General features: G+C 51.8%; 44 protein-coding genes and 15 pseudogenes (1 of these 59 only partly in view). 29 read left to right on the top strand and 30 right to left on the bottom strand.

Annotated elements, in window-relative coordinates; all coding sequences use genetic code 11:
• The 6 genes in view from LU633_RS19780 to LU633_RS19755 are tightly spaced (at most 42 nt apart) and all read left to right on the top strand, a layout consistent with a single transcriptional unit that may run on beyond the window.
• Window positions 1-806, top strand: partial view of a DUF2213 domain-containing protein gene (locus tag LU633_RS19780; RefSeq protein ID WP_016192077.1) — the 3' portion only. Its footprint begins 484 nt before the window's first position; the window shows 806 of its 1,290 coding nt (coding positions 485-1,290); the start codon falls outside the window, past its left edge; its stop codon occupies window positions 804-806.
• Window positions 806-1,303, top strand: coding sequence for a structural cement protein Gp24 (locus LU633_RS19775; protein ID WP_016192076.1), 498 nt, complete (start codon window positions 806-808; stop codon window positions 1,301-1,303). Before LU633_RS19780 ends, LU633_RS19775 begins: the two co-directional genes overlap by 1 nt.
• Before the next feature lies 1 nt (window position 1,304).
• Window positions 1,305-2,372: a major capsid family protein gene (locus LU633_RS19770; protein WP_016192075.1), complete on the top strand. Its 1,068-nt coding sequence runs from the start codon at window positions 1,305-1,307 to the stop codon at window positions 2,370-2,372.
• A 42-nt stretch (window positions 2,373-2,414) separates the two neighbouring features.
• Entirely contained in the window at window positions 2,415-2,759 is a 345-nt protein-coding gene (locus LU633_RS19765; protein WP_016192074.1) for a hypothetical protein, read from the top strand.
• Window positions 2,756-3,196, top strand: coding sequence for a DUF4054 domain-containing protein (locus LU633_RS19760; protein WP_016192073.1), 441 nt, complete (start codon window positions 2,756-2,758; stop codon window positions 3,194-3,196). The genes LU633_RS19765 and LU633_RS19760 overlap by 4 nt, the downstream gene beginning before the upstream one ends.
• Window positions 3,193-3,741 carry a hypothetical protein gene (locus LU633_RS19755; protein WP_016192072.1) on the top strand — a complete coding sequence of 183 codons (549 nt, stop codon included), beginning with the start codon at window positions 3,193-3,195 and terminating at the stop codon, window positions 3,739-3,741. The genes LU633_RS19760 and LU633_RS19755 overlap by 4 nt, the downstream gene beginning before the upstream one ends.
• Before the next feature lie 21 nt (window positions 3,742-3,762).
• Here the strand turns inward: LU633_RS19755 and LU633_RS19750 are convergent, their stop codons facing one another.
• On the bottom strand, window positions 3,763-4,218 hold the full coding sequence (locus tag LU633_RS19750; RefSeq protein ID WP_014544082.1) for a hypothetical protein: 456 nt from the start codon (window positions 4,216-4,218) through the stop codon (window positions 3,763-3,765).
• 122 nt (window positions 4,219-4,340) lie between these two features.
• Between LU633_RS19750 and LU633_RS19745 the strand changes: the two genes are divergently transcribed.
• Window positions 4,341-4,709: a phage collar protein gene (locus tag LU633_RS19745; protein WP_016192071.1), complete on the top strand. Its 369-nt coding sequence runs from the start codon at window positions 4,341-4,343 to the stop codon at window positions 4,707-4,709.
• Window positions 4,699-5,109: pseudogene (locus LU633_RS19740) on the top strand (phage gateway protein); the annotation flags it as partial. The gene LU633_RS19745 and the pseudogene LU633_RS19740, both read left to right, overlap by 11 nt.
• A gap of 76 nt (window positions 5,110-5,185) precedes the next feature.
• Here the strand turns inward: LU633_RS19740 and LU633_RS19735 are convergent.
• Window positions 5,186-6,226, bottom strand: coding sequence for an IS481 family transposase (locus tag LU633_RS19735; protein ID WP_046371818.1), 1,041 nt, complete (start codon window positions 6,224-6,226; stop codon window positions 5,186-5,188).
• Window positions 6,227-6,400: 174 nt separating this feature from the next.
• Here LU633_RS19735 and LU633_RS19730 point away from each other — a divergent pair, with 174 nt between their 5' ends.
• The 3 genes from LU633_RS19730 (at window position 6,401) to LU633_RS19720 (ending at window position 10,228) form a co-directional block, all read left to right on the top strand.
• A complete protein-coding gene (locus tag LU633_RS19730; protein WP_046371900.1) occupies window positions 6,401-7,723 on the top strand; it encodes an IS4 family transposase in 1,323 nt (440 codons plus the stop codon).
• Between the two features lie 189 nt (window positions 7,724-7,912).
• Window positions 7,913-9,109 carry an IS256 family transposase gene (locus LU633_RS19725; RefSeq protein WP_046372050.1) on the top strand — a complete coding sequence of 399 codons (1,197 nt, stop codon included), beginning with the start codon at window positions 7,913-7,915 and terminating at the stop codon, window positions 9,107-9,109.
• 78 nt (window positions 9,110-9,187) lie between these two features.
• Window positions 9,188-10,228 (top strand): IS481 family transposase, encoded by a 1,041-nt coding sequence (locus LU633_RS19720; RefSeq protein ID WP_046372049.1) that lies wholly within the window; start codon window positions 9,188-9,190, stop codon window positions 10,226-10,228.
• A 152-nt stretch (window positions 10,229-10,380) separates the two neighbouring features.
• Here the strand turns inward: LU633_RS19720 and LU633_RS19715 are convergent, their stop codons facing one another.
• The 3 genes and pseudogenes from LU633_RS19715 to LU633_RS19705 all read right to left on the bottom strand — a co-directional run bounded on the left by LU633_RS19715 (window position 10,381) and on the right by LU633_RS19705 (window position 12,457).
• Complete coding sequence (locus LU633_RS19715) at window positions 10,381-10,731, bottom strand: hypothetical protein (RefSeq protein WP_016192069.1); 351 nt, start codon at window positions 10,729-10,731, stop codon at window positions 10,381-10,383.
• A 221-nt stretch (window positions 10,732-10,952) separates the two neighbouring features.
• A pseudogene (locus tag LU633_RS19710) lies at window positions 10,953-11,722 on the bottom strand (IS3 family transposase); the annotation flags it as partial.
• Window positions 11,723-11,759: 37 nt separating this feature from the next.
• A protein-coding gene (locus tag LU633_RS19705; RefSeq protein ID WP_233481941.1) for an IS1 family transposase occupies window positions 11,760-12,457 on the bottom strand; the annotation gives its coding sequence in 2 pieces (ribosomal slippage) (window positions 11,760-12,196 and window positions 12,196-12,457; 699 coding nt in all).
• A 127-nt stretch (window positions 12,458-12,584) separates the two neighbouring features.
• On the opposite strand from LU633_RS19705, the gene LU633_RS19700 reads away from it, so the two are divergent.
• Window positions 12,585-13,244, top strand: a complete 660-nt coding sequence (locus LU633_RS19700; protein WP_082103774.1) for a hypothetical protein — start codon at window positions 12,585-12,587, stop codon at window positions 13,242-13,244.
• A 34-nt stretch (window positions 13,245-13,278) separates the two neighbouring features.
• Here the strand turns inward: LU633_RS19700 and LU633_RS19695 are convergent, their stop codons facing one another.
• On the bottom strand, window positions 13,279-14,319 hold the full coding sequence (locus tag LU633_RS19695; RefSeq protein ID WP_046371791.1) for an IS481 family transposase: 1,041 nt from the start codon (window positions 14,317-14,319) through the stop codon (window positions 13,279-13,281).
• Window positions 14,320-14,420: 101 nt separating this feature from the next.
• Here LU633_RS19695 and LU633_RS19690 point away from each other — a divergent pair.
• Window positions 14,421-14,924: pseudogene (locus LU633_RS19690) on the top strand (hypothetical protein); the annotation flags it as partial.
• A 91-nt stretch (window positions 14,925-15,015) separates the two neighbouring features.
• Here the strand turns inward: LU633_RS19690 and LU633_RS19685 are convergent.
• Window positions 15,016-16,136 (bottom strand): IS3 family transposase gene (locus LU633_RS19685; protein WP_152664200.1). Its coding sequence is split into 2 segments (ribosomal slippage): window positions 15,016-15,878 and window positions 15,878-16,136, totalling 1,122 coding nucleotides; the frame shifts between segments, so codons are not numbered across the junction.
• Window positions 16,137-16,697: 561 nt separating this feature from the next.
• On the opposite strand from LU633_RS19685, the pseudogene LU633_RS19680 reads away from it, so the two are divergent.
• Window positions 16,698-17,695, top strand: a pseudogene (locus LU633_RS19680) (IS110 family RNA-guided transposase).
• 416 nt (window positions 17,696-18,111) lie between these two features.
• Window positions 18,112-19,137: pseudogene (locus LU633_RS19675) on the top strand (helix-turn-helix domain-containing protein).
• A 256-nt stretch (window positions 19,138-19,393) separates the two neighbouring features.
• On the opposite strand, the gene LU633_RS19670 reads toward LU633_RS19675, so the two are convergent.
• Entirely contained in the window at window positions 19,394-20,422 is a 1,029-nt protein-coding gene (locus LU633_RS19670; protein ID WP_016192065.1) for an HlyD family secretion protein, read from the bottom strand.
• A gap of 2 nt (window positions 20,423-20,424) precedes the next feature.
• Window positions 20,425-22,017 carry an MFS transporter gene (locus LU633_RS19665; protein WP_016192064.1) on the bottom strand — a complete coding sequence of 531 codons (1,593 nt, stop codon included), beginning with the start codon at window positions 22,015-22,017 and terminating at the stop codon, window positions 20,425-20,427.
• A gap of 161 nt (window positions 22,018-22,178) precedes the next feature.
• Here LU633_RS19665 and LU633_RS19660 point away from each other — a divergent pair, with 161 nt between their 5' ends.
• Both LU633_RS19660 and LU633_RS19655 read left to right on the top strand, forming a co-directional pair.
• Complete coding sequence (locus LU633_RS19660; RefSeq protein WP_016192063.1) at window positions 22,179-22,961, top strand: IclR family transcriptional regulator; 783 nt, start codon at window positions 22,179-22,181, stop codon at window positions 22,959-22,961.
• A gap of 6 nt (window positions 22,962-22,967) precedes the next feature.
• Window positions 22,968-23,309: pseudogene (locus LU633_RS19655) on the top strand (universal stress protein); the annotation flags it as partial.
• A 58-nt stretch (window positions 23,310-23,367) separates the two neighbouring features.
• Here the strand turns inward: LU633_RS19655 and LU633_RS19650 are convergent.
• From LU633_RS19650 to LU633_RS19640, 3 genes and pseudogenes are all read right to left on the bottom strand, one after another.
• A pseudogene (locus LU633_RS19650) lies at window positions 23,368-24,291 on the bottom strand (IS481 family transposase); the annotation flags it as partial.
• A gap of 233 nt (window positions 24,292-24,524) precedes the next feature.
• Window positions 24,525-24,929 carry a hypothetical protein gene (locus LU633_RS19645; protein WP_016192058.1) on the bottom strand — a complete coding sequence of 135 codons (405 nt, stop codon included), beginning with the start codon at window positions 24,927-24,929 and terminating at the stop codon, window positions 24,525-24,527.
• A pseudogene (locus LU633_RS19640) lies at window positions 24,926-26,139 on the bottom strand (conjugative transfer ATPase); the annotation flags it as partial. The pseudogene LU633_RS19640 and the gene LU633_RS19645, both read right to left, overlap by 4 nt.
• A gap of 566 nt (window positions 26,140-26,705) precedes the next feature.
• On the opposite strand from LU633_RS19640, the gene LU633_RS19635 reads away from it, so the two are divergent.
• From LU633_RS19635 to LU633_RS19605, 6 genes and pseudogenes are all read left to right on the top strand, one after another.
• Window positions 26,706-27,880, top strand: a protein-coding gene (locus LU633_RS19635) for an IS3 family transposase (protein WP_152664199.1) whose coding sequence is annotated in 2 segments (ribosomal slippage) — window positions 26,706-26,961 and window positions 26,961-27,880 — 1,176 coding nt in all. Because the reading frame shifts where the segments join, the coding sequence is not laid out codon by codon here.
• Window positions 27,881-28,364: 484 nt separating this feature from the next.
• Window positions 28,365-29,062 (top strand): IS1 family transposase gene (locus tag LU633_RS19625; protein WP_325175730.1). Its coding sequence is split into 2 segments (ribosomal slippage): window positions 28,365-28,614 and window positions 28,614-29,062, totalling 699 coding nucleotides; the frame shifts between segments, so codons are not numbered across the junction.
• 116 nt (window positions 29,063-29,178) lie between these two features.
• Complete coding sequence (locus LU633_RS19620) at window positions 29,179-29,649, top strand: VirK family protein (RefSeq protein ID WP_016192054.1); 471 nt, start codon at window positions 29,179-29,181, stop codon at window positions 29,647-29,649.
• A 543-nt stretch (window positions 29,650-30,192) separates the two neighbouring features.
• Window positions 30,193-31,158: a glucokinase gene (gene glk, locus LU633_RS19615; protein ID WP_016192053.1), complete on the top strand. Its 966-nt coding sequence runs from the start codon at window positions 30,193-30,195 to the stop codon at window positions 31,156-31,158.
• An 829-nt stretch (window positions 31,159-31,987) separates the two neighbouring features.
• Window positions 31,988-33,223 (top strand): annotated as a pseudogene (gene alaC, locus LU633_RS19610) (alanine transaminase).
• Between the two features lie 101 nt (window positions 33,224-33,324).
• A pseudogene (locus LU633_RS19605) lies at window positions 33,325-34,525 on the top strand (IS3 family transposase).
• An 857-nt stretch (window positions 34,526-35,382) separates the two neighbouring features.
• On the opposite strand, the pseudogene LU633_RS19600 reads toward LU633_RS19605, so the two are convergent.
• A pseudogene (locus LU633_RS19600) lies at window positions 35,383-35,787 on the bottom strand (DNA primase); the annotation flags it as partial.
• Between LU633_RS19600 and LU633_RS19595 the strand changes: the two are divergent.
• Window positions 35,785-36,024, top strand: a pseudogene (locus LU633_RS19595) (IS3 family transposase); the annotation flags it as partial. The pseudogenes LU633_RS19600 and LU633_RS19595 sit on opposite strands and share 3 nt — an antisense overlap.
• Before the next feature lie 44 nt (window positions 36,025-36,068).
• Window positions 36,069-36,206 (top strand): annotated as a pseudogene (locus LU633_RS19590) (IS91 family transposase); the annotation flags it as partial.
• A gap of 187 nt (window positions 36,207-36,393) precedes the next feature.
• Here LU633_RS19590 and LU633_RS19585 read toward each other — a convergent pair.
• Entirely contained in the window at window positions 36,394-37,233 is an 840-nt protein-coding gene (locus LU633_RS19585; RefSeq protein ID WP_016192047.1) for an OspG family effector kinase, read from the bottom strand.
• Between the two features lie 582 nt (window positions 37,234-37,815).
• Here LU633_RS19585 and LU633_RS19580 point away from each other — a divergent pair.
• Window positions 37,816-38,635, top strand: a pseudogene (locus tag LU633_RS19580) (IS5 family transposase).
• 89 nt (window positions 38,636-38,724) lie between these two features.
• On the opposite strand, the gene araD reads toward LU633_RS19580, so the two are convergent.
• From araD to LU633_RS19525, 11 genes are all read right to left on the bottom strand, one after another.
• Window positions 38,725-39,423 (bottom strand): L-ribulose-5-phosphate 4-epimerase, encoded by a 699-nt coding sequence (gene araD, locus LU633_RS19575; protein WP_016192044.1) that lies wholly within the window; start codon window positions 39,421-39,423, stop codon window positions 38,725-38,727.
• Window positions 39,420-40,277: an L-ribulose-5-phosphate 3-epimerase gene (locus LU633_RS19570; protein ID WP_016192043.1), complete on the bottom strand. Its 858-nt coding sequence runs from the start codon at window positions 40,275-40,277 to the stop codon at window positions 39,420-39,422. Before LU633_RS19570 ends, araD begins: the two co-directional genes overlap by 4 nt.
• A 2-nt stretch (window positions 40,278-40,279) precedes the next feature.
• On the bottom strand, window positions 40,280-40,942 hold the full coding sequence (ulaD, locus tag LU633_RS19565; protein ID WP_016192042.1) for a 3-keto-L-gulonate-6-phosphate decarboxylase UlaD: 663 nt from the start codon (window positions 40,940-40,942) through the stop codon (window positions 40,280-40,282).
• Window positions 40,939-42,423, bottom strand: a complete 1,485-nt coding sequence (locus LU633_RS19560; RefSeq protein WP_016192041.1) for an FGGY-family carbohydrate kinase — start codon at window positions 42,421-42,423, stop codon at window positions 40,939-40,941. Before LU633_RS19560 ends, ulaD begins: the two co-directional genes overlap by 4 nt.
• The gene (locus tag LU633_RS19555; protein WP_046372041.1) at window positions 42,420-43,718 is read right to left on the bottom strand and encodes an MFS transporter; all 1,299 of its coding nucleotides are present in this window, start codon (window positions 43,716-43,718) and stop codon (window positions 42,420-42,422) included. The genes LU633_RS19560 and LU633_RS19555 overlap by 4 nt, the downstream gene beginning before the upstream one ends.
• 14 nt (window positions 43,719-43,732) lie before the next feature.
• Window positions 43,733-44,191, bottom strand: coding sequence for a YhcH/YjgK/YiaL family protein (locus LU633_RS19550; RefSeq protein WP_016192038.1), 459 nt, complete (start codon window positions 44,189-44,191; stop codon window positions 43,733-43,735).
• 13 nt (window positions 44,192-44,204) lie between these two features.
• Window positions 44,205-45,203: a 3-dehydro-L-gulonate 2-dehydrogenase gene (yiaK, locus tag LU633_RS19545; protein ID WP_016192037.1), complete on the bottom strand. Its 999-nt coding sequence runs from the start codon at window positions 45,201-45,203 to the stop codon at window positions 44,205-44,207.
• Window positions 45,204-45,519: 316 nt separating this feature from the next.
• The gene (locus tag LU633_RS19540) at window positions 45,520-46,371 is read right to left on the bottom strand and encodes an SMP-30/gluconolactonase/LRE family protein (protein WP_016192036.1); all 852 of its coding nucleotides are present in this window, start codon (window positions 46,369-46,371) and stop codon (window positions 45,520-45,522) included.
• 10 nt (window positions 46,372-46,381) lie between these two features.
• A complete protein-coding gene (locus tag LU633_RS19535) occupies window positions 46,382-47,482 on the bottom strand; it encodes an ABC transporter substrate-binding protein (protein WP_016192035.1) in 1,101 nt (366 codons plus the stop codon).
• The gene (locus LU633_RS19530; RefSeq protein WP_016192034.1) at window positions 47,479-48,579 is read right to left on the bottom strand and encodes an ABC transporter permease; all 1,101 of its coding nucleotides are present in this window, start codon (window positions 48,577-48,579) and stop codon (window positions 47,479-47,481) included. Before LU633_RS19530 ends, LU633_RS19535 begins: the two co-directional genes overlap by 4 nt.
• 40 nt (window positions 48,580-48,619) lie before the next feature.
• Window positions 48,620-50,146 (bottom strand): sugar ABC transporter ATP-binding protein, encoded by a 1,527-nt coding sequence (locus LU633_RS19525; protein WP_016192033.1) that lies wholly within the window; start codon window positions 50,144-50,146, stop codon window positions 48,620-48,622.
• Window positions 50,147-50,470: 324 nt separating this feature from the next.
• Here LU633_RS19525 and LU633_RS19520 point away from each other — a divergent pair, with 324 nt between their 5' ends.
• Window positions 50,471-51,283, top strand: coding sequence for an IclR family transcriptional regulator (locus LU633_RS19520; protein ID WP_016192032.1), 813 nt, complete (start codon window positions 50,471-50,473; stop codon window positions 51,281-51,283).
• Window positions 51,284-51,423: 140 nt separating this feature from the next.
• On the opposite strand, the gene LU633_RS25840 is transcribed toward LU633_RS19520, so the two are convergent.
• Window positions 51,424-51,552 (bottom strand): hypothetical protein, encoded by a 129-nt coding sequence (locus LU633_RS25840; protein WP_267921502.1) that lies wholly within the window; start codon window positions 51,550-51,552, stop codon window positions 51,424-51,426.
• On the opposite strand from LU633_RS25840, the gene LU633_RS19515 reads away from it, so the two are divergent.
• Both LU633_RS19515 and LU633_RS19510 read left to right on the top strand, forming a co-directional pair.
• Window positions 51,551-52,774 carry an IS91 family transposase gene (locus LU633_RS19515; protein WP_046372040.1) on the top strand — a complete coding sequence of 408 codons (1,224 nt, stop codon included), beginning with the start codon at window positions 51,551-51,553 and terminating at the stop codon, window positions 52,772-52,774. The two genes, LU633_RS25840 and LU633_RS19515, sit on opposite strands and share 2 nt — an antisense overlap.
• A gap of 849 nt (window positions 52,775-53,623) precedes the next feature.
• Window positions 53,624-54,434 (top strand): annotated as a pseudogene (locus LU633_RS19510) (IS5 family transposase).
• 74 nt (window positions 54,435-54,508) lie between these two features.
• On the opposite strand, the gene LU633_RS19505 reads toward LU633_RS19510, so the two are convergent.
• The 4 genes from LU633_RS19505 to LU633_RS19490 all read right to left on the bottom strand — a co-directional run bounded on the left by LU633_RS19505 (window position 54,509) and on the right by LU633_RS19490 (window position 57,281).
• On the bottom strand, window positions 54,509-55,399 hold the full coding sequence (locus tag LU633_RS19505) for a lysine exporter LysO family protein (RefSeq protein ID WP_046372039.1): 891 nt from the start codon (window positions 55,397-55,399) through the stop codon (window positions 54,509-54,511).
• A 160-nt stretch (window positions 55,400-55,559) separates the two neighbouring features.
• The gene (locus LU633_RS19500; RefSeq protein WP_232426895.1) at window positions 55,560-55,904 is read right to left on the bottom strand and encodes a 2OG-Fe dioxygenase family protein; all 345 of its coding nucleotides are present in this window, start codon (window positions 55,902-55,904) and stop codon (window positions 55,560-55,562) included.
• A gap of 24 nt (window positions 55,905-55,928) precedes the next feature.
• Window positions 55,929-56,108 carry a hypothetical protein gene (locus tag LU633_RS19495; protein WP_232426894.1) on the bottom strand — a complete coding sequence of 60 codons (180 nt, stop codon included), beginning with the start codon at window positions 56,106-56,108 and terminating at the stop codon, window positions 55,929-55,931.
• A 660-nt stretch (window positions 56,109-56,768) separates the two neighbouring features.
• Entirely contained in the window at window positions 56,769-57,281 is a 513-nt protein-coding gene (locus LU633_RS19490) for an AraC family ligand binding domain-containing protein (protein ID WP_016192027.1), read from the bottom strand.
• Between the last annotated feature and the right edge of the window lie 390 nt (window positions 57,282-57,671).

Here is a 57,671-nt window from a genome sequence, read left to right as displayed (position 1 = left end):
CCGGCCCTGATGTCTCCGTGCAGGATCACGTTATAACCATAGATACCAAGGAACTCATTCGCATGAATCCAGATGATGACAAAAACAAGCCCACGACTGATGAAGGTGGTTTTACTCCCGAGCAGGTTGAGCAAATCAAACAGATTGTTGTGGCAGCGCTGGCGGCGGGTAAGCCAACAACGGACGATCCCGATCCGAATGCACCCGCCGACCCTACTGACCCCGTTGATCCGACAGCAGCAGCCGAAGGGGCAGCAGCAGCCGAAGAAGGCGCGGAGGCGGCGGTAGAAGCGGCGGAGGCGGCATCGGAGGCAGCAGAAACCGGGGAGCCTACTGCTATCGAAAATGCTGAAACGGCTATCGAGTCGGCAGAATCGGCTATCGAAGAGGCGAAAGAGCATCTCGACCAGGCCACCACTGACAGCCTCAGTCGTCGGCTTAAACGCCTGCGCAGAAGTATTGGCACGGTAGATACCATCGCCGCGCTGAAACGCAAGGTGGCAAAACTGGAGAAAAGCAAACCGACAATGGATACCGGGGCGCTGCTGAAACAAATCGGTGCCCGCGATGAACTGGCGCGTAAGTTAACGCCATTCGTTGGTGTGTTCGATCATGCTCCCATGACGGCGCAACAGGTCGCTGAATATGGCGTTGAAAAGCTGGGTATCCAGTGTGGTAAAGGCACTGAAGCTATCGCGCTGGATGCGTGGATGCAGGGGCGCGTACCGGATTCCCAAAAACCGTCTGTTGCGATGGATAAGGCCGTCAGCAACCAGTCAATTTTAGATAAATGGGGCGATAAATAATGGCAATCCCGAAATCTGTAGCAAACGGCATGATCTCCGGCGTAGTCGGTGAAGTCAGCCACTTTGGCCCACTTCGCGCCACCAGTGCCGTTCTGGACTCAGCCGATGAAAAAAAGAATCTGTTTGGTCTGGCCTATACCTACAAAGACGCCAGTGTTGAATCTGTGCAGCCAGGCGGTAACGGCGCGTTTGCGGGGATCATGATTAACCCGAAAGCGTATCGTATTGAGACTGAATATGCCCGCAACGGAACTCAGGGTGAGTTTCTCACAATGGGTGAATTAAACGTACAGCTTGAAGCGTCAGGCACGGTTAATGCGCCGGTCATTTTTAGCGAGACAGACGGAAAACTATCGGTCAAAGAAAAACCAGCGACGGGTGACCGCGTGATCGGTTTTGTCTCACGCCATTTGCCTTCTGCTGAAACACCTAACTTGTGTGTATTACGTCTGACCGAGATCCCGTACCCAACCCCTGCACCAACTGGAGATGCCTGATATGGCCCTGAGCAAAGAAAAATTTTATATGTCGGGCCGTGAGATCCGCAGACGCGGGCCGCTGAATATTAAACCTGATCAGAAATGGACATACAACGAGCTGGGGCAACTTGGCTTCGGCGGTCTGGCGGCGATGGACTCCGCGTTGACCGGCCCTGCGGTAAGCGGTGGTCTTATTCACCGTGAAATGCTGCAACATGTTTTACCCGGTCTTATCCGCACGGCGACCCGTGTTCGTGTTCTGGATGAAATTACCGGGGTAATGAACGCGGGTGAGTGGCATGATGAAGAGATTATTCTGAACGTGGCAACGCCGGTAGGCAAACCTGAACTGTACGGTGACCATACCAATATCCCGCTGGCTTCCTATGCGCAGGATCAGGAACGTCGCGGCATTGTGCGCTTTGAGCAGGGTTTTCAGGTCGGTAAGCTGGAAGAGGCTCGTCAGTCGGCGGCAGGCTTTGAGGCGGCAGCAGAAAAACGCAACGCGGCAACCGAATCACTTGAGCAGGGACGCGAGCGCGTCGGCTATCAGGGTTTTAACAGCCCGACTACCCGTGTTTTTGGGTTGTTGAACGATCCGAACCTCCCGGCTTATGAAACTGCAACCAAGCCCTGGCTGACGGCCACGTTCGATGAGATCACAAAGGACATTACCGATATGTTCTCACGTCTCGAAACGAACTCTGGTGGCATTATCCGCGACGATACGCCTATCACGTTGACGTTGCCGCTGGGGTTCCGTTCTGCGCTGAACATCTCTAATCCGGTCGCCAAAGGTGAAACCGTCAAAGAGTGGATCAACAACAACTATCCCAATATGCGCCAGGTCTTTTCACCTGAATTCAAAGGTGCGAATGGCGGGGCAAATATTGCCTATATGTTTGCCGATAGTGTGGATGATGGCTCTACCGCAACCAGCGCAACTATCTTGCAGGTTGTGCCAGTGAAATACCAGTTGCTGGGGTCTGAGAACCAGATCAAGGGCTATCTGGAGGATGCCACCAATGCCACTGCGGGTGTCATTGTCACCCGCCCCTGGGCGATCACTCGTCTGACAGGTCTCTGATAACAGCCCTCAATTTGAGGGCTTAATCTTTAAGGATTATCCATGTCTATCTACGTTTATTCCACGCTCTCCAATGACCAGAATTACGCACTGGAAGCGGGCGGAACGGTATTTATTGCCGGAAAAGCCAATATCATGACCAAACAAATGTACACCCCGCGTGGTCGTGTTACCGAAATTACCGACGAACAGTACGTTGTACTGAGAAAGAATCATGTTTTTCAGTTACATGAAAAAAACGGTTTTATCGCGGTTGAGGAAATAAAAGCCGATCCCGAAAAAGTGGCGACCAATATGGAAGCCAGCGACCTGTCAGCGCCAGATACGCCTGAATCTCTTGAAGCAGAAAATAAAGAGGTTCCGAAAAACAACAAAAAAGGTAAATGATTATGGATGCTGGCACCTTTCCCCTCGAAGCATTTCGTGTTCTTTATCCGCAATTCAACGATGTGCCTGCTGATGATATTTTTATTATCGCCAAATCAGCGACCTGTTATTTCTCGGAATGTCAGGGGATCTGCACCAGTGAACTGTGGATGCTGGTGGTTACGCATATGTTGATGTTGCGCCAAATGGCGGCGAAAGGAGAATCCCCTTCGGGGGCGGTGACCAGCGCCACAATCGATAAAGTGAGCGTGTCATTTGCTGCCCCGCCGACGAGTTCAAACTGGTCACACTGGTACAACCTGACGCCATTCGGCCAGCAATATCTGGCGTTGATTAAACGCTGTAGTGTACCGCGCTATATCGGTGGCATGGGAGAACGTGCCGCTTTTCGTAGCGTGGGTGGCCGGTTCCCGATGCGCGGGAGGCTGAGACGATGAGTAATTTTGCCAGGCTGAAAGCGGTCTACGATGAACTGAACAAAAAGCAGTTGAAGATCGGATTTTTTGAGCACAGTAAATATCCGGACGGTACGCCGATTGCTTATGTCGCGGCCATTCAGGAGTTGGGTTACGGGCCTATTCCTCCTCGTCCTTTTTTTCGCCCCGCGATGTCTGAGAACCGGGCAGATTACCAAGCATTGATTAAGCGTGCGGTAAACGCTGCTATATCAGGAAGTCTCGATATTGATGATGGACTGAATCAGGTTGGTGCAAAAGCCGCAGGCGATGTACAGATGGTAATCCGTTCTGTTAACGAGCCTCCGCTATCAATGGTGACGCTTTTGATGCGTAAGCGAAGAAAGCAGCCTGATTTTAAGGCGGGAGGAAAAGAGGTAGGGATAGCCTGGCTCGATGCTAATTTTGTAGGCCCTCGTATGAAAAATGACAAAACACTGGATATATCTGGGGTGAGCATCAAGCCATTGGTAGATACCGGACTGATGTTACAGGCGGTTACGTATGTGGTGGAGGAAAAAACATGACAGATGAAGAAATCAGCGATTTTATGCTGTTGTCACCGGCTGTAGCGCTTGTGGATTTTGTTCGAAATAAAGAAGGTTTTCGTCAGATAGCGCACCGCGTGAGAGAGCTTTCCAGCGTTCCAGAACTTGAGCGTATTGACGCTTTTTCAATGGCATGCTTAGTAATGGGTGTGGAGAAAAATCAGGGTTTGAGTTAGTTAACATCCTCAGTGATTCTTCCGCTCGTTCAAGTTTTAACATTACTCCCGACAGCCTCCGGTCAAGGATGGTTTTGGTGCAAATTACGGCACCGAAGCCAGCGTAGCCGGTTCGATACAGGTATTTTTCTATTATGGGTTCGAAAGCATCCAGGTCTTCGGGAGGTTGCTCACCCAGGCACATCAAAATAATAAACAGATATTCATCGATTCTCAGGCTGTGTGGAATGCTGCGCAGAAATTCAGTTAGCGCCACGCGGGGATCTTCATGATTCAACATAGTTTCTTCCTTATGCAGATTAACTTGTAAATATATCTCTTAACCGGGATGTTATCACCCTGATATCCCAGGGTGCAGTAAAACTGCGCTCTTATATGATGTCAGGCAGTGGAGGACAAATAATGTTTGGCAATCTCTACAACGTGGCTGCACGGGTGATCCCACAGCAGACAGCTTTCTGGTATCGGTTTAAGTCGCGCGCATTAGACGACCTTGGCAAATGGGTAGCGCAGTACCATCCGCCAGAATCGGTCACGGGTAGCTGGCAGGCGGTGGATACGCAGGATGTACAGGAGATGGGGCTGGTGACCGGCAAAGTTTATCGGCGGCTCTACACTTCGCACGATATTCACGCTATCCAACGGGGGGATGCACCGGATTATCTGGTGTTCAACGGCAAACGCTATGACGTCACCGGTGATGCTGACTGGTACGCGCAGGACGGCTGGAAGTCTGTTCTTTGCATTGAGGCGGGAAACGATGACGGATAACGAGGTTTACATCGCCATCCGGCACCAGATGCTGGCGCAAATGAATAATGCAGGGCTTTCGATACCTGTTGTTGCCGGGTTTCAGTCAACCAAGCAGGGGAGGGAAGACTGCTTCGTTATGTTCTTTCCCATCAACGAGGCAGGCCACGGATGGCAGGCGCGAAACTATCAGGTCGCTGGCACTGATGCGAACCACAAAGAAACTCAGTTGGTGGAAAAAACGTTGCAGGTTCAGGGGCTGGTATCCGATGCCAGTGAACTTACAGCGACCGACCTGACTGCCACGGTTCGAATGATAGTGAATTCACTACCTTTTGTTGATGCGCTACAAAAACAGGGAGTGGGGGTACAACGTGCTTCCGGTATTCGAACGCCTTATTTTATCAATGACCAGGGGGATAATGCCGATCATTTAAGGTGTACTAGCTCAGACCTGATCTGACAGTTACCGGTTATTTATACAGGTGTCTGTCAGATTAAATCTGGTTCAGATTTTTTTCTGCCCAGACCCGTTTACCATCAAGTAAAGTTGCCATTGGCGTACGCCCGCAGCACATTTTACCCTGATGAGTTCGCTCATTATTGTAATGCCACAACCAGTTGTCCAGATCTGCCTGCAGGCTTTCCAGGTCTCCATATAACTTCTTGCGGAACGTAACCTGATAAAAATCCTGCAAAATGGTTTTATGGAAGCGCTCGCAGATACCGTTCGTCTGTGGAGACATCGCCTTCGTTTTCGTATGGTCGATATCGTTGATGGCCAGATAAAGCTGATAATCATGCTGCTCCACTTTACCACAGTACTCCGTACCCCTGTCGGTCAGTATTCTCAGCATCGGCAGTCCCTGAGCCTCGTAGAACGGCAATACGCGATCATTGAGCAGGTCGGCGGCGGTGATCGGCGTTTTACTTGTATACAGCTTGCAGTGTGCCACTTTTGAGTACGTATCCACAAACGTCTGCTGGTAGATACGGCCAACACCTTTCAGATTGCCCACGTAGAAGGTGTCCTGCGAGCCCAGATAACCCGGATGTGCCGTCTCGATTTCGCCGCTGGCCTCATCATCATGCGCCTTTTTCTCCAGCGCTGCGATTTGGGCATCGGTAAGCACAATGCCTTCTTTAGCGACTTTCTCCTCAAGCGCCTTCAGGCGTTTACGGAAGTTCTCCAGGTCGTGTCGTTGCCAGATGGAGCGCACGCCGCTGCCGGAGATAAACACGCCTTTTTTACGAAGTTCATTGCTAGTCCGATGCTGACCATGAGCCGGGAACTCAACGGCGTACTCAACAACCGCACGTTCCGTGGCCTCATCGGCGCGGTTCTTCAGGTTGGGTACCCTACGACTTTGATTAACCAGCGCATCAATACCGCCTTCTTCAGCCAGTTCCTGATAACGGTAAAACGTGTCTCGCGACACGCCCATGATCTTACAGGCTTTTGATACGTTACCGAGCTCTTCGTCCAGATTGAGTAAACCGGCTTTGTGTTTGATGATGGGATTGTTAGTATGAAGCATGAGAGTTACCTCGCGTTTTGTATAAGGATTCGACACCCATATCAAAACCGGTAACTCTCAACCTTTCAAGGCCCATTGTCAGATCAAGTCGCGACTAATACATTTAAGGATCGGTTGACCGATCCGGTTTATGCGGTAAAAAGGGTTCTATGTTCATCATGGAACCCTTTTTAAATGGAACTTTCCCAGGCCCTCGGCATCATCAATGCCGCCACTCCTGAGCGCGCCCGTAGTCTCGCCGACCTTATTCCTCCCGAGCTTATTCAGCAGGCGCTCACCCTGACCGATACCGTTACTTTGCGTAAACGTAAACTTTCCCTCGAATCCATGATTTGGCTTGTCGTTGGGATGTCCATTTTTTGCGATCGTCCGATGACCGAAATCGTCAATCTGATGGATATTACTGACCGGACCGGAGCTCCTTTTACCGCACGCAGCGCTGTCATTCAGCGCCGTAAGACTCTGGGTGAAAATGCAGTGCGGGAGCTTTTTGATATCACACAGCAGCACTGGAATCAGCAGGCTGCACATCCAAAATGGCACGGTCTGAATCTGTTTGCTGTCGACGGCGTGGTCTGGCGTACCGCCGATACGCCGGAAAACAGAGCCGTCTTCAGTAAACACAGCAGCCAGTACGGCGAAGGCGGCTATCCTCAGGTGCGAATGGTTTGTCTGATGGAGCTGAGCAGCCATCTGATCGCCGCCAGTGCATTCGACAGTGAAAAAGTCAGTGAAATGCGGCTGGCTGAGCACCTGACGGAGAAAACCCCGAATAACAGTATCACCCTGTTCGATAAGGGATTTTATTCGATGGGTCTGCTTCATCACTGGCAGACAGCAGGAGAACACCGTCACTGGTTGTTGCCGTTGAAAAAACACGTACAGTATCAGGTGGTTCGCCGTTTGGGGCGTGGAGATGAACTGATATGCCTGAAAACCAGTCCACGAGCCAGGAAGCAATGGCCAGGGGTCCCGGAAGAAATGGTGGCAAGACTGCTGACCCGCAGGGTAGACGGTAAAGAGAGGCAGGTGCTGACGTCACTGACAGACCCGAATCGCTATCCGGGTAAAGATATCAGCGAGCTATATCGCCACCGCTGGGAAACAGAACTGGGCTACCGGGAAGCAAAGCAGGGTATGCTGGACAGCCGGTGGACATTACGCAGTCGCCTGCCGGAGCTGGTGAGACAGGAGCTATGGGGGGTACTGCTGGCTTATAACCTGGTGCGATATCAGATGGTGCAGATGGCGTTCCATCTGAAAGGAGATTACCTGCCTTACCAGCTGAGCTTCAGTGGAGCGATAAGCGAAATAATCCGGATGCTGATAACCCTGCCCTGGGCTTCGCCGGGAAAAATGCCGGGAGAACTGAGAACCCTGTATGAACAGGCGAAATGGCTTGTGTTACCGGGTAGAAGAGAGCGAAGTTACCCGAGAGAGTTGAGGGTAAAGAGCAGGAAATATCCGGATAAAAAGGTTGCTGGTCACCTTAAGTGACCAGCATTAACCGCCTGGACGGTCACTACTGAGAAAAGGCATTTACACAGAATCGTGTACAGGGTCTCAGATCAGGCCTGAGCTGGTACAGCTGCTGTTAATGCGACAGAACCCTTTCCGAGCCTGTAATTTAAATTGTGTATCTGCCTGTTTTTGATATCTTCATTTCGATAACGGAGACAGGTAATTATGGACGAAAAAAGACTCAAAGCCCTTGCGGCTGAACTGGCTAAGGGGCTGAAAACCGAAGCCGATCTCAACCAGTTTTCCCGCATGCTGACGAAGCTTACAGTTGAAACTGCGCTCAATGCTGAGCTGACTGACCACATCGGACACGAAAAGAACGCACCCAAAACAGGCTCAAATACCCGCAATGGTTATTCGTCAAAAACGTTGTTGTGCGACGATGGTGAGATTGAAATCAGTACACCACGTGATCGTGAAAGCACCTTCGAACCTCAGCTTATTAAGAAAAATCAGACACGTATTACGCAGATGGACAGTCAGATCCTGTCGTTGTATGCAAAAGGCATGACCACCCGGGAGATTGTCGCCACCTTCAAAGAAATGTACGATGCGGACGTCTCACCCACGCTGATATCGAAAGTCACTGATGCGGTGAAAGAGCAGGTATCTGAGTGGCAAAACCGTCCGCTGGATGCTCTGTATCCCATTGTTTATCTTGACTGTATTGTCGTAAAAGTTCGCCACAGTGGCACTGTAATTAACAAAGCCGTATTCCTTGCTCTGGGTATTAACACCGAAGGCCAGAAAGAATTACTGGGCATGTGGCTCGCAGAAAATGAAGGTGCGAAGTTCTGGCTCAGCGTGCTGACTGAGCTGAAGAATCGAGGTCTCCAGGATATCCTGATTGCCTGCGTGGATGGCCTTAAGGGCTTTCCGGATGCGATAAACAGCGTGTACCCGCAGACGCATATCCAGTTGTGCATTATTCACATGGTACGCAACAGCCTGAAATACGTGTCATGGAAGGACTATAAAGCCGTTACTGGCGGTCTGAAAGCGGTTTATCAGGCTCCGACAGAAGCAGCAGCGCTGATGGCCCTGGATAAGTTCGCTGATGTCTGGGACGACAAATATCCGCAAATCAGCAAAAGCTGGCGTGCACACTGGGAAAATCTCAATACGTTCTTTGGTTATCCACCAGATATACGTAAGGCTATCTACACCACGAATGCCATCGAGTCGCTGAACAGCGTTATCCGGGCAGCGATAAAGAAACGCAAAGTGTTCCCGACAGATGACTCAGTGCGCAAGGTGATATATCTGGCAATCCAGTCGGCCTCGAAAAAATGGAGTATGCCGATCCAGAACTGGCGGCTGGCAATGAGTCGCTTTATTTGTATTAGTCGCGACTTGATCTGACACTGGACCTTGAAAGGTTGAGAGTTACCGGTTTTGATATGGGTGTCTAATCCTTAAACAAAACGCGAGGTAACTCTCATGATTCATACTAACAATCCCATCATCAAACACAAAGCCGGCCTGCTCAATCTCGCCGAAGAACTCGGTAACGTATCAAAAGCCTGCAAGATCATGGGCGTGTCACGCGACACGTTTTACCGTTATCAGGAACTGGCTGCTGAAGGCGGCATCGATGCGCTGATTAACCAGAACCGCCGCGTCCCCAACCTGAAGAACCGCGCCGACGAAGCCACTGAACGCGCTGTTGTTGAATATGCCGTTGAGTTCCCGGCCCACGGGCAACACCGGACCAGTAATGAGCTGCGTAAAAAAGGCGTGTTTATCTCCGGTAGCGGCGTGCGCTCCATCTGGCAACGGCACGACCTGGAGAACTTCCGTAAACGCCTGAAGGCACTTGAGGAAAAGGTCGCCAGAGAAGGCATCGTGCTTACCGACGCTCAAATCGCAGCGCTGGAGAAGAAGGCCCACGATGACGAGGCCAGCGGAGAAATCGAAACTGCTCACCCGGGTTATCTCGGGTCGCAGGACACCTTCTACGTGGGCAATCTGAAAGGTGTGGGTCGTATCTACCAGCAGACGTTCGTGGATACGTACTCGAAAGTGGCACACTGCAAGCTGTATACGAGTAAAACGCCGATCACCGCCGCAGACCTGCTCAATGATCGCGTACTGCCGTTCTACGAGGCTCAGGGACTGCCGATGCTGAGGATCCTGACCGACAGGGGAACGGAGTACTGTGGTAAGGTGGAGCAGCATGATTACCAGCTGTATCTGGCCATCAACGATATCGACCATACAAAAACGAAGGCGATGTCTCCGCAGACGAACGGCATCTGCGAGCGCTTCCATAAAACTATTTTGCAGGATTTTTATCAGGTTACGTTCCGTAAGAAGTTATACGAAGACCTGGAGAGCCTGCAAACGGATCTGGACAACGGGTTGTGGCATTACAATAATGAGCGAACTCATCAGGGAAAAATGTGCTGCGGGCGTACGCCAATGGCCACGTTACTTGATGGTAAACGAGTCTGGGCAGAAAAAAATCTGAACCAGATTTAATCTGACAGACACCTGTATAAATAACCGGTAACTGTCAGATCAGGTCTGAGCTAGTACACTTTATTATCGAGTTTGGTGACCGCCTGAGCGATCACCTTTAATACGGTGGCAGATACACAGAATTATTTACAGGGTCCCCTTTCCCTCTATTTCTACATGAACTTTGTTTCTTTTTCCCATCCCTTTATACTCATGCACTGGTAAAAACTGCGTCTTCGACTGTCATCATTTACATCCATTACATAACTTTGAGTCTCTGGTCTTTCAGTGGTTTTATATTTTTTCCCTTCGCAGTCATCATTTTTTTTGCATTTTTCATATTTCTTCGAGTATATCGTTTTCTGCGCTACTTCATTTTTAACGGGGAATTTGTTTTCTGCCTGAGCTTCGCAAAATGTTTTTGCTGTTAAGAAATCTTCAGCGGTTGCTCTGTTTTTTATCCAATGGGAAGAACACCCACAGAGCAGGAATGGTAACAGAATTATACTGGATATTGATTTCATGTAAGTCCTTAAAGTTTACGTTCTGAATTTTTTTCAGCACAGATAATAATACCTTATTTTACCTTTTACGCTGACAAATGGCTCTGTTACAAACATTACTATCGCTGATAGGCTTTACTTCCATTTTCACCAGTAAAGTTACTCATGAACGTATTTAAAGGTATGCATTTTCAAAGAGATATCATCCTTTTGGCGGCTACCCTCGTAATATGGACATGGCCCTAAACGAGGTGATGGCTTTCAAATTGTTCCGGGCTGAGTCCTCCACAAGCACTGTGGTAACGCCAGCGATTGTAATCGCATCCGATATAATTAAACACAGTCGTCCGCATTATTTCCCGGCTGGCAAAGCTTTCTCCGTGAATACATTCCACGCAGGCATTACCATAACAGCAGCCTTTTGCGTTCATGCTCCCGCGCAGATTATGCTGTTTCAGTAAGATCTGATAATCCGATGAGCAGTAGTGCCCTCCACGAACCGTGTGAACAATAACATTTTCCGGGCGTTTACGCCGCCAGATCGCCATTTGCAATGCATCACACGTAAGCTGTGCCGTCATACGCGGTGACATTGGCCAGACAATAACCGCCGCGGCCACAGGTCGATGACCACCGCCAGGTATAACCAGCCTTTGTCTGTACGGAGATACGTGATGTCTCCTGCCCATTTTTAGTTCGGGCCGCTGACGCTGAAGTCCTGATTCAGCAGATTATCTGATACAGGCAGACCATGTTCACGGTAGCTGACCAGGCTGAACTTCCGGGTAACTTTCGCCCGCAGCCCCTGACGACGGAGGCTGGCGGCAATGGTTTTGATGTTGTACTCCGGTAGTTCATCAGCAAGACGTGGCGCACCATAACGCTGTTTCGCCTCCGTGAATGCCTTACGGACAGCAGCATCACAGATGAGCCTGAACTGTTGTCGCTTGCCTGGCTGATGGCTGCGCAGACGACGGACATACCAGCCGCTGCGGGCAACCCGAAGTCTGCGTGAGGTGGTCTATGCAAAATTCGGTCGTGACGCAGATTTATTGATAATGATGAAGAGTAAGATACCAACCGATGATCTTATCGTGCATTTCCTCTGACTTCGAAAAGCAAATTGTTCTGCGGGTCAGTCGTTTGATATGTGTGCGAAGATTAAGATTATGTCGTTCTGTCCGTTGGGTATATTTCTTGCTCACCACGTGGCCTGTTGCACTTAACAGAACTTTATAAACCGGCCACGCATCTGTCATATAAAAGGCAATGTTAAATTTGCTTAACAGGGCCGGCAATCGTCGCAGGGTCGGGGCATTTCTCGGGCCGAAGACGTGGGCCAGAGCACGTTTGCGGATACGGTCATAAGCATAGAACAACCACCGGGGATTGCTTTTACACCGCACGTAAGACCATTGTTCACCGGCTTCACAGCAGATAACAACCTCCGTTTCGGGGTCGATATTCTCAGCTACCTGCTTTGGCGAAATTTTTTTAAGTGCCGCAGAATCGTATTGAGGCTGATACCGAGAACCCGTGCGGTATCGCGACATCCGTAACCATTCATGGCCATATTAACAATGGTCTGGTGTGTGTCTGGTTTGGCACCGGCGTAGCTAAAGTTGAGCAGAAAGGTCTTTGAACAATGCTTGCAGATGTAACGTTGGGCACCGGATGCTGAATGTCCGTTACATCGTACAGCATGAGTTTCATTGCACTGAGGGCAGACGACATCAACTTTAGCCATATGTTACATCCAAAGCGCAAAGCATACGTGATCAGCAAGTCTGCGTCACGACCGACTATTAAGTCTGTTACAGGGCTTTGCACGGAGCCCGTTTATTTTGCAGGAACAGAATGGAGTCGGACTGATAATGTCTGTTACTTTACGTAAATTAAAACAAGCAATATTGATATCCACGCTTTGTCTTATTACCGCTGAGGCCTGCGCAGCAGGTGTTGCCAAAACTGCAGCAGACGCAATGAGCTGCCAGCCAGATGCGGGTAATAATAAGAACGGATACGGGGCATGCCCTTTTCTGGGCAAGGTTTATGACGCTGACCCGGTTTTTAAGAAAGATATCGATGACAGTCTGAAGTCTGCAGGACTTAACGGATTACTGGGACGACGTGGTTTAATGAACGGCCCGGACCGTGGATTGTTTCCCGTGGATGTTAGTGGCGAGAAGTGGTTGCAGGGCTTTGTCTGTGAGCGAGGCAACTGTGGTGACCATTATTTGAAAATTCTGTATATCCCCTCAGAACATGTTGTTGCTGGTTTTTATTACAACGGGGGTGAGGAAAAAATGTTTGGCGACGTCGGGGACGCAGAAGCAAAAGTCTTGCGCGGTGACATACAAGAAGATACGCCACAGCAACAGACTCCGACGATGGCAACAGCGACATCGCCGGATGGTGCACTGGCTAACACTATCTGGACCTTTAAGGGAGATGGAGGAAAATCACTCTGGCAGGTCTGTGGTGGAGAAAACAGCAGTTGTACCATTATTTGTACTAGCTCAGACCTGATCTGACAGTTACCGGTTATTTATACAGGTGTCTGTCAGATTACATCTGGTTCAGATTTTTTTCTGCCCAGACTCGTTTACCATCAAGTAACGTGGCCATTGGCGTACGCCCGCAGCACATTTTTCCCTGATGAGTTCGCTCATTATTGTAATGCCACAACCCGTTGTCCAGATCCGTTTGCAGGCTCTCCAGGTCTTCGTATAACTTCTTACGGAACGTAACCTGATAAAAATCCTGCAAAATAGTTTTATGGAAGCGCTCGCAGATGCCGTTCGTCTGCGGAGACATCGCCTTCGTTTTTGTATGGTCGATATCGTTGATGGCCAGATACAGCTGGTAATCATGCTGCTCCACCTTACCACAGTACTCCGTTCCCCTGTCGGTCAGGATCCTCAGCATCGGCAGTCCCTGAGCCTCGTAGAACGGCAGTACGCGATCATTGAGCAGGTCTGCGGCGGTGATCGGCGTTTTACTCGTATACAGCTTGCAGTGTGCCACTTTCGAGTACGTATCCACGAACGTCTGCTGGTAGATACGACCCACACCTTTCAGATTGCCCACGTAGAAGGTGTCCTGCGACCCGAGATAACCCGGGTGAGCAGTTTCGATTTCTCCGCTGGCCTCGTCATCGTGGGCCTTCTTCTCCAGCGCTGCGATTTGAGCGTCGGTAAGCACGATGCCTTCTCTGGCGACCTTTTCCTCAAGTGCCTTCAGGCGTTTACGGAAGTTCTCCAGGTCGTGCCGTTGCCAGATGGAGCGCACGCCGCTACCGGAGATAAACACGCCTTTTTTACGCAGCTCATTACTGGTCCGGTGTTGCCCGTGGGCCGGGAACTCAACGGCATATTCAACAACAGCGCGTTCAGTGGCTTCGTCGGCGCGGTTCTTCAGGTTGGGGACGCGGCGGTTCTGGTTAATCAGCGCATCGATGCCGCCTTCAGCAGCCAGTTCCTGATAACGGTAAAACGTGTCGCGTGACACGCCCATGATCTTGCAGGCTTTTGATACGTTACCGAGTTCTTCGGCGAGATTGAGCAGGCCGGCTTTGTGTTTGATGATGGGATTGTTAGTATGAATCATGAGAGTTACCTCGCGTTTTGTTTAAGGATTAGACACCCATATCAAAACCGGTAACTCTCAACCTTTCAAGGTCCAGTGTCAGATCAAGTCGCGACTAATACACATTTGAGTATGCAAATAAAACCCTCAAAGAATATCGTAACGAGCCAAAAGAAACTCGGCACGATATCGTTAATAATTACGTTGGTTTTAAAAGTGTACCGGTCAGCGCTGCAGATGCTTTTTATGCCTGTATGAGCGAATACACTTTTACTAAAGATGATGATTTAAAACTCGGTGATGTGTTGGGGTGTTGTTTCAACGACTTCGAGAGGGATCCAAAATCTCTGAATAACAAAATTAACCTTGATACATTCAAAAATAATTTCAGCAGTTGGGACGGCTTTTATCGTCCGTTAGAGAAGATGATAAAAGCCAGCATGAATGATGATTCCTCTTATAAACATGTTTCAACGGTCTATCATCTGATTTTGAATAAAGAGCCACATGCCATTGTAAAAACCACGTTTCGCGGTACTAATTCTTATGGTGGAGTGGTCAAACAGATCGTAGCGGCCCGTGTTGATGTGCGAACGGGTGACGTTGTTTCGATACTCGACAATTAAGCTGTTACAATAACAAACCCCGCCAGTGCTGAAACTTGATTTCAGTGCTGGTGGGGTTGAACTGACCTGCCCCCAGTATTAGATACAACCTTCAGTTAGTAATGTCGGTTGGTTTTTCTTCATGTTTCCCGTTTCGCCAGCATGCTGCAAATTCAAGCGGCGCCTGGTAATTCAGCGATGAATGAGGTCTGGACTCGTTATAATCCTGCCGCCAGTCATTAATGATTTTCCGGGCATGAAGAATATCGCTGAACCAGTGCTCATTCAGGCATTCATCCCGAAAGCGTCCGTTAAAACTCTCAATAAATCCGTTCTGTGTTGGCTTACCCGGCTGGATAAGTCGCAGTTCTACACCATGCTCAAAAGCCCACTGTTCGAGCGCACGGCTGGTAAATTCCGGGCCCTGATCGGTTCTTATCGTTGCCGGATAGCCGCGAAACAGCGCGAGGCCGTCCAGAATACGTGCGACCTGAACGCCTGAAATACCGAAAGCGGCGGTGATCGTCAGACACTCCTTCGTGAAATCATCCACGCAGGTCAGGCACTTAATCCGGCGGCCGCTGGCAAGTGAATCCATGACAAAATCCATCGACCATGTCAGGTTCGGCGCATCCGGGCGGAGAAGCGGAAGCCGCTCAGTCGCCAGACCCTTACGGCGTCGCCTGCGTTTTACACCGAGACCGTTAAGGTGATAGATGCGGTAAACCCTCTTGTGGTTGACGTGAAGGCCCTCCCGACGCAATAACTGCCAGATGCGCCGGTAACCAAATCGGCGACGTTCAAGTGCCAGCTCTGTGATACGCAGAGATAGTTGCGCGTCAGCAGCCGGACGCTGAACCGAATAACGGCAGGTTGAAAGGGACAGACCGGCCAGCCTGCAGGCACGACGTTGCGACAGACCCGTTATCTCACACATGACTTCCACGGCTTCCCGCTTCTGGTCTGTCGTCAGAACTTTCGGCCCAGAGCCACCTTAAGCGCCTCCTTATCCAGCATGGCTTCAGCGAGCAGCTTCTTGAGGCGGGCGTTCTCCTCTTCAAGTGACTTGAGCCGCTTCACTTCGGGGACTTCCATGCCGCCAAACTTCTTGCGCCCGGTGTAGAAGGTAGCGTCTGAAATAGCATGCTTGCGGCAGAGTTCCCGGGCCGAAACCCCGGCTTCGGCCTCGCGGAGAATACTGATGATCTGTTCGTCGGAAAATCGCTTCTTCATGGGGATGTCCTCATGTGACTTATGAAGACATTACTAACATCGCGCTGTATTAATCAACGGGGAGCAGGTCAGGATGAATCGCTTTCGTCGGGTCCTGATCAGATGGGGAAAGAAGACCGAAAATTACGAAGCCATGTTGCATTTTGCCTGTGGTCTCATCGTCTGGAATAAAGTCCTGTTGAGACAGGCTCTAAGTGGGTTCCAGAATTAATATTCATCCATGAAAAACTTAGTCCACTTGATATTATAATCCTTATGTCTCGCTATCCTCTTACGGGTAGGTTCGTTGGTATGCCTGAAAAGATCAATGTTGAAAGATATATAAGAAGTAGATATTCGCTGCTGCGCCCGTAACTGTCGTTAATGGCTTGTCTGCTGACGAAGACGCACAAAAACAAATTTTGTACGCCTTCGTCCAGCGCCGATAACTAAAGGTAATGAAATGAGCGCCTCCCTCCCTCGGTCAATACCGAGATCCAAAGCACTGACCCGCGAAGACTCAGTGCTCAATCTGAAAAGCATGCATTGATGCTTTCCCGATTAATCAGGAGGGAGTGAGAGATGAAACCTATGCCAGTTGGTGTCGACATTGCGAAGAACGTTATGCAGATCCACTACGTGGATACTGAAACAGGGGAGATATTCAGTAAGGCCATCCGGCGTGCCAAGTTTCTTGAGTTCTTTACCAACCAGGCTCCCTGCTGTATCGGCATGGAAGCATGTGGTGGTGCTCATCACCGGGCGAGGCAACTGGCCCGACTGGGCCACCAGGTCAAACTGATACCGGGCGAATTCGTCAAGGCCTTCAATATCCGCAACAAAAACGATATTGCCGATGCACAGGCCATCTGGCGGCCGTACAACAGCCAGGCAAAGCGGTGGCCGTTAAAACCGAGCAGCAGGCCATGCTGGCCCTGCACCGGATACGTTCTCAACTGATGAAGTTCAGGCTGATGCAAACCAACGCACTACACGGATTACTGGCAGAGTACGGTGAGGTGATGGCAAAAGGGTATGCCAGCCTGCTACGGTCTGTACCGGACATTCTTACACGCCTTACCTGCTGTGCTGATCGACAGCCTGCGTGAACAACTGAACGAGATACAACGGATAGACAAACGCATCACCGACACTGAGAACGTCGGATACGCGAACTGAGTAAAGACGAGCCTGGCGTAAAGGCCATCAGCGACATTCCCGGCGTGGGTCTACTGACAGCAACAGCCGCGGTGGCCTCGATGGGCGACGCAAAAGCCTTTCGATCAGGTCGCGAATTTGCCGCGTGGATCGGTCTGGTTCCGCGACAGAAAGGTGCTGGAGGAAAGCTCCAGCTACTGGGGATCAGCAAACGGGGTAACAAGTATTTGCGAAAACTGCTGGTCAATGGTGCCCACAGCGTCATACAGAACGCGAATGAACCCGGTCCCTGGGTCCCTGCGTTGCTGACGCGGCGTCCCATTAATGTGGTCTCCGTGGCACTGGCCAACAAAATGGCCAGAACGATATGGGCGGTACTGGCACATGGCAGACCTTACCTGAGAGGCATCGCTCCCTCCTGAAGCGTCTGCAACAAGCAGCCTCAGGGCTTAAGCGTAGAAGCGAATATCAACAGGTTGCACAGGCAGTGTATGTAATGACAAAACAGGTCAGACCGGGACTCACCAAGCCTGAAAGAAATATTGAACCACGGGTTCGCAGAGGTAATTGAGGCGTGAGTCAGCGGATTTAATTAGGGTCAGCAGCCGCTTCCACGGCTGCATAAAGACCGGATATATAGCCGCAATCGTCCTGTCCGTCATGAAGTACAAAGTTTGGCAAACGGGAGGTGCTCATATATATTTCTTTCAACGCTTGGGGGATTCTTTTGTTAAGCCTTATTCGTCGCGACGTGATCTGACACCGGACCCTGCAAGGTTGGGGGTTACCGGTTCTGATATGGGTGTCGAATCCTTATACAAAACGCGAGGTCACCCTCATGCTCCATACTCACAATCCCATCATCAAACACAAAGCCGGCCTGCTCAATCTCGCCGAATAACCCGGTAACGTATCAACAGCCTGCAAGAGCACGGGCGTGTCACGCGACACCTTCTACTGTTATCAGGAACTGGCTGCTGAAGGCGGCATTGACGCGCTGGTTAACCAGAACCGCCGGGGTCCCAACCTGACGAACCGCGCCGACGAAGCCACTGAACGCGCGGTTGTTGAGTACGCCGTTGAGTTCCCGGCCCCCGGGCAGCACCGGACCAGTGATGAGCTGCGTAAAAAAGGCGTGTTTACCTCCGGCAGCGGCGTGCACGCCATCTGGCAACGACACGATCTGGAGAACTTCCGTAAACGCCTGAAGGCGCCTGAGGAAAAGCTCGCCAGAGAAGCCATCGTGCTTACCTGTGCCCCAATCGCCGCGCTGGAGAAAAAGGCGCATGATGATGAGGCCAGCGGCGAAATCGAGACCACTCACCCGGGCTATCCCGGGTCGCAGGACACCTTCTGTGCTGGCGACCGTATCTGCCCGCAGACGTTCGTGGATACGTACCCGAAAGTGGCACACTGCAAGCGGTATACGAGTAAAACGCCAATCACCGCCGCCGGCCTGCTAAATGATCGGGTACTGCCGTTCTGTGAGGCCCAGGGGCTGCCGGTGCTGAGAAGACTGACCGACAGGGGAACGGAGTACTGTGGTAAGGTGGAGCAGCATGATTACCAGCTTTATCTGGCCATCAACGATATCGACCATACAAAAACGAAGGCGATGTCCCCACAGACCAACGGCATCGGTGAGCGCTTCCATAAAACGATTTTGCAGGATTTTTATCAGGTCACGTTCTGCAAGAAGTCATATGGGGAGCGGGAGAGCCTGCAAATGGATCCGGACAACGGGTTGTGGCATGACAATAATGAGCGGACTCATCAGGGGAAAATGTGCGGCGGGCGAACGCCAGTGGCCAGGTTACCTGATGGAAAACGTGTTTGTGCAGAAAAGAATCTGAACCGGATGTAATCCGACAGACACCTGTATAAATAACCGGTAACTGTCAGATCAGGTCTGAGCTAGTACAAGTAAAATAAAAGATATTCCCATCAACGCGTACTTCATCGGATAAACTCCCTGCTACCTGTCTCACTCAAACCGATTGAACCCAGGTGGTTGCATTCAAAACGGTTACTTTGCCATAAGTCGTTCATGGCAGGATCGCGGGCTAATCTACTGACTCTTTATCGTAAAATAAAGTTATCGCTGTACGAAGTTAACTTATTCAGGGGAATTCGATTGTTGGAACGACCGACATCCCGACGCGTAAACGGGCCAAATCCTGCTGATTGGGGTCCAGTAGAATTTTCACCGGCAGACGCTGAACAACCTTGGTGTAATTACCCGTCGCGTTATCGGCGGTAATGGCCGCAAAGGTTGAACCTGTTGCCGGGGCAATACTGTCAATATGACCGCGTAAGATTACCCCTGGCAACGCATCCACCCGAACTGAAACCGGCTGTCCCGTATGCACATTGTCGAGCTGCGTTTCCAGAAAGTTCGCTGATACATAACTTTGTTGTAACGGAACCACGGCCAGCAACCGCGTACCCGCTGAAACCCAGGCACCGGGGCGGGCCGAACGCTGTCCGATAAAACCGGCAATCGGGGCAGTGATACGCGTGTATGAGAGGTTGAGGCGAGCCTGATCGACACTTGCCTGTGAGGCAGCAATATTTGCCTTAGCCTGTCTTATCTCCGCTTGTAAAACGGTCACTTCTTTTCGTGCTGACAGTGCTACAGCCTCATTTTGATGAAGGGCTGCAGCGGCCTCGCGCATAGTAGCGACGGTTTTTTGTTGTTCGTCTGCGGTCGCGGTTCCGCTGACCAGCAGACGACGATAACGACCGGCATTCTGTCCGGCATATTCCAGCGCCGCCTGGCTGGCGCTGACCGCAGCATCGCTTTGTGCAATAACAGCCTGCTGCTGTTCGAGCTGGGCCTCAGTGCTGGCCAGCTTTGCTACACTGATTTTTAAATTGGCTTCAGCGCTCTCCAGCGCAACGCGATAATCCCTATCGTCCAATGTCGCCAGCAGCTGGCCTGCTTCGACGTGCTGATTATCACTCACGCTCACAACATGAATATAGCCTGATGCCTTTGGTGCCACGGTGGTGTAATCAGCCATGATAACTGCGTCTTCCGTACTGTTTTGACGGAGGTGCATACCTGACCAGACAAAAAGTATGGCTGCCAGCACCAGCAGTATCATCAAGGCCAGCGTTATAATTCGTCTGGTGGGAGTTAAGCGCATGATTATGATCTCGTGGTGGTTACAGGGTGTATAAGCGTCTGAGGAGGATAAACCCGGCGGGGCAGCCAGAGGGTAAACAGCACCAGCACCACCGTGAAACAGGCAATGGCTAAATACGTATCGCTGATGCTAAGAATCACCGCTTGATGCTTAATTAGTGTACTAAAATGGGCTAAGTTTTCGACCGAGCTTGCTGAACCATCCGCAAGCAATGGTTTAATACCCCCCGCGTCGCTGCTGTTTTCTGCGGTTATACGCCAGGGCTGATTATCCAGTCTGTCGAGTAAGGTAAATGAGTGGAATTTCTCCCGATGCGTCAGAAAGTTCTCAATCAGAGAACCAGCTCCAATGCTGGCAAACCCTCGAACGCTATTAAACATAGCCGACGCGTAGGGCCCCTCCGTCGGATGGATCACGCTGGTGGAACTCATCAGCACAGGCAGAATCAGCATTGGCTGGCCCACGGCCTGCAACAGCTGAATTTGCCAAAAATTCTGCCGTGCCCAGTCACTGGTTATGTACATGCCTGACAGGCAGGAGAGGCACAATAATGCCGCACCACAGCAAAGCATCCAGCGACTGTCAATCCATCGACGATTGAGCAAGGCGGCCAATAGAGGGGCTAAAAGCAACTGTGGTACACCGACTGTGAGTGCCAGTGGAACAAACTGACTGCTGCGAAACCCCGCGACCTGAGAGAAATAGGCTGAAGGTAAGACAGAACCAGAAAGCGTTACCAGCAGTATTCCTGCCAAGGCTAGCAACCCGTGCGTCAGATTACGGCGTGCCAGCAATTGCAGTTTAAAAAGGGGGAGCGGATGAAACCATTCATTAATTAAGAACACCATCAGCAGAACACTTGATGCAAGCAGTAGGGTGACAATCAGCGGCGAACTGAACCAGTCGAGCCTTTCTCCCTGTGTCAGGGCAAGAATCATCAGGGCAATACCGCTACAACCGGTCAACATGCCAGCTAAATCGATCTGCCGAAAACGCTCGAGCCGTACTGGGTCCTGAGGCAGTCCCAAGGCTATCATCAGGCTGGCAACGCAAAGGGGAGGAATAACCTGCCAGAATACAAACTGCCAGCCAACGGTGTCCGTCCAGAAAGCAGCGAGTGATACAGCAATATTTGGCCCAAATGTGGCAGTAAGGGCATAAGCGGCCAGTCCATAAAGTTTGATACCGGGCGGTAAAAAACGCAGTGCGACGGTCATCAGCAGAGGCGGCAGCGCCCCGCCCAACATACCCTGAATGACACGCAGGGCGATAAACAAAAATGGAGAGGGAGCAAAGGGTTGCAGTGCGCCAGTAATGGCAAAACCACAGGATACAGCCAGCGCAAAACCGCGTAGTGAGAAAGTTACGGCAAACCATGGAGCAATCATCATCGCGGCAACTTCTGCGGCCTGGTAAGATGACGTTATCCAACTGGCACCATCGTAATCAAACCCCGTAGCCGCACGAATATCGACCAGTGCTATATCAGTTACCCGATCATTTAAACAGGAAGTGAGCGCCGCGATCAATACACCGATCAAACCCAGGGCGAGGCGCAGAGTAAAGGGATGTGCGGCGGTAGTCTGAGTTGTCATAGTGGCTGCTCTGTAGGGCAAATAAGTGATGCACTGTATCGTATGATGAGATTTTCCGCGCTAATACTATCCTGCGAATAAGTGTATTGCAATGCGGTACACTGTGCTACAACACAGAAAAGAGTGCTACCATAATGGTCTGATGCAAGTAAGGAAGCCTTATGACTGAATCCTCAGGTGTGCGCGACGATGAACGCAGTGGCGGCATTCAGGTTATATCTCGCGCCGCTAACATACTGAATGCACTAGGAAATCGTCCTGATGGCATGAGCCTTGGGGAGATTGCCCAGGCTGTTGATTTGCCGCGTTCCACCGTTCAACGCATTGTTGCAGCTCTGGACTCTGTTCAGCTTGTACGCAGCTCGGGAGCCAGCGGAGTCAGGCTCGGGCCGGCACTCTTACGGCTAATTGCAACCGTTCACACCGATGTGGTGGCCATTGCTCAACCGTGGCTGCAGGCGTTGAGCGACGCTACGGCGGAAACGGTCACCCTTGCCCGTGCCAGTGGTTTGCAGCTGGCTATTGTGCATTACGTGGTTGCTGACCGTGAACTGCGGGTGGTGCCGCGTATCGGGCTTCATTTGCCGCTTTGTAGCACATCAGGAGGCAAAGCCTTACTGGCACTGGAAAGCGATCGGCAGGTGAAGGCGTTGGTAGGAAACGATTTTGACGCTATCACCGATTCTATGGTGAAATCGTTTTCCGAACTGCTTGAACACCTGGAGCAGATTCGTCGTACCGGGGTGTCTTACGGTCGGGGCGAAACGCTGGAAGGGATTTCCACGATGGCGGTTGCCATTGATACCATATTGGGACGCTATTCTGTCAGTTTACTGGTTCCTTCTGGTCGTTTTCAGCAGCATGAGGCGCGCTATCGCACAGAGATCCTGAAATGCAAAGACGCGCTGGTGAATGAAATAGGTAAAGCGTCCATACGGGACTGAGGGGGGATGCAAACGCTTTTGGTAGCGGTCGATAATTCTGATATTGCGCGCAAAGTGACCTTGCGGGCTGTTGAACAGGCAAATGCACTGGCAGCTCAGGTGGTAGTCATATGCTGCATTGATGCCAGCTATGCGGATACCACAGCGACGTCAGTGATAGAAGCAGGTGAAGATCCGGGTGATTTTGGCAGTGCGCTTGATGAACAGAATACCGCTGAAGCGGTGGTGCGCCGGGCGCTGTCTGTGCTGCGGAGAGCGGGGGTGACTGCCTCAGGCAGGGTGATAGCAGGTGAGGCAGCAGAAAGCATCGTTGCTTCTGCCAATGAAATTGGCGCGGCAATGATCATTTGTATTAGCTCAGACCTGATCTGACCATTACCGGTTATTTATACAGGTGTCTGTCGGATTACATCCGGTTCAGATTCTTTTCTGCCCGGACACGTTTTCCATCAGGTAACGTGGCCACTGGCGTTCGCCCGCAGCACATTTTTCCCTGATGAGCCCGCTCATTATTGTCATGCCACAACCCGTTGTCCGGATCCGTTTGCAGGCTCTCCAGCTCCCCATATGACTTCTTGCGGAACGTGGCCTGATAAAAATCCTGCAAAATCGTTTTATGGAAGCGCTCACCGATGCCGTTGGTCTGTGGGGACATCGCCTTTGTTTTCGTATGGTCGATATCGTTGATGGCCAGATAAAGCTGGTAATCATGCTGCTCCACCTTACCACAGTACTCCGTTCCCCTGTCGGTCAGTCTTCTCAGCACCGGCAGCCCCTGGGCCTCACAGAACGGCAGTACGCGATCATTTAGCAGCCCGGCGGCGGTGTTCGGCGTTTTACTCGTATACCGCTTGCAGCGTGCCACTTTCGGGTACGTATCCACGAACGTCTGCGGGCAGATACGACCCACACCGTTCAGATCGCCAGCACAGAAGGTGTCCTGCGACCCGGGATAGCCCGGGTGAGTGGTCTCGATTTCGCCGCTGGCCTCATCATCATCCGCCTTTTTCTCCAGCGCGGCGATTGGGACACAGGTAAGCACGATACCTTCTCTGGCGAGCTTTTCCTCAGGCGCCTTCAGGCGGTTACGGAAGTTCTCCAGGTCGTGTCGTTGCCAGATGGCGCGCACGCCGCTGCCGGAGGTAAACACGCCTTTTTTACGCAGCTCATCACTGGTCCGGTGCTGACCGGGGGCCGGGAACTCAACGGCATATTCAACAACCGCGCGTTCAGTGGCTTCGTCGGCGCGGTTCGTCAGGTTGGACCCCCGGCGGTTCTGGTTAACCAGCGCGTCAATGCCGCCTTCAGCAGCCAGTTCCTGAGTTTGATGATGGGATTGTGAGTATCAAGCATGGGGGTGACCTCGCGTTTTGTATAAGGACTGGACACCCATATCAAAACCGGCAACCCTCAACCTCGCAAGGTCCGGTGTCAGATCACGTCGCGACTCATACAATTGAATCTATCCTGACAAACTGAACGCGGGCTCTTTACCGCCCGCAACCGCAACCTGAGGCTTACGCAGCCAGCAAACCGCGCTGCCCGCATAACCCACAGGCCCGCTTAACTGCACACCCCGCCGCAGGCCACCCGGTCAATCTCCTTCAGCACCCACTGCATATCGGTGGCATCCGGCACGCAGATATTCCAGCGAATACCGGTCCTGAACTCGCCTTCTCCCGGCCACAGCGTATTGCCGGTGACGGTGATGAGAATATCCGGCGTTCTGCCCCTGCTGTCTTCCAGATGCACCGCCAGACAACTGCGACGCCCCACCCGGTGTGGGTACGCCGACAGCAGCACCGGTTTTTCCAGTCGCCTGAGTATTTCCTCCCGGAGTTGTCCCAGCGCCACGCTGTCAGACTCACCAACTGACGCCAGCCCCTGCGGCGGGACAGTAAAGATGACGGTGGCAATCAGCACCCTGTCAGGGACGACCGACGGCGGTTCCATAATCAGTTTTTTCATGCTGTCCTCTGTTCAGTATGCAGGCCACGGCTTTCATCCAGTCGGCGTACAACGTGGAACGCCGCCTCCAGTTCGCTACAGTGCATCTGGTTCATGATGTCACGCCGTTCGGCTTTTTCCTCTTTCTCCTTCATCCCCAGCGCCAGACAGAGACTGGGCGGCACGGCACGGAATAATGCCTGTACCTTGCGCGAGAGGATCACCCCTTCGGTATATTTCCTCGGGAGTTTGGTGGCCGACAGCAGCATGGTTTTCTGCTCGTCGGTCAGCGTTTTAAAACGGGCAATCTGCTCCACCTCATCCGGCGGCATCACCAGGCAGATCCACCACTCCGCCATGTTCAGCATTTTTTTCGCCGTATCGGGAAAGTCGGCCAGGTTCTGCGTAAACAGCCACAGCCATGCGCCGAGCTTACGCCACATCTTTACAATTTTGGTGGCATACGGTCCCAGCAGCGGACTGGCGGTAACGATATGCGCCTCATCGATGGGCACGATGGTGTCGCGATCGCTGTACTGCTCCCGTTCAGCGATATTATTGATGGTGTTGAGCAGAGACATCACCGCTATCTGAGCCTCGTAGCCTTCGCGGGCCAGCGCACCCGGGTCGACAATGGTCATGTCCGATTCCGGCCACGGCGTGCCCGGACGGTTGAACAGCTCCCCCTCAAAGCTCTCGGTAAACATGCGCAGCGCTTCCGACATCTCCTCCGCCCGCGCCCGCCGGGCGGCGGTCCGTTTCTCACGACCATCCTCCCCGATGCTGACATCACGGGCGATATTCTGTAGCGCAAACATCAAATCTTCCGGCAGCATCTGCCGGTTCTCCTCATGCACCTTACGGGCAGCAATCATCATCGCCTCACGGATCATCCCCCGGTCAGGGCGTGTCATCCTCCCCTCCTCCGCAGCTTCACCGCCGGTTATCATCAGGCGGGCCGCAATTTCCATTTCGCCCGGCACGTCACGTTCTTCATCCTTATCGTCGTCATCGCCCCCGTCCTCGTCAATATCTGGCAGATCCTCTTCGCTGACCATCAGCGCATCCGGTCTGGCCCGCATCAGCAGGTGCGAGTCGGCAAACGGCGCGAGCGAGATAACCTTACCCGGCTTAATGCTCACCCGGTGGACCGTCAGGCGCAGTGGTCGCCAAAAAGTCCGAAGCTGTTACCCGCTTCCAGCAGAAAGATGCGTGGCCTGTAGATGGCCAAAGGGACAGCGCATGGAAAGACTCCGTTGTAGAGATTCCTGCGCTATTTTCAGGATGTGCCGAATGGGTTAAAGGAAGAACTCTGACCAGTAGTAAAAAGAATTCAGAAGATGACACGTTTAGCATCGGAGCGCGATAGCGCCAAACATAAAAAGCCATACGTGCGCAAAAATTGAAGACGCCACAGAATACCAGTCCATCCTGGAGTAAGCTCATAAAATAAATCATCTGAATAACCGACAATCAATATGTCCTCTTTTCAGTGAATTCTCATCTCACTGCAACTTTTATGGAGTGGTGGTATATTCGCCAACCAGACGATTTAAAGTATTGTCAAAAACAGGAATGGCGACAAGGTATTGAGCCGGCGCAAAAAAACACTACTTCATAATTTTGAAGGAAAGGAGAAAACGCTATGGATTCGGCATTGCTGTCAATAATGCAGTCGGGCGGCAGGAACAGAGCCTGGGCAGAAACAATGGTTAATATGGAAGTGTAGTGGCACACTAAACCTGTCCACCTGAAAAGAGGTGATATCATCACCTCACAGTCAGAACAGGTGACATTATGACCGGACGAACCAGAAGAACTTTCAGCCCTGAGTACCGTCCTGAAGCTGCACAGCTCGTACTCGACCAAAATTATTCTGTTGCCAATGCTGCCAGAGCTATGAACGTCGGTGTTTCCACGATGGATAAATGGGTTCGCCAGCTCAAGGACGAACGGGCAGGGAAATCGCCTGATGCAATGCCCATGACACCGGAACAACTCGAGATGCGTGAGCTAAAAAAACAGATACAACGCATTGCAATGGAAAACGATATCTTAAAAAAGGCTACCGCTCTCTTGATGTCAGACTCCCTGAAAAATTCTCGTTAGTTGAGAAACTCAGGAAGCGGTTTCCTGTTGCCATTTTATGCAACGTGTTCGGGGTTCATCGCAGCAGTTATAAATACTGGCGTAAGCCGAAAACTCCCGATGCCTCACGTGTGGCATTACTGAGTCTTGTTCGGGAAGCTCACCACGCCAGCAATGGCTCTGCGGGTGCACGTAATATCGCTGCCATGGTCACGGCGAAAGGTACGCGTCTTAGCCGCTGGCACGCAGGAAAACTGATGAAAGAACTGAATATTATCAGTTGCCAGCAGCCCGGACACCGCTATAAAAAGACATCAAAAGAACATGTTGAGATCCCGAGCCACCTGCAACGTCAGTTTGCCGTGAATGAACCAAATCAGGTCTGGTGCGGCGATGTGACTTACATCTGGACGGGGACACGTTGGGCATATCTGTCCGTTGTTCCGGACTTATTTGCACGTAATCCTGTTGGCTGGGCGATGTCATCTTTCCCCGATTCATCGCTGACTGGCAAAGCATTATCAATGGCATGGGAGCGAAGAAATAAACCGGCAAACGTCATGTTCCATTCGGATCAGGGAAGCCATTATACAAGCACTCATCTCAGACAACTATTATGGCGATACCAGATTAAACAAAGTTTGAGCCGACGGGGTAGCTGCTGGGATAACAGCCCGATGGAACGCTTCTTCCGCAGCCTTAAAACGGAATGGATACCAGACACCGGCCACAGTCATTCCAGTGAAGCACAACGCAGCATCACGAATTACATAACAGGTTATTACAGTCATCTCCGGCCCCATCAATATAATGGTGGAATGACACCGAACGAATCAGAACAGCGGTTCTGGAAAAACTCTAAAACTGTGGACAGCTTTTGTTGACCACTACACAGACGCGATTATTTAGGGGCAAGGTAAAACAGATTGCCCTGTCAGAAGTAGTTTCAACCTTGCAAAGATATCCATTGGTATGCGTTTGCGTTCTTTAATATAAATAATTGCTCGTAACGTCGTGTGCTAATTTATTATGATAGCGTTGAGGTGTGAATCTCTTTACGTGTAATAATGGCATAGGCAGCCTGCCTTTTAAACCTGTCAATCGTCAAAGTATGGCTGTTAAAAATCACTGACACGGTAATTAGCACAGTGTAGTAAAACGGATAAATTCCATAATAACTCACCTGTATTTTTCAGTAAAAAACCCGATCTCAGAAAAAACACGTTCTGCATGCATCTTTCCGGTCTCTGCCTTGAGTCAGGTCATCAGCTTTGCAACATAAGTCCTGTGCTGGTCTTTTTTTGATCCGAATTGCGGTCGTGACGCAGACTTGCTGAACACGTATGCTTTGCGCTTTGGATGTAACATATGGCTAAAGTTGATGTCGTCTGCCCTCAGTGCAATGAAACTCATGCTGTACGATGTAACGGACATTCAGCATCCGGTGCCCAACGTTACATCTGCAAGCATTGTTCAAAGACCTTTCAGCTCAACTTTAGCTACTCCGGTGCCAAACCAGACACACACCAGACCATTGTTAATATGGCCATGAATGGTTACGGATGTCGCGATACCGCACGGGTTCTCGGTATCAGCCTCAATACGGTTCTGCGGCACGTAAAAAAATTTCGCCAAAGCAGGTAGCTGAGAATATCGACCCCGAAACGGAGGTTGTTATCTGCTGTGAAGCCGGTGAACAATGGTCTTACGTGCGGTGTAAAAGCAATCCCCGGTGGTTGTTCTATGCTTATGACCGTATCCGCAAACGTGCTCTGGCCCATGTCTTCGGCCCGAGAAATGCCCCGACCCTGCGACAATTGCTGGCCCTGTTAAGCAAATTTAACATTGCCTTTTATATGACAGATGCGTGGCCGGTTTATAAAGTTCTGTTAAGTGCAACAGGCCACGTGGTGAGCAAGAAATATACCCAACGGATAGAACGGCATAATCTTAATCTTAGCACACATATCAAACGACTGACCCGCAGAACAATTTGCTTTTCTAAGTCAGAGGAAATGCACGATAAGATCATCGGTTGGTATCTTACTCTTCATCATTATCAATAAATCTGCGTCACGACCCGAATTGCCCTGTAGTTATTGTAAAATAAAAGTATTTTAAGTTAATTTCTTTGTGTAATTTTATGAACAAGACGTTCTCATTAATGGAGATAAGTACTTTTATGGTTAAGAAAATACTTTTTTCAGCTGTGCTGGCGGGCTTAAGCTGCTGTCTGGTCGCTGTTCTTGCCGCATCGCCTGACACTCTCAACGATTATCAGGCAATAAAATCTGCACTGAGCACCGGTAAAGCGGTAACGATGGTAACTACCTTTGACCATTGCCAGGGACAGCGCGAGGGTAAGCCTCGTAGCATCAATATGATCGGGGGGCTGCACATCGCCAGTTTCCTCATTCCGAATGATAAATATATTATTTTCTCTGATTATCATCAGCGGTTGAGCGACAAAGACGGTATACCGGAAGTCGAATTTACGCGTTACAAAGTGATGCCTGATAACCACCTGATTGTTGAAACCAAACGGTACCCCACATCAGGCACCGAGGGCGGAGAAAAACATAACGAGAAGTTCACTCCCGTTAGCTGGACTTGCGAAATCGGAAGCGCTGCTCGCTTTTACACTGCACAATAACGCGATTTGCATCCTTTTCCAGGGTTCTATTATTCAGGAAGTTTTACCATTTTTCAGGCTTAACAGCCATCGTTAAGCCTGCTATCTCGTTAACCGCTGTGAAGCTATTCATCCCGCATGGCCTGATATGCCTGGCTTCTCAGAGCAGATGTTTTTATCTCCTGTATGACAATCTGCCCACGGCCTGGTGGGAGGCCTGAAGCACTACATCGTACGAGACTTTCATACATATAAAGAGCGTGATTGTTTACACTGCGCTAAAACCCGGTATTTACCACCTGGTAAAGCGTCGAATTTACCTGCAGCGTGCAGCAGGGGCAAAACCTGCCATATCATGTTACCTGGTAGGCTTCATACTGGTTAGCTGATTACAGCCAGCCCTGCATAAACTAGGCGTATATAATTACCACAGAATTCAGATTGATGCCCTTAGGAAATAATACATTTTACGAATATGGGAGTCGCCGATGCGGGGCGGATATTGTTGTTTGCGTAGGGGAAATTTATGATGTGTCTTAACGACGTAAGCGGAGTAAAACTATAATGACTAATTATGCTTTGGTAGGTGATATTGGTGGGACCAATGCCCGCCTTGCACTGTGTGATGTTGAGGACGGTGCTATTTCACAAGCCAAAACGTTCTCCACATCGGATTATGATAATCTCGAAGCGGTAATTCGCACCTATCTGGATGAGCAAAAGCAGGATATTAATGATGGTTGCATCGCCATAGCCTGCCCGATAACCGGGGATTGGGTTGAGATGACCAACCATGACTGGGCGTTCTCGACCAGTAAAATGAAATCCGCCCTTGGTTTTGAACATCTGGAAATCATCAATGACTTTACCTCCGTTTCGATGGCTATCCCCATGCTGACTAGCGAAGATGTGATGCAGTTTGGTGGCAAAGAGGCCATCAAGGATAAGCCGGTAGCGATTTATGGTGCGGGAACGGGCCTCGGTGTTTCTCACTTGATTCACGTTGACCAACGCTGGGTCAGCCTGCCGGGCGAGGGAGGACATGTAGATTTTGCGGCCAACAGCGACGAAGAAGATCAAATCCTTGAGGTATTGCGTGCGGAACTTGGTCATGTCTCTGTGGAACGTATTTTGTCCGGTGCGGGCCTGGTCAATCTTTATCGGGCGATTGTAAAATCCGACCAGCGTATACCCGAAAACCTTAAGCCAAAGGATGTATCACAACGCGTGCTGGAAGACAGCTGCACCGACTGCCGAAGGGCTCTTGCGATGTTTTGTGTCATCATGGGGCGTTTCGGTGGCAATCTGGCACTCAATCTTGGCACCTTTGGTGGCGTCTACATCGCAGGTGGCATCGTGCCCCGCTTCCTTGAATTCTTTAAAGTATCTGGTTTTCGGGCGGCCTTTGAAGATAAAGGACGTTTTCGTGATTACGTCCGCGATATTCCGGTTTATCTGATCACGCACGATCAACCAGGCCTGCTGGGGGCAGGGGCGTATTTGCGCCAGACCCTGGGTTGCGTGCTGTAATACTCATCGGGTCAGCGCCTCTCGCTGACCCTCTTTACTTTCATCTTTCGCCATTATTTCACGGGTTCCCGCCAGCCAGTTTCTTGCTAACGGCGATTTCAGGCCTTTTTATTTCCCCGATGCTGACCGGTTTTATATCGTCAGCAGTCAGCAAAAAGCAATCTTTGAACTTTTAAACCTAATAGCGGAAAACCCTCTCTCCTTAAAGGGGATGTTTTTCTTCAAAATGACCAGCCAGGAAATGCCAGTTATCGGACCTGCTCATATTCCTGACAGCATCAACCAGGCAGTTCAGAGAGACGATTGAAAATTTTCAGGGCAGGGGGAAAAAATCGCGCAGGATTACCTGCTGCACGGGGTAATTAAAGAGGAAAAAAAGCCATGCAGAAGACCAATTTTTCCCCTTTTGTATTGCCATAATGTTGGCCTGATGAGGCCGTTGTGTGAAAACTGATGCGACTTTTACCCCTGGTGCGTTCGGTGCTCCCAGGTTCATATCGCTACGTTCTTAGGCTACGAATATAAAACCCTTTCTCCTGTTGGCGGTATCAATATCTGCTGAGACGCTTTAATTCTGCTACGAACCTGAGTCGAAATATGAAAAACAGAAAAATAAAAATCCGCCTTCACAGCCAGACTGAAATCCAAAGGCAATCAGGCAAACCAAAGCGCTTGATGGAGACGCCCACAGAAGAGTGCTTTTTTATAAGTAATAAAATCTTATTTTGGTCTGTCGACAACCAGATGAACTCTGCGTTATGTTGAGAACCGACCTTTATTGGTCAACGTCGCTCGGACAGTCCGGCGCTCACATAACTCAGAGGTCTTTATGGCCGATCTTCACTCTGCACGTCGTTTTTCCCGCATTGAACGTCTTCCCCCCTATTGTATTTAATATCACCACTGAACTTAAAATGGCGGCGCACCGCCGCGGCGAGGATATTATCGATTTCAGCATGTGAAATCCGGATGGTGCCACACCAGCGCATACTGTTGAAAAACTCTGCGCGGTAGCGCAGCGTGAAGATACGTATGGCTACTCCACTTCTCGCGGTATTCCGTGTTTACGCCGTGCGATTTCCCGCTGGTATGTCGATCGCTATCAGGTGGAGATTGACCCGAATTCTGAAGCTATTGTCACCATTGGTTCGAAAGAGGGGCTGGCGCACCTGATGTTGGCAACGCTGGACCCTGGGGACATGGTACTGGTGCCCAACCCAGGCTACCCCATTCATATTTACGGTGCGCTGATTGCTGGTGCGCAGGTTCGCTCAGAACCGCTGGTAGTCGAGTCGGTATTGACTTTTTCAACGAACTGGAAAAAGCCATTCGCGAAAGCTATCCAAAACCGAAAATGATGATCCTCGGCTTTCTTTCTAATCCGACCGCGCAATGTGTCGAGCTGGATTTTTTTGAACGCGTCATCGCGCTGGCGAAGCAGTACAACGTGCTGGTGGTAGACGATCTGACCTATGCCGATATTGTTTACGATGGCTGGAAAGCGCCGTCAATTATGCAAATCCCCGGTGCCCGCGATGCGGCTGTTGAATTTTTTACATTGTCAAAAAGCTACAACATAGCGGGCGGGCGTATCGGTTTTATGGTGGGCAATAAAGAGCTGATTGCGGCATTGACTCGTATCAAAAGTTACCATGATTACGATACCTCCACGCCCTTACAGGTGGCGGCGATTGCGGCACTTGAAGGCGATCAGCAATGCGTACGCGACATAGCGGAGCGGTACAAACGACGTCGTGACGTGCTGGTTAAAGGGCTTCATGAAACGGGCTGGAAGGTCAAGATCCCAAAAGCATCTATGTATGTCTGGGCGAAAATTACTGAACGCGATGCGGCGATGGGATTGCTGGGTTTTGCCCGGCATTTATTGCAAGAAGCGAAAGTATGCGTCTCGCCGGGTATCGGCTTTGGCGATTACGGTGATACGCACATGCGTTTCGCACTGATTGAAAACAGCAACTGTATGCGACAGGCTATTCGCGGAATAAAAGCGATGTTCCGTGCCGACGGTATTCTGCCTGGTGCCGATATCGTGCAACAAGAATAAGTGCGTCACTCAGGGGCAGATTATGCAGTCTGCCCCGTCTGTTTTACATTCTATAACATCAGGTATGTAGTGGCACACTGAATTTGGCCACCTGAGTTGAGGTGATATGCCCACCTCAAAATTTCACAGGTGAACCAATAAGCAAGGTATTTACTGCTGAATTTAAACTTGAAGCGGCAAAGCGGGGCCTCGACCAGCACTACACACACGGTGAAGCTGCTAAGGCGATGAATGTCAGTCTTTCTGCCATCAACCGGTGGGTAAAATCGTTACGTCTGCAGCGTCAGGGAAAAAAACATCGGGGCTGCCTGTCACTCCTGAGCAAACTGAACTCAGGGAAATGAGAAAACGTATACAGCGCCTTGAAATGGAAAACGAAATCCTAAAAAAGGCTACAGCGCTCTTGATGTCGGACTCCCTCAACAGTTCTCGATAATCGACAGTCTGAGGGCGCAGTACCCGGTTGCCTCATTGTGCCGACTGTTCGGTGTTCACCGCAGCAGTTATCGCTACACACGTAAAAACAGTACTGAGCCTGATGCTGACCGTGCCGTTAAACGCCGTCTGGTCAGCGAGGTCTGGAACGCCAGTGGGGGTTCCGCCTGTGCCAGAAGTATCGCCACGATGGTCACGACAAAGGGCGTACAACTCGGTCGATGGCTGGCTGGTCGACTGATGAAAGAGCTGGGTATCACCAGTTGTCAGATACCGGGGCATAAATACAAACGTGGGGGCAATGAGCATGTTGAAATCCCGAATCTTCTTGCCCGGCAGTTTGCAGTGACAGAACCGAATCAGGTCTGGTGCGGTGATGTGACCTACATCTGGACGGGCAAACGGTGGGCTTATCTGGCCGTGGTGCTGGCTCTGTTTGCCCGTAAACCGGTGGGCTGGGCGCTGTCGTACTCACCAGGCTCAGACCTCACTATAAAAGCACTTCAGATGGCATGGGAGCTACGGGGGCGGCCATCAGGCGTGATGTTCCACAGTGTTCAGGGGAGTCATTATACCAGTCGTCAGTACCGACAGATGCTGTGGGGCTACCGGAGCACACAGAGCATGAGTCGCCGGGGAAACTGCCGGGATAACAGTCCGATGGAGCGGTTCTTCCGTAGACTGAAGAGTGAATGGGTACCAACGACGGGCTACGAAAGCTTAGGGGAAGCACGGTTATCGATAATCCGATATATCACGGGGTACTACAGTGCTCTCAGGCCTCACTGGAATAACGGCGGCTTAACGCCAAATGAATCAGAGCGGCTGTTCCACGAACAGTCAGGTCGTGTGGCCAAAATTAGTTGACCACTACAGTCCCAGTCATGGCAGCGGAGGCATTGCTTATTACCGAAATAACGAGGCTGGCATAACTGACATCTCCAGTTTCGCTCTACAGTCTGATAAGGGGGCTGGTGACTGACCCAGGGTGGAATGGTATCTGTGTGTCCGGGTGGTTTAAACGCGTGGGAACGTTGTCGTCCCCCATCCGGATCGTGGCGATAAGTGCAATTACGGGCTCTGGCAATGGCATTAGTGCCCGTCAGTACATGCTGGTAATACTGAACCCCATTTGACTCAATCCGGATGTTCATCGCTACCCCGCAAAACTCACAAATCAGTGAGTCGTGGCCAAGGTAGTAATCCTCAACCAGCTCACCTTCGGGTATTAAGCCCCCAAAAGTGGCTGATGTCCCCTCTCTTCATGTTACATCTTTCACATCTTTTCATTCCATCACCTGTATTCCTTTGAGCCAGCCGCCTTCAAGCATGCCTGAGTAAACCGTTACAAAAACAGAGTATTAACAACGTTTCACCGCCGTTCCAGGGTTGTCTTTACAAAATTATTAATTGATTATAAAGATTAATATAATTAAATTGATCGACAAAAACGATAAAAATATTGCTGGTTACACGCACCCGGACATGAGTTCACAGTAAGTCATTTCTACGACCCGAAAGGGTTATCTGCTGCGAAGAGGACAGGATGAACGTTTCCCGCCGATTAGCAAGGTGATGAATAACGTCAGGCAGTAAAACCATTAGGGAAGCAAACCCGTTTCCCGTTCAGCAATGAAAAAGGAGAAAATTGAATGAAAAAATATCTTCCACATCAGCAAACCTTGTTGGCAGCAGTACTCGGCATGGCAGCTTTTAATGCCTCTGACATTGCGGCAACCCGCCACCCAGAACGACATCGCGTCGATCTGGGATTCGCACAGGATCACCACCTTCGATCCGAGCAGCGCCTGTTCATTCCAGATCCCGACCAGCGAGCCGGTACAGTGCTCATGGCCCGATTCACGCAGGATGCCCGGCCTGTAAGCGGGCGCGGATCTTCGCGCCATCCTGCTGTGTTTTTGGCGGCAGACGGTAGTCCGCGTGCGGTTGGCGAAGCCCAGCTTAAAGGTGGCGACTAAGTCAGAATGGCTGAGACGACACTTCTCCAGATACGCCACCGCTTCCGGCGCATTCAGCAGCGCCTGGCAGCCCGCCTCGCCCTCGGCGAACACTTCCGGTTCACCGACACTGACCAGCGGCTGAACGGAAGGATTGTCGCCCAGCTCCGCCGCCTGAAAAAGATGTACGCCTCACTCAGTCTGGATCACGAACATCCTTAAGGATGTTGTGACAAAAAAACTTTGGCGGTACCCGCAAAACGTGAACTGGTGCGTTATGTCATGAAGGAGCATCAGACCAGTGAACGACGCAGGTGCCAGCTTACTGGTATCAGCCGCAGCCTTTTGCATTACCGCCCTGACACAACATGGGATATGCCGGTAACAGGGGCGTTACAAAAACTGGCCGTAGCTCCTAACTGGAAGTGGTACTAAAAATCGGGAGGACTACATTCCTGCGGCGTGACCCGTTAGAATGCGTGCTGTGCGGCGGGCGTATGGTGTACCGTCGGGCAGTGACTGGCCTGAGTGTGCAGGGGCTGAAAATCCACGCCCGGGAAATCAGACTGATGAGGTACATCCCGGCCTGACGCGGGGAAGATCCGCCTTTCGCTCGCAGAAAGCACACAAAAGGACCTGAAAATGCACAAATCAGCAGCAGCCCGCGTAACGCAGGCTGCCCCTGCAGCATACTAATCGGATAGTGATTAAATTTCAGCCGCCTGATAACACGCAGAAATAGTTTCAATTTCCTTTACGTGAACGGGGAATAAATGTTTAACCAACACTTTTGTTCATGATGTAATTTATAATATACTTTAAACCGCTCTTATCAACTTTATTTTCCCTGTTTGCGGATATATCTACAGGCAAAAAAATATTTCTTTCTTTATCATAGAGAAAATTATTTTCTGACATATCAGACGGAGCACAACTTTTTGTGACCATTTCAGCAATCAGAGACATGAAGTTAGTAGTGGCATCAACTGGAAACTCTTTTATTTGAGATAAAGGAGCACCTTCTATTTTGTCCATATGGATAGCTCTCCCAGAAATAACATGAGCAGTATTTTTACCATAAAACATATTAAATGAGTTAGCTTGATTGATAATTTCATTATCTTCAACACTATCAAAAAATATCTTTAATACTTTATGATCATTTCTCGCGTCTTCCACAACTATAGCTTCTGCACCCTCACCAATTGTGGGGCCAATGTTATCAGAATATGCCTCGACAAAATCCGCAGAACTCATATATCTCGTTTGGTTAATTGTATTTGTCGGCACACTATTTTCTGTGTTAATAAAAGTTGTAGTATTGCAGTTCCGGATAAAACTCCCTATTTTATCTCTTAATTCATGGTTTGAACATTGAGAGAACACCTTCTTTAGTTCAAAAGCCAACTTCATCGAATAAGCATTTTTTTCTATCGATTTATTTTTAATAAATACATTTTTGGCTTCTGCTTTTGTAAGTCCAATGTGAGAATTGGCAATTTTCACAAGTTTATTTAGTGTTTTTTTCGAAAGGTCTTTATTTTCAGTCTTTTTCAAAAGGGCAGTGGTAACTGAGTCACTATAAATATCAATTCGCTGTTGTTTATTTATAAACATAAATGCATCCATTATTAAATTGGTTAAGCTACCAAGAAAAAGAAGTCATATCTATAAAAAAACGACTATGCAACCCATAAGATATTATAATATTTTTTCCGGGGAGGGCGCGTTAAGGTGACTGCGGTTACTCAAATTCAGTTACACTATTTTTACTGAGTAAAGTCAGAAGAATTTTGAAAAAAATTCAGTGCGGTAAAGCAGGCATACCAATATGTATGAAACTGATACTTTTGCTGCCTCGGTTTTTGTCAGAGAAGTACAGTTGAGGGAATGTCGTGTTCCCATGCAATCTGTTGATTAATAAATTAATAGCTATTCAGCCTGACCACTTAACTGCGTTTAGTGTTCCGTTGCTCCCCACCCCCCCTAAAAAGGCCACCAACCTGTGGATTGCCGCCTGATTTAACCACCTGCCGGACTACGACTGGACCTGGTGTCACCACGCATCGCTCGTCGCCGCCTTTCACAGGTTTTCTGCTCGACAGTAAACCTTGCCTTAATGACTTTCACGCATGACTAAGAACCTGTCCCAAAAGGCGTCATCGTATAATGCACCCCGGTCATATCTGAGGGCAAAGTATGGCAGGCGGTAAAGGACAGATTAGCGATGAACCCCGGGACAAAATGGCCCCGCTTATCCCGGAACACAAAACCGCCATCCTCCGGGTACGCGCCGAAAACGTGTTGATAATCGGGTCGCAATGAACGCCATTTTCTTCGTCCCCAGCACAGCCTGTCAGTGGAATGCACTCAATGCCACAGGGATAGGTTTATCAGATTCTGCGCACCGACGCTTCCGGGAACGGAGAAGACGCAGGTGTCTTCGGGCGTTTCTGGCAGAACGGATTACTGGCCTGTGAACACCCGGACGGCACGGACTGCTCATGGTTGTCGGTGGATGGCGGTATGACAACATCACCGCTGCCGGGACAAAAAACAGGACGCTACCCCACGGACACAGGGAAACAGGGCGTAAAGCCCAGTCTGATGACAGACGCCGGCGGGCTTCCTCTGCCACGGGTCGTCGCAGCAGCAGACAGGCATGACATCAAACTGGTGGCGGACACACCCGGTGCTCTTCAGACGGGATGCCCGGGGCAAAAACCCGGACTCTGCCCGGACAAAGGCGACGAAGCGCCCGGGCTGAAAACAGACCGGTTGTGCCGTCGTGACAAGCCTTATATCCCGCCCCGTAAAGAGGAATGAGATGCCAGTAAAACCACGAACTTCATGGCCCGTCGCCGGGAGGACGCACAGCCGGATGAACCGGTTTCGCCGGCCCCTGACCCGACGGGAAAAGACGCCTGAGAATGACGGGGGGCTTTTGTGTTTTTCCTGTGGTCTTATTGTCTGGAATAACGTTCTGTTGAGACAGGCGCTAAGGCAGCAGGCGTCATAGTCCCTTCTGCAAACGCCACGCTACCCAGGCCGTTGACATCGATTTTCAACCCGCCAACAAACGGCCGGGTGAAAGCGACAGCCTTACTATCACTGTCCGTAATAGGCATTCGCTCCGTGTTTACGAAGATAATGCTTATCCAACAGGACCTGTTGCATATCACTGATGCCTGGCGTCAGCTGACGAGAGAAAATCCCCATATACGCCACCTCTTCCAGCACTACGGCATTATGCACGGCATTATCCGCACTGCTACCCCATGCAAACGGACCATGGGCATTCACCAGCACCGCCGGAACCGCTGCCGGGTTGATATTCCGCGAGCGAAACGTCTCTATAATCACTTCGCCAGTATTGTACTCATAGTTTTCAGCAATCTCCTGCGGCGTCATCAGCCGCGTACAGGGAACCTTGCCGTAAAAGTAGTCAGCGTGGGTAGTGCCCCAGGCAGGAAGATCCAGCCCTGACTGTGCCCAGATAGTGGCATGGCGTGAATGCGTATGCACAATGCCGCCAATGGTTTCAAAAGCACGGTACAGTGCCAGATGGGTGGCGGTATCGGAGGAAGGTTTCTTGCTGCCTTCTACCACCCGGCCCGTTTCCAGGTCGACCACCACAATATCATTGAGCGTCATCCCCTTATAGTCCACGCCGGAAGGCTTAATCGCCACCCGACCGCTGGCGCGATCGATGGCGCTGACGTTACCCCAGGTGAAGGTGACCAGATTATGCTGCGGCAGCGCCAGGTTAGCGTCCAGTACCTGCTGCTTTAACGACGTTAAACTCATAAAAATCCTCCTTCCTGCATTTTTTGTTCAATCCAGCGCCGGGCCTGCACGATCTCGGCCACCGGCTCTTCCGCTTTTTCTGTCCACATCTCAATCAGAAATGCACCGCGATAGTTGAGCGCCTTCAGCGTGCGAAACACGTTGACGAAGTCCACGCAGCCTCTGCCGAACGGCACATCGCGGAACTGGCCCGGCGAACTCTCGGTGACCGGCTGTGTATCCTTCAGGTGAATCGCGGCGATACGATCAATACCCAGCGCCAGCTCGGCGCTGACATCGTTGCCCCAGGCGCTGAGGTTGCCGACATCCGGGTATACGGTGAACCACGGCGAGGCCAGCTGGCGGTCCCAGTGTTTCCACTTAGCAATCGCGTTCATAAATTCGGTGTCCATAATTTCCACCGCCAGCATCACCTGTGCCGCCGCCGCGCGCTCAACGGCCCATGCCAGCCCTTGGGCAAAACGGGCGACCGTGCCCTCATCATGCGGCTCGTAGTACACGTCGTAAGCCGCCAGCTGAATGGTGCGGATGCCGGTGTCTCTGGCAAACTGAATGGCACGCGCCATCAAATCGTACGCCTGCTGACGCACGGCGGGATCGTGGCTACCAAAGGGAAAGCGACGATGACCAGACAAACACATGGAGGGTATGCCGATGCCGGTTTCAATCATCGCGCTCACCAACGACAGGCGCTGGGCCGGGGTCCAGTCAAGACGGGCCAGACGATGGTCGGTTTCATCTACCGACATTTCTACAAAGTCAAAGCCGCAGGCTTTCGCCAATGCCAGGCGTTCCGGCCAGCTCAGATGCGCGGGCAGCGCTTTTTCATATATTCCCAGCGGGTGCTGACGCATGGTTATATCCCCCAAATACGATCAATGGCCTGATGGAACTCGGCGGCGGTGCGCAGTCCGTCGGCGCTTTCAGTAAGCGCCCGACCAACGATAAAGGCACGTACGTCTATTTCTTTAAACTGCGGGAGTTCTTGCGGCGTAATGCCGCCGGTCACTGACAGACCAAAGCCCAGATCGGAGAGTGCTTTCATCGCATCCAGATCCTGTTGGCTCCAGCGCTGCCCCTGCGCCTGAGCATCGCGCCCACGGTGATAAATGGCCTGCTTCAGACCAAGCGCACGCCAGTTGCGGGCGTCTTCCATTGTCCAGTGGCCGAACAGTTCAATCTGAATCTCTCCCTGATAGCGCTGCGCAACCTCATGGGCGCTGGCAAAGGTCGCCAGCGGTGCAGCACAGATCACCGTCATCCAGCTGGCTCCGGCCTCAAAGGCCAGTTCCGCCAGCGTAGAGCCAGCATCGGCAACCTTAAAATCGGCAACCAGCGTTTTCTCCGGCAGGCGCTGGCGCAGCTGGCGCACCGCCTCCACGCCGCTGCCGAAGCACAGAATGGTCCCAGCCTCAACGATATCCACATGCTCATGCAGATGGTTGGCAGCCTCCAGCGCGGCGTCCAACCGGGTATGGTCCAGCGCCAGCTGGAGTTGGGGACGGGCGTGATGGCTCATGGATTACCTCCCGGATTGACAACAAGCAATGCAGTGATCAGGCGCTGATAGCGCTGGTATTTTTGTTGGTATTTCGCGTGACGTTCCCTGTCCGGCTGATAGCAGACGGTGGCCGGGTTCAGGTAACGCTGTGCCTGCTGCAACGAGGCATGTGCGCCAGTGCCAGTCATGGCCACCAGCGCTGCACCCAGGCAACCGCTCTCTTCAATTTGTGGGATCTCCACCGGCAGACCGCTGATATCGGCAAACATTTGCATCCACTCGGCAGAACGGCCAGGGCCGCCGCTCAGGCGCAAAGTACGCGCGTTTGGAAAACGCTTAAGCAGGCGGTTGAGGTGTGTAAGATGTGAGAACACCACGCCCTCATAGATAGCCTGTACCAGATGCCCGCGATGGTGGCCCGCCTGCAGGCCATAGAAGCTGGCGTGCAGATCCGCCCCGGAGTTATTACCATAAAGGAACGGCACGAACAGTAGCGAGCTGGCAGCAGGAGGAAGCTCGGCAACCCACTGATTTAGCTGGTCATAATCGTCGACACCCCACTGCTGGCAAAACCACTCAAGGTTGGCGGCGGAGGTTGGACTGGCTTCATGAACGATATACTGGCCGTCAATAGCGTAACGTCCGTAAACGTAGGGATAGTCAACTTCATCGCTCAGGCTGTCAGTGATGCCGCTGGTGACTGACCAGGTTCCCATCACCGCGTTCAGTCGGGTATCATCATCCAGTCCGGCGCAGAGCGCGGTAGAGACCACGTCAAACAGGCCACCCACCACCGGGGTGTCTTCCGGCAACCCGCACTGCGCTGCTGCCTCGGCACTGATATGCCCGGCAATCTCGGTGGAACCGACAATCGGCGGCAGCGCGGGCAGGATCTCGGCAATGTCCAGCCGTTCCGCCAGCGAGACTGACCAGCCGCCCTGCTGCATATCGTATAAATTGGATTCAGAAATATTGGTCTCTTCGCAGGCCCGCTGGCCGGTCAGGCAGTAGCGCAGATAGTCATGGGCCATCATGACGCTGCCGATCGCCGCATAGCGCGTTGGCTCGTGCAGTTTCATCCAGCGCAACAGCGAAACCGGATGCCCGGTCCACAGCGTCTGGCGGGTAATGGGATAGAGCGCCTGCGGGATGCCCTCGCGCTGCCACTGCTGCACCAGCGCCAGCGCACGACGATCGGAGGAAAGCATGCCGTTGCCCAGTGGTTTCCCCTGCTTATCCAACAGAAACAAGCCCTTGCCTTGTGCGGAGATCCCCATACCACGCACCTGCGCGGCGTCGATAGCACTACCCGCCAGCACCTGACGTATCACCGCCGCCGCCGCCTGCCACAGCTGGGTCATATCCCGTTCAGCACGGCCTGGCTCCGGCACCAGCACTGGCAGGTTCTGCCGGGCGACCGCTTTTTCACAGCCAGCGGCGTCATAGAGCCCGGCCTTAATAAAGGTGCCGCCGCAGTCCAGCCCTAACCAGTAACTCATGCTGCCTCCTTGCGCGGTGAATCACAGCGCGAAGGCAGGGTCAGTGCCAGCAGTGAGGCAATGCCCAGCGAGATAGCCAGGCTGATTACGCCAGCATCCTTGCTGTATTGCGCAATCAGCACACCGACCATATACGGGCCGCAGAAACCGCCGAGGTTGCCCAGCGCGTTAATCACGCCACGCGCCCCTCCGGAGACTTCGGCGCTGAACAGGCGAGGAAGAATGCTCCAGAACACGCCAGCCGCCGATTGAATGAACACCCCACAACCGACCAGCGCGACGTAGGCCCACCAGATATACGCTTTCAGTAACACCGACAGCGCCATGCACAATGCAAACCCGGCCAGCGGTAGCACAATAAACAGCTTGCGACGGCCAGTGGCGTCAGAAAGTGTGGAGAACAGCAGCATGCCAAAGATCGCGCCGACATAGGGCAGGATGGCCAGCCAGCCGACCTGCTCGATATTGCCGCTGGTCAGCCCTTTCAGAATGGTCGGCAGCCACAGGGTATAACCGTAAATTCCGGTCTGATAGAAGAAATTCACCATGATAAGCCGCCACATCACCGGTTCACACATCACCTGACCTGGCGAAGCATTGCGGGTATTTTTTTCTTTTATCTGCAACTGCTCTTCATGCAGCATTTTGATCAGATAGTTTTTTTCCGCCTCTGAGATCCATTTCGCTTCCTGTGGACGATTGCTGATGGTAAAGCACCACAGCACCATCACCACCAGCGACATCACGCCTTCCACAAAGAACAGCATGCGCCAGTCCCAACCGGTGATGATCCAGCTGGAAAGCGGTGCGGTCAGGATCCCAGCGATCGGCACAAACATGATCGCAATTGCATTCGCACGGCCTCGCTCCGAATCCGGAAACCAGTTACCGATCATGGTCAGCACCACCGGCAGCATGCCCCCTTCAGAGACACCCATCGCAAAACGCAGCGCCAACAGCTGGTACTGGTTAGAGGCCAGGCCGGTGAGGGCCGAGAGCACTGCCCAGGCAAGCAGTGACCAGCCGATAAAACGCTTGCCGTTGCCGTGAACCGCCAGCCTGCCACCGGGGACCTGCAGGAACAGATAGCCGATAAAGAAGATGCCCCCTGCCAGACCAGCCATTGAGGCGGTGATACCCAGATCGTCATCCATGCCGCCGGGCATGGCAAAAGCGATATTGACGCGATCCATGTAAGAAATAATGCAGGTAATCAGAATCGGCGGAATGATCCGCAGCCAGCGCGTGTTGGGAACCGACGCGGGTGAAGCCGCTGAACTTAATATCAGGCTCATAACATGCTCCCTGATTAGGTGAAGTCGGCAACCGGGATCTTAACCACCACTTTGCGGATCGGCTTTGACTCGCCGATCATACAGTTAGGGCGGTGAATATCCTGCGGGAAAAACACGGCAAAATTGCCGGGCTTCATCAACAGCAGCGTCTCGGAGGGGGCATCGCGATAAAAAATAATATCGCGGCTGGCGTCCCAGGGTTGATGGATAGCCAGCCCGGTTTTCTCCGTGGCCACGCCGATATGCTCCTCACCCTGGACCAGATACTGCACGTCAACGACATGGCGATGCGCCTCCGGGTAGTTTTCGTCGTACGGACCGGTTTGCAGATCCAGCACCTGGACTACCCAGCCGGTTTCGCTGACCTCATGACGTCCTGCAACCATGTTTTGGAAATCGTGATACGCAATCGCGCAGGCGACGGCGGCGGGATAGTGGTACGCCTCGGTATTGTTGATATGACCAAAAATCATTGGGTTGCTCCTGTCAGAGTGCCTGAATACGCGCCCAGACGCGTTCATCGACCGGAATGCCGAGGCGCTGGTTTTCAGCACGGATGCCGGGGAACTTGTGGCCCGGCAGGCGGATGGCCTGCTCGCTGTCGGCGCGGTCAGCCTCGCTGATCGATTCGCGAATGCGGGCCAGCTTGGCGTCACGGGTTGGGCCATCGATCAGACGGTCAACGTCGATGGCGATAAACACCTGCGAGATGCCAAATTCGTCGCCGTTGTCCTGCGTGACCTCCGTCACCGACGCACCGTTAGAAAGCAGGGTGGCAACCATATCGAGCACAATAGAAAGCGCCGATCCTTTCCAGTAACCCATTGGCAGAATGCGGCGGTTTTCTTCGATAACGGCAGGGTCGCGGGTGTAATTGCCGTCGTTATCAAAGCCGCCATCCACTGGCAGGGATTTACCCGCCAGGCGGTTAATTTCCAGCATGCCGTAGGAAAACATCGACATTGACATATCCACCATGGTGATTGGTTCACCCGGCACAGCGACGATCAGCGGGTTGGTGCCAATCGCGCAGTTCTTTGCCCCCCACGGCGGCATCACCGCAATGGAGTTGGTCCAGCAGACGCCGATGTAGCCCTTCTCCGCCGCCTGCCAGCCGTAGCTACCGCCGCGCATCCAGTGGTTAGCGTTGCGCAGCGCAACCAGACCAATACCGTGATTATCGGCAAGCTGGATAGCACGATCCATCATCGCGGTTGCGGTCAGGTTGCCGATGGCACGATGGGCATCCCACTGTTCAATGGCGCCCAGCGACAGCATTTTTTCCGGTGTCGCCTCCGGCACGATGTGCCCGGCGTCCAACTGTTGAATAAAGCGGGTGAAGCGATTTACGCCGTGGGAATAGACGCCGCGTTCGCTGGTATCGGCAAACAGAGTAGCGCAGGCCTCAGCCTTATCACTCGATACGCCGTGCGCCAGTAACACCCGCAGGAATTCCTGCTTTAACTGCTGGTAACTGATTCTCATGCTGCTGTTTCTCCCCCGCTCATGATTTATTTCAATATATGGAATGTCATTCCAACTAAATCGTATGAGGTTATTCAGATGAAGTCAAAGAAACAGACATGTAATTTTTTGTTAAAAAAACAATAATATAAAATTAATATTAACTTATGTGATCGTGACCACATCGGGTGATCGGCAGGCGTAGGGAAGCCGACGTCGGGGAGTCACCCGACGTCGGTTATACAGCTAAAATAACCTGCTGTGTGCGATGCGGATGCCGTATCAAACGGTTCCGCCAGCATTTTACCAGGTGTACGCCCCGGCTAACCCACGTGCATTACTGCCTGATACGTACGCGATACAGCGACGTGGTTGCGGTGATATACAGCTCGTCGCCATCCGGGCCGCCGAAAGTGCAGTTAGAGACACACTCCGGAAGCGGGATTTTGCCGATGGCCCGACCGCTGCTGTCAAAGGCGATAACGCCATCGGCGCAGCTACACCAGATGTTACCCCGTCGGTCGACACAGAAGCCGTCCGGGATGCCCGGCGCCACCTCGGCAAACGCTCTACCGTTGCTCAGACGATTGCCGTCCACCGTGTAAACCCGCAGTTCGCGGCGGCCCAGCGTCGGAAAATCAACGATCGACATATCCGCCACGTACATCAGGCTCTCATCCGGTGAAAAGGCCAGCCCGTTAGGGCGCTGTAGATCGCTGGCAGCAATGCTCAGTCTGCCGCTGGCCGGATCGAAGCAGTAGAGATAGCAGCCGATCACCTGACTATGGGCATGGTAGCCCTCAATATCGCTGGTAATACCGTAGGGTGGATCGGTAAACCAGAGGGTACCATCGGAACAGACCACCACGTCATTCGGCGAGTTAAAACGCCTGCCATCGACTTTATCCACCAGCAGGGTGACGCTACCGTCAAATTCGGTGCGGCTAATGCAGCGGCGACCATGCTCACAGCTGATCACCCTGCCCTCGCTGTCCCGCGCGTTGCCGTTCGTGAAGTTTGAAGACGCGCGCCACAGCGTTAACTCGCCGCGCCGCTGCCAACAAAACATACGGTTGCCCTTCACATCGCTGAACACCACCGCATCCTGCTGTGGTAGCCACACCGGGCCTTCTGCCCATATTGCCGGGGAGCAGAGCTTCTCAATAACCAGATCGTCAGTGATTGCCATAGTGTCTCCGTTAGTTCACACCCCAGATGGTTTTGTAATGGCCCTGATAATCGTTCTGCGGGTCGAAATGATTCTGCGACCCGCCATCACTGCCGATATTCTCTTTGGTTATCAGATGCGGCGGCGTCACATAGCCTGAGGGCGGCTGGCCGGCAAAGGCACGGTTAAATTCGTCCAGGAGCTGCCAGCCATGTAGCTTCAGCGGTTCGGCTACGGTCCCGATCTGGCTGTCGCCGCTGCGGATACGCTGGAAAGCTGACACCGAGCCGTCACCGGCAGAGATATTAAACGGCGCTTTACTGCCCCCCTTTCCGGCAATCTTCAGCGCCGGAGCCATAAAATCAAAATAGAGATCGTTAATCGCCAGCGCGTACTGAAAACGGTCACCATATTTTTGCAGCAGGCTGAAGGTCATTGAAGGCATGCGGTTGGCGGTGTCGGCCAGCGGCGTATCGATAAACTCCACCACCTTACAGCCGCTACATTTCTCGATCTCCTGCTTCATGGTGTTGGCTTTGTCCAGCGCGATTTGATAAAGCGAATCAGTGAAGATCAGCACGCTGGCCTTACCACCGGATTGCACAACAGCGTACTGCGCCGTCAGCCGCGCCACGTCGGTGGAACTGGAGGTGATATTGGTGGTCACGCCATACTGCGGAATTGGCCCCGGCTGCGGCACCGCGTGCCACGCCATCAGCACAATTTTTTGCTGCACCGCTTTTTTCAGCAGCATTTTCGCCACGTTAGGGTTCCAGCCACCGATCACGATGCCATCCGGTCGCTGGGCAATGGCCTGATTAAGCGCGGCAAGCTGATCTTTTACCGAGCCGCTCCCGTCAAGCGTCTCCAGCTTCCAGTCCGCCGCCTGGGCCGCCTCACTTAACCCCTGCTGCACACCCTGCACACCACCGTTTTTCATATCGGAAGCGATAAAAATCACTTTCTTACCCGGTTGCAGCTTAGGGCCGCTGGTGGGACCACCCCATGCGGTAACACTGCCCGTGGCTTTCTGAACAGCGGCCGTTGCCTGGTCGAGATAGCTGTCAGCGTGCGCTGGCAGCACCGTGGCCAGCAGAGCAGAAAGGGGCAGTGCAAGTACGTGCATTTTCATAGCGAACTCCCAGGAGTCATGGATTTTTGATTAGGGTCAGAAGAGGCCGCCGTGGCGCTTTGGCTACGCACCACGGCTTTCTGGTTGAGCATCCGGCGGCGCTGGGCGTAGCCGGCAAGCGTAATAGAGAGCAGCAGCGTGGCACCGTTAAACAGCGGTTCAACCCAGAATTCGCCGCCGAACTGCTGGATACCGGCAATGCCGACGGCCAGAATGGCAATCCCCACCATCGTACCCCAGACATTAACCCGGCCCGGACGAATCGTGGTGCTGCCGAGGAAAGCACCGACCAGTGCGGGCAGCAGATAGTCCATGCCCACGCTGGCCTGTCCCACGCCCTGCTCGGCGGCAATCAGCACACCGCTGAACCCGGTAAGCACGCTGGAGGCAATAAACGCACCGATGGTGAATTTATTAACGGCGATGCCGTTCAGCCGCGCCGCCGCCGGATTACCACCCACTGCATACATGCAGCGGCCCAGCGGGGTATGTTCGGTAATCAGCCACAGCACAATCGCCACGGCCAGCACATAGAAAGCCCCGATTGGGATGCCGAAAATGTTGGTGTAGTGCAGCGCGGTAAAGGCATCGGACAGATCACCGACGATTTGGCGACCGCCGGAGTGCCACAGCGCGATAGCGTACAGCACGGTCCCGGAACCTAGGGTGGCAACAAAGCTGTCAATATCCGCCAGCGCAACCAGAATGCCGTTCAGCAGGCCATAGAGCGCGGAGATGGCCAGCACCGCCAGCACCGCCATCTGCCAGGAAAAGCCATATTGCACCTGCAGGGTGATAGCAAGAATATGCCACAGTACAATGCCAAAGCCGACGTTAAGGTCGATCTTGCCGACAATCATTGGGATGGTCGCCGCCAGCGCCAGCAGAGCAATCTTGGCTTTACTTGACAGGATCGCCTGCAGCGTCAGCATGCTGGCGAACGACGGCGACAGCGCGGAAAACAGCACGGCCAGCAGAATACACAGCAACAGCAGGCCATAGCGGGTAACGATTTGCATCGACCACGGACCGGCACCGTGTTGAGCGAGGGTGACCCGTTGCTCCAGCGCGGTCGACTTAACGGACGTTTTAGACATAAAGCTTCTCCTGCCACCGCCTGCGGGTGGCGTTGCAATTTCAGACGGTGGCGACAGTGGATTCACTGCTGGCAGAGGCCAGCTCAAGCAGACTGGCAAAGCTGACCCGATCGTTTGTCAGCTCGCCGACGATTTCACCGCGATTAAACACCAGCGCACGGTTACAGATATGGGCGATCTCTTCAAAGTCGCTGGAGATCACCAGCACGGCAACCCCATCGGTCAGCGCTTTGTTCAGCAGATGGTAGATTTCTTCGCGGGCACCAACATCAACGCCGGCTGTGGGATCTTCCAATATCAGCAGCGGCGCGTTGAGGTGCATCCAGCGCGCCATCACCACTTTCTGCTGGTTGCCGCCGGAAAGGGCGCTGATATCGAGGCTGACATCTTTCGGGCGGACGTCGAATAGCTGCATTTTCCACCAGCTGGTGCCCAGTTCGGCACGGCGACCATAGTGTGAAAGCATATGGTGGCCGCTGGCGCACGGGTTCAGAAACAGGTTTTCGCGCACGCTCATCGACATCACCAGACTTTCACCGGTACGGTCGCCCGCCACCAGCGACACGCCAGCCGCCATCGCCTGTTGTGGCGAGCAGGCCTGATAGCTCTGCTGGCGAAAGCGGATGCTGCCGTCGGTAATCTGACGCTCGCCGAACAGCAGACGTCCTATCTCTTCCTGGCCAGCCCCGCGCAGGCCGGCCAGCGCCAGCATCTCTCCGGGTTGCAGGCTGAAAGAGACCGGACCCACTTCATTGATGCATACCTTATCGAGAGTCAGTACCGGATCGGCTTTTTCCGGCAGAGGCTCACGCTGATTGCCCTCCACCGCTTCACCAACGATCATCTCCACCAGGTTGCGCAGACTGTAGTCGCGGGTATAGCCGCCCGCCACGCGTTTACCATCGCGCATCACGCAGACGCGGTCGGCAATTTCAATCACTTCATCCAAGCGGTGGGTCACGTAGACCATGCCGACTTTCTTCGCTTTCAAACGATTAATCACGCTGAACAAATGGCGGACATCGTTGGCAGGCAGTGAGGCCGTAGGTTCATCCAGCACCAGCACTTGCGCGTTGACCGCCACCGCACGGGCAATGGCCAGCAGTGATTTTTCGGTGCGCGACAGCTCAAATACGCGGGCATCCGGTTCGAGGGCGATGCCGACCTCCTCCAGCGCCTGGCGGGAACGCTCGCGCACCGCGCGCCAGTCAATCAACCCCAGGCAACGGGTGAAACCCATGACCAACGCCATGTTTTCGGCCACCGTCATCCACTCGATCAGGCCGAGATCCTGATGAATAAAGGCGATAGGCTGATGCGTGGCGGTTTTCACCGCGGCGGCGGAAGCAATACTGGCACCGTTAAAGTGGATATCGCCGCCGTCACGCGGATACACACCGGCAACGATTTTGATGAGAGTCGATTTGCCAGCACCGTTTTCACCCAGCAGCGCCAGTACTTCGCCGGGATGCACTTCCAGACTGACATCATTCACAGCGATATTGCCGCCGAAGCGTTTGGTAATATGGCTTAACGTAAGTAGGGCTGTTTCGGGGCTATTCTGCATAACAGTCTCCTGCAACAACAGACGAATATCCGCGGCGGCACAACATCATAAACAGCCGCAAATTCCAATATACGAAATTAAGTTCCAAAAATACTATTCTTCATTCTAGCGAAAAGCAAAGATGTGAAGGTTTTATTTTAAGATAAAAATCAATTAGTTATTTGTTATGTTATAGAAGTGTGATGAATGACTCACTTCGCTTCCAGCGATTTTTCAGGCTAAGATTAAGCGCGAAGCATGGTGACATATTCACAGCCCGGGAGGCTTGCGTTACCATCAGAAAAAGTCCGATATAGCCTGTGCGGAAACTAAGAGGAAGTGTGAATGAGCGTAAAAGCGGATACCGCAAAGGACGATAAAAAGGATCAGCCTGCGGGCACCCAGAGCCTGTTTCGTGGCCTGCAGCTAATTGAAATATTAAGTAATTATCCAAACGGCTGCCCGCTGGCGACGCTGTCAGAGCTTTCCAGGATGAACAAAAGCACCGTACACCGGCTGCTGCAGGGGCTGCACAGCAGCGGTTATGTTACCCAGGCCCCCTCGCCCGGCAGCTATCGGCTCACCACCAAGTTTATCTCGGTGGGGCAAAAAGCGCTGTCGTCGTTGAATATCATCCATGTGGCGGCACCGCATCTGGAGAAACTGAATCTGCAGGTGGGCGAAACGGTCAATTTCTCCAGCCGGGAAGACGATCATGTAATTCTGATTTATAAGCTGGAACCTACCACGGGTATGATGCGCACCCGCGCCTATATTGGCCAGCATATGCCGCTTTACTGCTCGGCTATGGGAAAAATTTTTATGGCGTGGGGCAGCGAAGAGTACCCGGCGCACTACTGGGCAACGCATCAGGACACCATCCAGAAGCTGACAAAGAATACCATCACCACCTTGCCAGAAATGCTGGAAGAGTTGAAAACCATTCGCCAGCAGCAAACCGCAATGGACAGGGAAGAGAATGAGCTGGGGGTCTCCTGCCTGGCGGCACCGGTCTTTGATATTCAACAGCGGGTGCCATTTTCTGTGTCAGTGTCTTTACCTACCGCGAAGCTACAGCAGATCGGGATAAAAAAACTGATGGCGCAGGTGGTCGAAACCGCCCGGGCCATTTCGGCAGAGCTGGCTTATAACGATTAATTCAGTGGTGTGCCGCTCAGGGCGCTGAACACGCGCTGCTGGCGCTATCCCTCTGGTTTGTTATCCAGAGGGATTGTCCGGCTGCGTCTCCACGGGCCTGAGCGGGATACATCACCCCGACAGAAATCGCCGCACCTGCTTCACAGATCGACGCATTCAGCCGCCGCGCTGTTTTTGTAAGAACGGTAGCACGCCTGCGGCGTGAGCTCGTCTGCTGCGCAGCCGAAGTCCTTTCCACCCTCATCGCCGTATTTTATACTGTCTTTCATGTACATACCGCGACCTGCAAAGCTCCTGTTCCAGCACGATGACGGCTGGGAGCGCTTCCTTGATAAGAATGGCCATCAGCTCAGCGACTGGACCAAACTCTCTGTCGAGCGCATGCTTGCCTGCGGGACCTGCGCCATGGGCGTTCGCCGCTATTGCTGCAGTTCCCCTGACTGTACCCACTCGCGCTTTCTCTGCCAGAGCTGCAAGTCCAAGGCCTGCAGCAGCTGCGGCCTCAAGGGCACCGAGCAATGGATCGCCGGGCAGCAGCACATCCTGCCCGACTGCGACTGGCAGCACATCACCTTCACCATGCCGCACTTACTGTGGCCGTTCTTCAATAACAACTGGCCGCTGCTCAACGACCTTTTTCGCTGCGCCACCCGCGCCATGCTCAGGCACGCGCGCAAGCTGGGTATTGAAGTCGGTATTTTCTGCGCCCTGCACACCTACGGACGCCAGCTCAATCAGCATCCGCACATCCACGTCTCCATTACCCGCGGTGGCCTCGACGTCAGACACGGCGTCTGGCGCGATCTGTTCTTCAAAAAACAGCAGGTTGAAGTTATCTGGCGCGGTGCCGTTATCCGCCTGCTGCGTGACAGCTACGATCGAGTCAATCCCGGCAAGCTGCCCAACCTCGGGCATATCCGCGATGAGAAACAGTGGAAACGCTACCTGCAGGCGCAATATCAGCGCCACTGGAAGGTCCACTTCGCCAAAAAGACCCGCGGGGCCGGGCGCAGCGTAAAATACCTGGGCCGATACCTGAAACGGCCGCCGGTCGCGGCTTCGCAGTTGCGCCATTACCGCGGCGGCTCGGTGGTGCACCAGTACTACGACCACAACACGCAGCAGCACAAACGTCAGAAACTAAGCCAGGAGGAGATGCTGTGGCGTTACATCAGCCACATCCCGTCCCGACACTTTAAAATGGTGCGTTACTACGGTTTTCTGGCCAACCGGAAACGCGGCACGCTACTGCCAAAGGTCTACGAAGCGCTGGAGATGACACCGCGTGAGAAACCGCAGAAGCCGGGTTTCGCGGTGCTGATGAAAGCCTTCCTGGGTACCGACCCGTACCAGTGCATCCTGTGCAAGGGCCGGCTGCGTTTTGCCGGCGCTGTGGCGGGCGATCACGCTACAAAAATGCTCTCTGACAGGCTGTATCAGATGGCGAAAAAACGATGGCTGCGGATGCCTGAGCTGGATCGGTGCGCCTGAAAAACAGGTTTCAGGTTAAAAATACGGCGAAGATGGCATTTTCACATCAAAACCCACACAGATCAGCAGCAGCAATGGAGTAGATCGTGCCACTTTTCATGGTCAGGCGATCTCAAAAGAGGCGATTCAATCTCCTAACCATCAAGGTTATTAACCGTTCCCCCAACGCCCGGGGGCGAATAATCAGGGAGCCTCGCTGCGTTAAGCCGTCGCCACCACCCTGATATTGTTGCAGGCCCGTTTTGCTGTCAGATTTTTCTTCTGTCTGCGCTCCAGCCCTGCCTTTTGTGCAATACCGCGCGGTTCGTGTTATGTCATGGCAACCTGAAACACTCACTATTCACCCGGCAACCACACTTTAGTGTGCTTCCCAAAGCACTTATTTATATCCAGGCCGCTTACCGGTGTTAAATCAGTCTGATGAACAGCCGATTGTCAGTGAACCGTTTTTATTGATGCTGCAAATGACTGTCGTATGCAGCTGCCCGGATACCTGTTCGCTTCAGACGCCCGTATTCAGTACGGTACAGATACCCGTTGTTTTCACTATCAGGCAATCAACCGGCTTTATTCTTTAACCCAGCTTTTAACGGCGTCTTATTTTGCTGGTTAACGAAACTAGACGACAACACCGATACAGGTGGAAAGAATAAGGGCTGGATTTATGCGTATTTGACCAACTAAATAATGCGCCGCTTTATTGCGCCGGATTGCTTTATAGCAGCGGCCATTTTTGAACCGCATATTGCGGCAGAAGATGATACGCCAGCACGCCGACTGACGGTATTAAGAGCCTGTCCCAAAAGGCGTTATCGTATAATGCATCCCGGTCATATCTGAGGGCAAAGTATGGCAGGCGGTAAAGGGAAGATTAGCGATGAACTCCGGGACAAAATGGCCCCGCTTATCCCGGAACACAAAACCCGCCATCCTCCGGGTACACACCGAAAACGTGTTGATAATCGGGCCGCAATGAACGCCATTTTCTTCGTCCCCAGCACAGCCTGTCAGTGGAATGCACTCAATACCACAGGGATAGGTTCATCAACTTCTGCGCACCGGCGCTTCCGGGAACGGAGAGACGCAGGCGTCTTCGGGCGTTTCTGGCAGAACGGATTACTGGCCTGTGGACACCCCGGACTGCTCATGGATGGCGGTATGACAACATCACCGCTGCCCAGGACAAAAAAACAGGACGCAACACCACGGACAGAGGGAAACAGGGCGTAAAGCCCAGTCTGATGACAGATACCGGGGGGCTTCCTCTGTCTCGGGGCGTCGCAGCAGCAGACAGGCATGACATCAAACTGGTGGCGGATACACCCGGTGCTCTTCAGACGGGGCGTCCGGGGCAAAAACCCGGACGCTGCCCGGACAAAGGCGACGAAGCGCCCGGGCTGAAAACAGACCGGTTGAGCCGTCGTGACGAGCCTTATATCCCGCCCCGTAAAGAGGAATGAGATGCCAGTAAACCACGAACTTCATGGCCCGTCGCCGGGTCGTCGGGAGGAGGCACAGCCGGATGAACAGGTTTCGCCGGCCCCTGACCCGACGGGAAAAGGCACCTGAGAATGACGGGGTCCTGTTGCGTTTTTCCTGTGGTTTTATTGTCTGGAATAACGTTCTGTTGAGACAGGCGCTAAGTATCAGTGCCTTGTAGTGACACAGCGTACGTCCATCGACGTGCGACCTTTGATAAATTTGTGCACGGGGTGATGTACCCCGTGCAGCAAATCAAAGTAACGTAACGGAAAAAGAAATAATAAAGGGAACAAGAACAGTAAGAATAAATCCACTGACGATGGCATGACTGATAAAGGTGCTCTCACAATTTTCTTTAATAAAGGGTAAGACGGAGTCAAGTGCGGCCGCACCAGAAATACCGATAGCCCCTCTGGGCTGCGTCTGCCCGAGAAAATAAAGAAAAATGATGCTGAACATTTCTCTAAAAAAATCTGTCATAAAAGCCATAGCGCCCATTTCAGGAGAAACCAGTCTGTTCACCATTGGCCCGGATAATGAGAACCACCCAAATCCACTGGACACCACCAGTAATTCTCGCCAGGAGAAATGGCTGAACATTGAGCAAACAGCAGCCGCGCTAACAGTAGCCAACACCGTTAATACCGGCACCATCACCAGATCATGAGTCAGTTTTTTTACTCTGACACCGACAAGATCCAGCCCGACAAGAAATATTAATACATACAGTACAATGCTACTGGGAAAATGGATACTTTCCAGTTGGAACCCGGTAAATCTGAATATCCCTACGCCAATGGAAAACGCAAAAAAAGCCCTGAAGCACCCTTTAAATGGTCTGAGAAAAGATTGCTCGCGGTTCTTAACGACCGCCACTTTCTTTTTTTTATAAAGAAAAAAGAAGGTAGCCATTGTTATCGTTGCTGACAGGATGATGGCATTCTGAATAATACTGTAACCAATATCTTTATTGGTAAAAACACTGCCAAAATCAATGCCCATGCACAATAAAAGAAGTAAAACAACATTGGATATCTGAGAGAGAATGACTGATTTCAGTCGGTCATTAACGCTTTTCCCTGTGTAATAACCCGATAACAGAAGGATAAAAATCAACGCTATCGAAATGAAAGACTCTTGCATTAAGAAAATCACCTTTTTTATATAATTCTGCAGGAATTACATAGACTGTTTTGCCCTGGAAAAATCGATAAGTATCATAGTACGTTCTATCGGGATTGACGAGTCTTTCATATGCAAATGGTCGACATAATGGCTTACTAAATCGTCACAGACGGCGAAACTATCCATCAATCTGGAACTCGTGAATAATGTCATTCCTTGACACCTCAGACAGCGTTTTATTCCTTATTACCGTACTGGCGATATAATTTCTTCCGCCAATGGCATTCGTGCTTCTGTTTACAAGGTGTGCAAAAGTAAATAGCTCACCACCCTGATGAAAACAGTCCGGGGAACTGAATCCCGCTTTGGTATGATCGCGACAGGAAACATTCACCAGATGAACCCTGACATAAATTGACAAGTAGTGATTTGGACGTCCAAAGGTGAAATTATAATCTTCGAGAATTAATTGATTAATAAATTCGGTTGATGTGAACTGCAAGCTTAATGAATTAAAGTACATTATTGCGTCGCGATCAGGGTTATTTTAACCCTGATCGTACCCTGACTTATCTTTTCCATTACGCTTAACCGTAGGCAACCAGTGGACGCTGTCAGCGTCCCACAGAAGAATAATGGCACTGCCATAACTGCGCTTTCTCAGTGTTTCATCCGCGGCATACGGGTCTTTTTCAAGATACTGTACTTCTGTCAGCAATATATTCATTTCCTGGACTGTACAAGAAACAACCACTTTGTAGTGTATAAAACCCTGTTTCTCAAAATTCATATCATTAGATAGCATTATAATTAACCTGTTATCATAAAATTGATGACTAATTTAAAGAGAATTTATAAACAGTCAGCGTTTTAATCTTGTTTTTACATTAAAATTAGATGCTGGTTTTTATTAATTTTTAATTTCATGATTTAATTAACTTCTTAATTAAAAAACAGAAAGAAAATCATAAAAATGCATTAAGAAAATCCTCAATGACATTAACTTTCTTTATAAAAGAATTAATATTTCCGTCTGGGGTGATTATTAGCCTGTAAATATACAATATTAATAATACTTATTTTAGTCATCAAAAATCCCGCAGGGTATTTTTGATTTCAAACACCCCTTTAAGGCAGCATTAAAAACCAAAATAAAAGCGTAGATAAGCATCTTTAACTGATGATACGCGTCCTGCCCTGTTCCATTTCTTTCTCTTTTGATGATATCGCTATTGTGAAAAAAATGGCAAAAAACACGACGTAACACACTGTTGCGGCATGCAGAAAATAATGGGTGGCAGTAAGCCGCTGTCAGAAAGTTAAGGCATTGATGCCGCACGATCCGTAGCAAATTGAAAAACAGCGAAGCCTGAAGGTGACGTTGATGCTACGCTGATATCAGCGCGGCATTTTTTTCTTCTGCGTCGGCATTTGAAAACAGGAGAGTATTGAGTTCACAAAAGAGACCGTAGACATCTTCATCATCAAGCCGTCGGATTTCACTTTCCTTGATAAAACCTCCCGGTATGTCGCTCATTTCAGTGACCACATTGCGCAGCCATGTGGCATCCAGGTGTGGCATCTGGTCATTCCGGCTCTGGTCGGGTAAAGGATTACAGGCATGAACGCAGCCAGCCGGGATGAAGGCCATCATTCCCAGCTGCAAATTGTAAGGCCCCCCAGAGGTCCCGGTAAACCTACTGCCACCCGCATCAACTGCGCCAATGGAGAAAGTCGGATGGCTGTGCAGCTTATAGCAGGCACGACTTTGAGAGGCGCGGCGACTTTCAACATAGCTTATCGTCGGATCCCGCCAGAATTCTGCCGGCCTGGCTGTGCTGAGGCTATCGTCACCGCAGTTTAACGAATCGGGAGTGAGGTAAGCGGGTCTGTTGAGCATACTTGTCTCTGCCCTGACAGATGTTTACACGGTTATGCCAGGTCAGACAGCCTGGCATGAATTCAAACAGAAAGGCGTCCGCTGCCCTGCTTTCATAAATGAAACTTACGGTAACCCGGTTTGAATCGATCACTGGCGCGCTATTTAAGCACAAACCATCTCCAGTCCCATCACCCATTCTCGATAGCCACACTGGCGTATTGTTCCAGGGAACCGTTCCCCGACACAACTGAGTCAACTTTTCGCATAGTTCAGGGGCCATCCCACCGGGACCAGCACACTGCGTCAAATCAGCATGGGCAACAGTTGCGCTTACGCAAGAATGCTGAGGAGATGTGCGTCAGCATAACCCAACCAGCGCATGGTATTCTCACTGACGCAGCGGCCCCC

The sequence above is a fragment of the Erwinia tracheiphila genome (genome assembly GCF_021365465.1).
GTDB classification, from domain to species: domain Bacteria; phylum Pseudomonadota; class Gammaproteobacteria; order Enterobacterales; family Enterobacteriaceae; genus Erwinia; species Erwinia tracheiphila.
The sequence above is the reverse complement of the archived record's forward strand: the minus strand, read 5'-3'. Positions and strand labels throughout refer to the sequence as shown.

Excerpts from the sequence above, each read along its gene's own strand:
- LU633_RS19775 (WP_016192076.1), top strand. The coding sequence starts at position 806 with ATGGCAATCCCGAAATCTGTAGCAAACGGCATGATCTCCGGCGTAGTC.
- LU633_RS19770 (WP_016192075.1), top strand. The coding sequence starts at position 1,305 with ATGGCCCTGAGCAAAGAAAAATTTTATATGTCGGGCCGTGAGATCCGC.
- LU633_RS19765 (WP_016192074.1), top strand. The coding sequence starts at position 2,415 with ATGTCTATCTACGTTTATTCCACGCTCTCCAATGACCAGAATTACGCA.
- LU633_RS19760 (WP_016192073.1), top strand. The coding sequence starts at position 2,756 with ATGATTATGGATGCTGGCACCTTTCCCCTCGAAGCATTTCGTGTTCTT.
- LU633_RS19755 (WP_016192072.1), top strand. The coding sequence starts at position 3,193 with ATGAGTAATTTTGCCAGGCTGAAAGCGGTCTACGATGAACTGAACAAA.
- LU633_RS19750 (WP_014544082.1), bottom strand. The coding sequence starts at position 4,218 with ATGTTGAATCATGAAGATCCCCGCGTGGCGCTAACTGAATTTCTGCGC.
- LU633_RS19745 (WP_016192071.1), top strand. The coding sequence starts at position 4,341 with ATGTTTGGCAATCTCTACAACGTGGCTGCACGGGTGATCCCACAGCAG.
- LU633_RS19735 (WP_046371818.1), bottom strand. The coding sequence starts at position 6,226 with ATGCTTCATACTAACAATCCCATCATCAAACACAAAGCCGGTTTACTC.
- LU633_RS19730 (WP_046371900.1), top strand. The coding sequence starts at position 6,401 with ATGGAACTTTCCCAGGCCCTCGGCATCATCAATGCCGCCACTCCTGAG.
- LU633_RS19725 (WP_046372050.1), top strand. The coding sequence starts at position 7,913 with ATGGACGAAAAAAGACTCAAAGCCCTTGCGGCTGAACTGGCTAAGGGG.
- LU633_RS19720 (WP_046372049.1), top strand. The coding sequence starts at position 9,188 with ATGATTCATACTAACAATCCCATCATCAAACACAAAGCCGGCCTGCTC.
- LU633_RS19715 (WP_016192069.1), bottom strand. The coding sequence starts at position 10,731 with ATGAAATCAATATCCAGTATAATTCTGTTACCATTCCTGCTCTGTGGG.
- LU633_RS19700 (WP_082103774.1), top strand. The coding sequence starts at position 12,585 with ATGTCTGTTACTTTACGTAAATTAAAACAAGCAATATTGATATCCACG.
- LU633_RS19695 (WP_046371791.1), bottom strand. The coding sequence starts at position 14,319 with ATGATTCATACTAACAATCCCATCATCAAACACAAAGCCGGCCTGCTC.
- LU633_RS19670 (WP_016192065.1), bottom strand. The coding sequence starts at position 20,422 with ATGCGCTTAACTCCCACCAGACGAATTATAACGCTGGCCTTGATGATA.
- LU633_RS19665 (WP_016192064.1), bottom strand. The coding sequence starts at position 22,017 with ATGACAACTCAGACTACCGCCGCACATCCCTTTACTCTGCGCCTCGCC.
- LU633_RS19660 (WP_016192063.1), top strand. The coding sequence starts at position 22,179 with ATGACTGAATCCTCAGGTGTGCGCGACGATGAACGCAGTGGCGGCATT.
- LU633_RS19645 (WP_016192058.1), bottom strand. The coding sequence starts at position 24,929 with ATGAAAAAACTGATTATGGAACCGCCGTCGGTCGTCCCTGACAGGGTG.
- LU633_RS19620 (WP_016192054.1), top strand. The coding sequence starts at position 29,179 with ATGGTTAAGAAAATACTTTTTTCAGCTGTGCTGGCGGGCTTAAGCTGC.
- glk (WP_016192053.1), top strand. The coding sequence starts at position 30,193 with ATGACTAATTATGCTTTGGTAGGTGATATTGGTGGGACCAATGCCCGC.
- LU633_RS19585 (WP_016192047.1), bottom strand. The coding sequence starts at position 37,233 with ATGTTTATAAATAAACAACAGCGAATTGATATTTATAGTGACTCAGTT.
- araD (WP_016192044.1), bottom strand. The coding sequence starts at position 39,423 with ATGAGTTTAACGTCGTTAAAGCAGCAGGTACTGGACGCTAACCTGGCG.
- LU633_RS19570 (WP_016192043.1), bottom strand. The coding sequence starts at position 40,277 with ATGCGTCAGCACCCGCTGGGAATATATGAAAAAGCGCTGCCCGCGCAT.
- ulaD (WP_016192042.1), bottom strand. The coding sequence starts at position 40,942 with ATGAGCCATCACGCCCGTCCCCAACTCCAGCTGGCGCTGGACCATACC.
- LU633_RS19560 (WP_016192041.1), bottom strand. The coding sequence starts at position 42,423 with ATGAGTTACTGGTTAGGGCTGGACTGCGGCGGCACCTTTATTAAGGCC.
- LU633_RS19555 (WP_046372041.1), bottom strand. The coding sequence starts at position 43,718 with ATGAGCCTGATATTAAGTTCAGCGGCTTCACCCGCGTCGGTTCCCAAC.
- LU633_RS19550 (WP_016192038.1), bottom strand. The coding sequence starts at position 44,191 with ATGATTTTTGGTCATATCAACAATACCGAGGCGTACCACTATCCCGCC.
- yiaK (WP_016192037.1), bottom strand. The coding sequence starts at position 45,203 with ATGAGAATCAGTTACCAGCAGTTAAAGCAGGAATTCCTGCGGGTGTTA.
- LU633_RS19540 (WP_016192036.1), bottom strand. The coding sequence starts at position 46,371 with ATGGCAATCACTGACGATCTGGTTATTGAGAAGCTCTGCTCCCCGGCA.
- LU633_RS19535 (WP_016192035.1), bottom strand. The coding sequence starts at position 47,482 with ATGAAAATGCACGTACTTGCACTGCCCCTTTCTGCTCTGCTGGCCACG.
- LU633_RS19530 (WP_016192034.1), bottom strand. The coding sequence starts at position 48,579 with ATGTCTAAAACGTCCGTTAAGTCGACCGCGCTGGAGCAACGGGTCACC.
- LU633_RS19525 (WP_016192033.1), bottom strand. The coding sequence starts at position 50,146 with ATGCAGAATAGCCCCGAAACAGCCCTACTTACGTTAAGCCATATTACC.
- LU633_RS19520 (WP_016192032.1), top strand. The coding sequence starts at position 50,471 with ATGAGCGTAAAAGCGGATACCGCAAAGGACGATAAAAAGGATCAGCCT.
- LU633_RS19515 (WP_046372040.1), top strand. The coding sequence starts at position 51,551 with ATGTACATACCGCGACCTGCAAAGCTCCTGTTCCAGCACGATGACGGC.
- LU633_RS25840 (WP_267921502.1), bottom strand. The coding sequence starts at position 51,552 with ATGAAAGACAGTATAAAATACGGCGATGAGGGTGGAAAGGACTTCGGC.
- LU633_RS19505 (WP_046372039.1), bottom strand. The coding sequence starts at position 55,399 with ATGCAAGAGTCTTTCATTTCGATAGCGTTGATTTTTATCCTTCTGTTA.
- LU633_RS19500 (WP_232426895.1), bottom strand. The coding sequence starts at position 55,904 with ATGTACTTTAATTCATTAAGCTTGCAGTTCACATCAACCGAATTTATT.
- LU633_RS19495 (WP_232426894.1), bottom strand. The coding sequence starts at position 56,108 with ATGAATATATTGCTGACAGAAGTACAGTATCTTGAAAAAGACCCGTAT.
- LU633_RS19490 (WP_016192027.1), bottom strand. The coding sequence starts at position 57,281 with ATGCTCAACAGACCCGCTTACCTCACTCCCGATTCGTTAAACTGCGGT.